Source organism: Streptomyces sp. NPDC004667, assembly GCF_040609475.1.
Taxonomy (GTDB): Bacteria; Actinomycetota; Actinomycetes; order Streptomycetales; family Streptomycetaceae; genus Streptomyces.
Map to the genome: position 1 here is coordinate 191,110 of NZ_JBEXKC010000002.1, position 56,305 is coordinate 247,414.

The window sequence follows — 56,305 nt, forward strand, 5'->3', positions numbered from 1 at the left end:
GTGCTGGTCCTCGCCGGGTGGGGGCCGCCCCCCAGACCTTACCCCCCCTACTCCAGCCCGCCGCCGCCGTTCGTACGGAGGGGCGCGGCCCCTTCGCCGGCGCTACTTCTTCAGGGTGGGCGTGCCCAGGACGAGCCGGCCCATCCCGCAGGTGTTCCCCGGGTCGACGTAGGAGATGTCGAGGCGCCGGCCGTTCGCGACGTCGAGAGACAGGGGTTTCGGCGATCCGACGCGCAGCGTGCCGCTCCACACGGACTTCCCGTCCACCTCCACGGTGACGCGGGCGTTCGCGTGCGTCGAGGCGTCGTCGACGCCGGCGACCATGGTCAGCGTCCTCCAGCCGCCGCCCAGGTCGTAGGAGGCCGCCCCGTCGCAGATCTTGTAGGGTCCGGCAGCCACCAGGGCGGTGTCGTAGCGCTGGGAACCGAGCGTGCCGTCGCCCGGCTCGAACCAGGCGTACTCGCTCTTCGCGACCGGCTCCAGGGTGGTGAGCGAGACCCCGCCGGGGGCGGACGGGGACGGGCTCGGAGAAGGCGAGCGGGACGCGGAGGGGGCCGTCGGCCGGGTGCCTGCGGCGCGGTCCGCGCCGTCGCCGGACGTGTCGCCGAACAGTTCCACACCGACGAGGACGATGCCCACCAGGAGCACCACACCCGCGACCGCGGCCACCGGCCGGCCGTACTTCCGTCCCGCCGCCGGCGGATTCGGCCCCGGCGGCGTGTCCTGGACGTCGTCATGCGGTGCGGAGACCACGGCCCGGCGGATGTCCTGCACCCACCCGACCAGGCTCGGCGGCCGCTCCTCCGGGTCGGTGGAGCAGAGCGAGAGGACCCGCGCCCGCCGTTCGGCGTCCAGCGCCGCGACCTGCGGCAGCTCCGCCACGGCCTCGGCCAGCAGGCCCGGGGTGCGGGGCGGTGAATCCCCGCTCAGCAGGAAGTACGCGAGGGCGGCGAAGGCGTACCGGTCCGTCGCCGGGGTGCGCCTGCCGTCGAAGACCTCGGGGGCCGCGTAGCCCGGGGTGAACCAGATCTCGGCCGTCCGGTGCTCGGCGGTCAGCTTGCTGAGGCCGAAGTCCACCAGCGTGGCCTGCCCGTCGGCGTCGACCATCACATTGCCGGGGGAGAGGTCACCGTGGATCACCCGGCGCCCGGACGGGGTGGCCTTCCCCGAGTGCAGCCAGTCCAGCACGTCGGCGAGCTGCTCCAGCGTCCGCAGCACCTCGCGCCGCCCGGCGGGGGTGGAGAGGTCCCGCTCGGCCCGCCAGTCGCGCAGGTCGAGCCCGTCCACCTGGTTCATGACCAGCACCAGGGACCGCCCGGACCGGTCGCAGGCCTCGCCCCGCCGGTGGATCGGCGGGCCCTCGAAGTGCTCCCGCACGCCGACGACCCCGGGCCGGTGGACGAAGCGCAGCAGCTCCGCCTGCTCGTTCCACTTCCGGCTGATCCGGGAGAACTCCTCGGACGAGATCGTCTCCCTGGAGTCGAGCACCTTGACGACGACCGGCTCGGCCCCGCCCGCCAGCTCGATCTCCGCGAGATGGATCACGGCCTCGCCGCCGCGCCCGATGGACCGCAGCAACCGGTACCGGTCGGGTGCCGAGTCGGGTCCGATGTGCAGGGTCTGGCTGGTCAAACCGCCCCCAAGGCCAGTCAGTCGAATGGAGATCAGCTTCGCTGGCCGGGGCGGGCGGGGTCAATGGGAAACGGTGGTCTCCGGGGCCGGGGCCGTTCCGGTGACGGAGTTCCTCAGCGAGCGGCGGCCGGCCGGCTGAGGAAGGCCAGGCGGGCGGGCTTGGCCGGGAGGTAGACCTCGGGGAGGTCGATCTCCGGGAGTTCCACCTCCGGGCCGAGCTCGAAGCCGGTGCGCTCCAGCAGGGCGATGGCCTTGGCGTTGCGGGCGTCCGGCTCGGCGACCACCCGCAGGGCGCCCCCGTCGGTGAACAGGTAGGCGAGGAAGGCCTCCATCAGGCCGCCGGTGAAGCCGTGCCGGGCCGCGCCGCCGCTCGGGCCGATCAGCAGGTGCACGCCGACGTCCCCGGGCCGGACCTCATAGCATTCGCTGACCCGGTCCTCGGCGCAGTCGTACGTCTGGAACAGCGCGACCTGCTCCCCGTCCAGGCCGACCATGAACGCGTGGTGGGTGGTGCGGCGGTCCACGTCCTCGTAGATCTCCTGCACCAGCTCGCGGTCGGCCTCGCCCATGCCCCAGAAGCGGGCGCGTTCTTCGGTGACCCAGCTGTGGATCTGCGCGGAATCGGCGGCGGGGTCGACGGGGGTGATGGTGACCGTCCCGAAGCCCTCGACGAGGTGGGTGTGGACGGGGGTGCGGGTGGAGGCGGTGGTCATGCGGACTCTTCCTTGGTGAGCAGGGCCCAGTCGGTGACGACGGGGACGAGGGCGCAGTCGGCCCAGAGCGGGAGCTGGTCGCGGTGGTGGGTGGAGCCGGTGACGCCGTCCGCGCCCAGCGGGACCGCCCAGAGGCTGTTGTCCCGGTCGGCCAGGTCCCAGACGTAGCGGGCGGCCGAGGCGCGGGCGGTGCGGTCGGTGAACCCGGGGACGGAGGAGGTGGCGTTCACGCAGTCGTGGTCGCCGCCGAGGCCGGGCCACTGCGCCTGCGGGTCGGGGACCGCCTGCCACGGGGCGAGGACGTGCACCCGGGACCAGGGCGTGTCGGGGAGGTCCGCGGCGGCCGTCTCCTCCAGGGCTGCCCGGACGTGCGCCGCCCGGTCCAGGGCGGGCAGGAGGGAGGTGGTGAGCAGGCCCTCCAGGGCGTAGCCGACGCGCGGGACCAGGTACAGCCACGGGTGGAACACGTCCGGGCCGGCCGGGGCCCCGGCCAGGCCCGCGAAGACCGGGTCCGCCGCGAGGCGGCGTACGGTCGCCGTGCGCAGGGCCGAGAAGACGGTGGCGTCGGTGCTGTCGGCCTCCATGTGCCGGTCCCACGCGAGCAGTCGGGCCCGGAGCCCGTCGGCGGCCGGGGAGAGGCCGTCGAGGGCGGGGAGCAGGTCGAGCAGGGGCGCCGCCGACGCGAGGTGCGTGTCCCGGTGTACGTCGGCCATCGCGCCGGGCGTCCATTCCGCCGAGCCGCTGAGCAGCGCGCGGATGCGGTCGGCGCGGTGCGGGGGCGCGAACTCCACGCCGAGGGGGGAGGCGATGCCGCGTGCGTTCGCCATGACGGCGAAGCCCTGCACCGGCTCGGCGGGGGTGGGCGCCCAGCCCCGCCAGGCGTGCCGCGGCTCCCAGGCGGGCACCGGGCGGAGCCGGTTGGCGGGGTCGCGCAGCGGGACGGCGCCCGCGACGCGGTGCAGGAGGCCGCCCTCGGTGTCGGCGGCGTGGACGACGTTGACGGGCTCGGCCCAGCCGTCGAGGGCGAGGTCGACGTCGGCGACGGTGCGGGCGCGGAGCAGCGCGGGGAGGGCGGCGAAGCCGAGGTCCGCGCGGACGCGGGGCGGGTAGCGGAGGGAGAGGGTCTGGGGGGCGTCGGGGGCGTCGGGGGCGCCGGGGGCGTCCGGGGCGTCCGGGCGGATGATCACCGGGCCGCGGCGGGTCTCCAGGACCTCGACCTCCACGTCCGGTCCCCCGGCCACGATGACGGTCTCCGTGTGCCGGGCCACCGGCTCCCAGGTGCCGTCCGGGCCGAGGGCCTCCACCCCGTCCCCGTCGGCCGCGCTCCTGAGCTGCTCGACGTAGAGGTCCTGGTAGTCGGCCATGGCGTTGGTGATCGCCCAGGCGACGCCGCCCGTGTGCCCGAAGTGGCCGAGCCCTGGGACGCCGGGGACCGCCAGGCCGAGGACGTCGTACTCGGGACAGGCCAGGCGTATCTGCTGGTAGACACCGGGGTCCTCGATGAACCGGTGCGGGTCGCCGGCGATGATCGCCGCGCCGGTGGCGGTCCGCCCGCCCGGGACCAGCCAGCCGTTGCTGCCCGCGGTGCCCGGTCCGTCCGTCGCGAAGAGGGTGGTGGCCCCGTGGCCCAGGACGCGGGCCACGCGCTCGCGCCAGAGCTTGGTGGCGAAGCCCGCGAAGAGGATGTGGGTGCCGATCCAGATCGAGAGCGGAACCCAGGGCTCCCAGGGGGTGGGGGTGTGGCCGGTGCGCGCGAACCGGTCGTCGCGGGCGGCGCCTTCGGCGAGGCCGGCGTTGACCCCGTCGACGTAGGCGCGGACCCAGGCGGCGGTGTCGGGGTCGAGGGCCTCGTGGCAGCGCCGGGCGGTGTCGTCGAGGCGGGCCTGGCGGGCGAACCGGTCCCAGGTGACGCAGTCGGGCCCGAGGAACGCGGCGCTGGAGCCCTGGGCGCGGTGCCGCTCGACCTCCAGCTGCCAGGCCCGGTCCACGGCCGTGACGCGGCCCTGGGCGTAGGAGAGCCGGAGGGGGTCGGACGCGCGCAGATGAGGGATGCCCCAGCTGTCGCGGTAGACCTCGTAGGCCTCGGTAGTCACACTGCTCACACTCTTCCCCAAGCGTCTTAGGTTAGGCTGCCCTAACTATACGGGTGCGGGGGGAAGGAGCGGACATGGCGGTCGGCAAGGGCTGGGAGGGCGTGGTCCTCAAGCTCATGAGGGGCAAGGACTTCACGTTCACGGTGACCGGGGCGGAGGAGGTCACCGAGCACGTTCGCCGGGTCCACTTCACCGACGGCGGTCTGCTGGCCGCCGTCGGGGGCTCCGCGCACCCCACGATGTGGGTCCGCGCCTGGTTCGGGGGCGGCGGCAGGCCGCACCAGCGGGCCTACACCCTGGTCGACCCCGATCCGGCCGCCGGGACCTTCGCCTTCGAGTTCGCCCTGCACGACGGTCTCGCCAGCCGGTGGGCGCGCGGGGCCCGGCCCGGCGACACCCTCGAAGCCACCGTCCAGGGCACGGGCTTCGACGCGCCGGATCCCGCTCCGGAGCGGCTGCTCGTGATCGGGGACCCGGCGTCCCTGCCCGCGATCAACTCCCTGCTGGACGCGTACCCGCGGACCCCGGCCACCGTCTGGTTCGAGACGCAGCACCCGTCGGACGCGGAGCTGCCCGTACGGGCCGGCGCGGCCCCGCGCGACGTCCGGCGGGTGCCGCGCGGCGGCACGGCCCTGGCCGACCGGGTCCGGGTCGAGCTGCCGGAGCTGCTCGGTTCGGACCCGGCCTCGGCGTACGTCTGGCTGGCCTGCGACACCGCCACCACCCGTGCCCTTACGGCGTACCTGCGCAAGGACCTCGCCCTGCCGAAGCAGCGCGTGCACGGACTGGGCTACTGGCGCCAGGCCTGAGCGCCCGAGCCGGGAGCGCCCGAGCCGCGAGCGCCCGAGCCGCGAGCGCCCGCGCCCCGGGTGTTCACGTCCCGGGCGGTCACGCCCCGACGGTGCCGTCGACGGCCTCGCGGAGGAAGTCCGCGTGGCCGTTGTGGCGGGCGTACTCGTGGATCATGTGCAGCATCACCAGCCGGAGCGAGGCGTCCGCCTCCCACTTCGGGACGTGCACCGTCACGTCCAGGGACGCCGCGGCGGCCTCGACGGTACGGGAGTGCTCGACCTCCGCCTCCCACGCGGCGAACGCCTCGGCGCGGGTCGAGCCGGAGGCGTCGTAGGCGGCCTGGAAGTCGTGCTCCTCGGACCACACGTGCGGGACGACCGCCCCGCCGATCGTGCGGCGGAACCACTGCCGCTCCACCTCCGCCATGTGCCGGACGAGACCGAGCAGCGAAAGGGTGGAGGGCGGGGAGGCCTGGCGGCGCAGCTCCTCGTCGGTGAGGCCCTCGCACTTCCAGGCGAGGGTGGCCCGGTGGAAATCGAGGTACGCGCGCAGCGTCTCGCGTTCGTTCCCGGTCAGGGGAGGTCCGATGCGTTCCATGCGACCGATCCTGCCCCCTGGGCCCCACGGGGGAAAGCGAGTTCCGGCCGCGGGCGCCCGCCCGTTCCCGGCCGGGACGGTCCGGGACCTCCGCGACGGTTCCCCGCCGTCACCCCGGTCCCCCGTCAGCGCCGCCGGATGTACGGGGTCGTCACGCCCAGGACCCCGAAGCCCAGGCGCTCCAGGATCGGGCGGCTGTCGTCCGTGGCGTCCACCTGGAGGTACGGGATGCCGCGGGCCGCCGCGACGCGGGCGCGGTGGGCCACCAGCAGGCGGTAGACGCCCCGCCCGCGCCACTGCGGGTCGGTCCCGCCGCCCCACAGGCCCGCGAAGGAGCAGCCGGGCCGCATCTCCATGCGGGCCGCGCTGACCGGAACGTCACCGGCCATCGCCAGGACCGCCTCGATCGTGTCGGGCTCGTCCCGCAGCAGACTCAGCATCTGCTCCCGGATCCGGGGCCGCTCCGTGCCGAAGGCCCGCCGGTGGACCTCCATCATCAGGTCCACCCCCGCCTCGTCGGTGACCACCCGCAGGGTGATCCCCTCCGGCGGCTCCACCGACAGCGCGGCGAGCTCATCGGACCGGCCCACCAGCAGGGTCTCCGGCGGTTCCGGCACGAAGCCCGCCGCCCGCAGTCGGTCCCCGAGGTCGGCGGGCCGGTCGTGGGAGTAGAGCTTCCACTCGAACTCCTCGTCGCCCCCGGCGTCGGCGCGCGCGCCGAAGTACGCCACCTGCGCGGCGATCTCCGCGTCCGCCGTGCCCGCGTCGAGGTCCGACCACAGCACGCCGTTCCAGCCGAGCCCCGGCACGGTCTGCCGCACGACCGCCCCCACCCGTTCCACCCGCGCGTTCGCGGCGTCGGGCACGGCGTCGCGCCGCATCTGCGCGTCGTACCGGTCACGCACCTTCAGCAGTTCGTCATGGTCCATCGTCATCCGGCAAGCTCACCAGCTGCCGGCCCGCTTCCACAACTGCAATAGCCTCGGCCCGTGAACGACGAATCCATGATCTACACCGGCAAGGCCGGGCCGGACGCCGCCGCCGACCGGGGCTGGCTCCTCGGTCACTTCAAGGAGCCCGGCGACCCCCGCCACAGCGAGGACGTCGAGATCAAGTGGGGCGTCCACCCCAAGGGAGAGGAACGCGCCCGGTGGGTCACCGGCGAACACCGCACCGCGCTCCAGGTCCTCATCAGCGGCCGGTTCCGGCTGGAGTTCCCCGGCCGGACCGTGGTCCTCGCCGAGCAGGGGGACTACGTGGTGTGGGGGCGCGGGGTCGACCACTCCTGGTACGCCGAGGAGGACGCGGTGGTCCTCACCGTGCGCTGGCCCTCGGTCCCCGGCTACCGCGCCGACCCGCCTTTCGTCCCGCCCACCCCCTGAACGAGGCCCCCCGTACCCGTGTCGGCCTGTGACGATGCACACGAAATGCGCCAACGATCACCGGACGCTGAGATCGTGGCGTTTTGAGGTGTAGACCACCCCGCCTTTTCACAAATTCAGCAGTTCACGAGTTCACGAGTTCAAGCGTTCTTTGCGTCGGGCCGCCTCCCGCTGAAGATCCGAACCACCAGGGAGCACGTCCGTTGGCAGCAATCGCACGGTGGTGCATGCGGCACCGACTGGTCACCGTCCTGATCTGGCTGCTCGCCCTCGGCGCCACCGCCGCCGCGGCCGGCGCGGCCGGAACCGCGTTCTCCAACGACTACGAGGTTCCCGGCACGGAGTCCGCGAAGGCCAACGCCCTCCTGCGGGAGGGTTTCCACGGCCGGGGCGGCGACACCGACACCATCGTGTGGCGGACCCCGGACCATCAGAGCGCGCGGACCCCGGACGTCGAACGGCGCATGACCCGGGCCCTGGACGCCGTCGCCGCCCTGCCCGGCGTCGGATCGGTCGTCGGACCCTACGGGCCGGGCTCCGCCGGAGCCGCGCAGATCAGCCCCGACGGCCGCACCGCCTACGCCGTCGTCACCTTCGACCGGCCGGCCGACTCCGTACCCCGCTCCCAGGCCGAGGCGGTCGTGGACACGGTCCGCGACCCGGCCACCCGGGCCGACGGACTCCAGGTCGAACTCGGCGGCCGCGCCATAGGCCTGACCGAAGCGCCCAGCGCCCACCTCGCCGAGGTCATCGGCGTCGTCATCGCCGCCGTGGTCCTCTTCCTCGCCTTCGGCTCCCTGGCCGCCAGCCTGCTTCCCATCGCGACCGCCCTGGTGAGCGTCGGCAGCGCCTACTTCGGGATCACCCTCCTCGGGCACGCCATGCCCGTCGCCGACTTCGCGCCGATGCTGGGCACGCTCGTCGGCCTCGGCGTCGGCATCGACTACGCCCTGTTCATCGTCACGCGGCACCGCAAGGGGCTGACCCGCGGGCTCACCGTCGCCGAGGCCGCCGAGAACGCCGTCGCCACCACGGGCCGGGCCGTCGTCTTCGCCGGGGCCACCGTCTGCATAGCCCTGCTCGGCATGCTGGTGCTGCGGCTGAACTTCCTCGACGGCGTCGCGCTGGCGGCCTCCCTCACCGTGGTCCTCACGGTGGCGGCCTCCGTCACCCTGCTGCCCGCCCTCCTCTCGTACATCGGTCCCCGGGCCCTCTCGCGCCGCGAACGCCGCAAGCTCGCCGCCGACGGCCCCCGCCCGGAGTCGCCCACCGGATTCGCCGCCCGCTGGTCCGCCTTCGTGGAGCGCCACCCCAAGCCGCTCGGCCTGCTCGCCACACTGGTCATGCTGGTGCTGGCGCTGCCCACCCTCTCGCTCCACCTCGGCACCTCCGACCAGGGCAACAATCCGGCCGGATCCTCCACCCGCAAGGCGTACGACCTGCTGGCCGAGGGGTTCGGGCCCGGCACGAACGGCCCGCTCGCGATCGTCGCCCGCCTCGACGGGGCCGGCGACCGCGTCGCCGTCGACCGGCTGACCGAGGCCCTGCGCACCACCGCGAACGTCGCCTCCGCCGGTCCCGCCGTCTTCAACCGCGGCGGCGACACGGCCGTCCTGACGGTCGTACCGCGCTCCGCGCCGCAGTCCAGGGCCACGAGCGAGCTGGTCGACACCCTGCGCCGGGACGTCATCCCGCGCGCCGGGCAGGGCAGCACCATGGAGGCCCACGTCGGCGGGGTGACGGCCGGCTACGACGACTTCGCGGGGGTGATCGTCGGGAAGCTGCCCCTCTTCGTCGGGGTGGTCATCACCCTGGGCTGCCTGCTCCTGCTGCTGGCCTTCCGTTCCCTCGGCATTCCGCTCAAGGCGGCCGCCATGAACGTCGCGGCCGTCGCCTCCTCCTTCGGCGTGGTCGTCGTGATCTTCCAGTGGGGCTGGGGGAGCGAGCTGCTGGGCCTCGGCAGCGCCGGCCCGATCGAGCCCTTCCTCCCGGTGATCATGGTGTCCGTGCTGTTCGGGCTCTCCATGGACTACCAGGTGTTCCTGGTCAGCCGGATGTACGAGGAATGGCTGGAGACCGGTGACAACCGGCGGGCCGTCCGGGTGGGACTCGCCGAGACCAGCCGGGTGATCAACTCCGCCGCCGTCATCATGATCTCCGTCTTCCTGGCGTTCGTGCTCAGCGGCGACCGCCTCATCGCGATGTTCGGCATCGCCCTCGCCGCCGCCGTCGCGCTCGACGCCTTCGTCCTGCGCACCCTGCTCGTCCCCGCCCTCATGCACCTGCTCGGCGGGGCGAACTGGTGGATACCCCGCTGGCTGGACCGCCGGCTGCCCCGCATCAGCATCGAACCCCCGGAATGCCGCCCCCGTGCGACACTTCCGACGCAGCGGCCGAACGCGGACCACGCGCCCTCGGCCCCCCTTTCCCGCTGACCGGTTACGAGCCGCAAGGAAGCACGCATGTTCGCGATAGACCTCGCCGAGGACGCCCAGCTGTTCCCGCTGGAGATCTGGCACGCCGAGGAGTTCCTGGCCCACATCGACCGCGGCCGTGAGTTCATCGGCCAGTACGTCGGCTTCCCGGACCGCGCCACCGACCTCGAATCCGCCCGCCGCCTGCTCGGCTCGAACGCGGAGTCCGCGGCCGCCGACGGACGCCGTCTGTACGGCATCCGCGTGGACGGCACCCTCGTCGGCGGGGTCCTCTTCCCGAGCTTCGACGCCGCCTCCGGCAACTGCGAGGTCGGCTGCTGGATGGAGCCCGCCGGAGCCGGCCGGGGCCTGGTCACCAAGGCCTGCCGGGTCCTGATCGACTGGGCCGTTCGGGAGCGCGGCATGCACCGCGTGGAATGGCACGTCGCCACCGGCAACACGAAGAGCATCGCGGTCGCCGAACGCCTCGGCATGACCCGCGAGGGCGTCATGCGGCAGAACCACCTGCACCGCGGCGTCCGCCAGGACACCGAGGTCTGGTCGCTCCTGGCCCACGAATGGACCGCCGGCCCCGCCGTGTAGCCGCCGGGGCCGCGGGCGTCCCACCGAGGCCGCGGCCCGCCGGCCGGCCCGTGCCCCGATCCCTCTCAGGAACCTCTCAGAAACGCCGCCTACGGTGCCCGCCATGGACACCACGAAGAGCCTCGCCCCGACCGTCGCCGAGACGGACGCCGCCGAGGAGCAGGCGGCGCCGGACACCGCGGCCGCCACCACCGCGGCCGACGCTGCCGCCCCCGCCGACGCGACCACCGCGTCCGCCGCACGGGACGCCGCCGAGGGCGAAGCCCCGGCCGGCGCCGGGGACGCCGAGGCCGCCGGGGACGCGGACGAGGAGTTCGACGAGGACGGGGCGGACCGGGAGGACGGGGAGGACTCCGGGCAGGGCTCCGGAGTCGGGTCCGCGGCCTCCGCCATCGTGGCCGCCGGCCTCGGGCTCGTCGCCCTCAGCGGCAGCTGGGTGTCCCGCGTGATCGCCGAACGCCAGACCCTCATCGGCCAGATCGAGTCGGTCAACGCGACCAGCGCCAAGGAGAAGATCGCCGCCCTGTACGGCGACGCCTGGCACATGACCGCCCTCGTCAACGGCGTCCTGTCCACCCTCGCCCTCCTCCTCGCCGTCTTCGTCCTCGCCCGCCCCGCCTTCGGCACCCCCGGCCGGGTGCTGCCGGTGTGGGTCCGCTCCGTCTCCTGGGCCGCCGTCGCCCTCGGCGTCCTCGGCGTCCTGGTGTTCGGCCTCATGTACTTCGACCTCCTCGTGGCCCTCCCGACGGCCGCCCAGTAGGCACCGCCTTACGCCCGCTCCACTCCCTCTCAGGCCGGACCTAAGTCCCTCCGGGGATCCTGGGTCCGGTACTAAGGCCCCCCGCACCGCAGAGATGCGGCATGAGCCCCATGCGGCGGACCCCTCTGGGAAGCGAATCTTGGATCACACCGAACGAGGTGCCGGAGAAACGCGACAAGGGAGTACGGGATGTTCGAGTACGAGATGGCCACCGCCCGGCGCGCCGACCTCATCCGCGAGGCCGACCGCTTCCGGATGGTCCAGCTGGCCAAGCAGGCCGACCGCGCCTCCCGCGGCCAGGAATCCGAAAGGCCGGCGAGAGGACACCGCAGCCTCTTCACCCGCGCCGCGTAAACAGCGTCGCGGAACAGGTGAGCTGACGCGTGATGAGGAGCGCAGCGATAAGCAGTGCCGCCGACCCGCACCTCTGTGCGATCCTCGGCGGTGTGGAAACCAGATCCGTCAGCCCGGTGTTCGTCGGCCGAGCCGACGAACTGGCCGCACTCGTGGACGCCCTGACCCGCGCCGCCGAACAGGAGCCGCAAGCCCTGCTCATCGGCGGAGAGGCCGGGGTCGGCAAGACCCGGCTGACCGAGGAGTTCCTCGGAGAGGCCGCCCGCCGCGGAGCCGTGGTGGCGGTCGGAGGCTGTGTGGAGATCGGGGCGGAGGGCCTTCCCTTCGCCCCGTTTTCGACTGCCCTGCGCACCCTGCTCCGCCAGCTGCCCGACGAACTCGCCGCCGCGGCCGCCGGCCAGGAGGACGAACTCGCCCGGATCCTCCCCGAACTCGGCGAGACCCCCCGCGGCCCGCACGACGAGGAGAGCACCGCCCGGCTCTTCGAGCTGACGGCCAGGATGCTGGAACGCCTCGCCGCCCACCACACCGTCGTCCTCGTCCTCGAAGACCTCCACTGGGCCGACACCTCCACCCGGCACCTGCTCGCCTACCTCCTGCGCACCCTCGGCAGCGGCCGCCTCGTGCTCGTCGCCACCTACCGGGCCGACGACATCCACCGCCGCCACCCGCTGCGCCCCCTCCTCGCCGAACTCGACCGGCTGCGCACCGTCCAGCGGATCGAACTGCGCCGCTTCAACCGGGCCGAGGTCCGCCGCCAGCTCGCCGGGATCCTCGCCACCCAGCCCGAAGAAAGCTTCGTGGACTCGGTCTTCGACCGCTCCGACGGCAACGCCTTCTTCGTCGAGGAACTCGTCGCCTCCCGTGAGAGCGGCTGCCGCACCGGGCTCACCGAATCCCTGCGCGACCTGCTGCTCGTCCGCGTCGAGGTCCTCCCCGACGCCGCCCAGCGCGTGGTGCGCGTCGTCGCCGAAGGCGGCTCCACCGTCGAGTACGCCCTGCTGCGCGCCGCGGTCCAGCTCGGCGAGGACGAACTGATCGAGGCCCTGCGGGCGGCCGTCGGCGCCAACATCCTCCTCGCCACCTCCGACGGCGACGGCTACCGCTTCCGCCACTCCCTCGTCCGCGAGGCCGTCAGCGACGACCTGCTCCCCGGCGAGCGCGCCCGCGTCAACCGGCGCTACGCCGAGGCCATGGAGGCCGACGAGAGCCTGGTGCGCGCCGAGGAGCGGGTCATCCGACTGGCGAACTACTGGTACGCGGCGAACAGCCCGGCCAAGGCCCTGCCCGCCGTCCTCGCCGCCTCCGTCACCGCCCGCCGCCGGCACGCCTACTCCGAGCAGCTCAGCCTGCTGGAGCGGGCCATGGAGCTGTGGGAGAGCACCCCCGAAGAGGTCCGGGAGGAACTGCGCCCCGCGGACTACACCGACGTGTACCCGCCCTGCGGCTGCGACCCGGAGACCACCCCGCTCCAGCGCCTCGACCTGTTCGCCGAGGCCACCGTCGCCGCCCGGTTTGGGGGCGAACGCGAACGCGCCCTGAAACTCGTCAAGCTCGCCCTGCGGATCCTCGACGAGGACGGCTCCGACCCGCTGCGGGCCGCCTGGTTCTGGACCGAGCGCTCCCGGCTGGTGGCCAACCTCGCCCGGGGCGACGGCTGGGAGGAGATCGCCAGGGCGCAGGAGCTGGTCAAGGGGCTGCCCCCGTCCCAGGTGCACGCCGACGTCCTGGTCCGCGCCGCCGGCTGGGGCATGCTCCACAACCCCGGCCCCGCCAACCTCGCCGCCGCCGAACGGGCCGTCGAGTACGCGCGGATGGTCGGGGCCGAGGAGACCGAGCTCAACGCACGGATCACCCACGGCAGCCTGCTCGCCGACTCCGGTGACCCGGACGCCGGACTCGCCGAGATCCACGAAGTCCTGCTCCGTGCCTCGGAACTCGGATTCACCCTGCTTGCCGGTCGTGCTCACATCAACCTCAGCTCTCAACTCGAAGGACTCGGCCGGTCCCGGGAAGCGGTGGAACTGGCCGAACAAGGGATCCGGCTCGTCGCCAAATCCCGGCTCCTGGACACCGAAGCCTGGCTGCGCGGCAACATGGCGGAGAGCCTGTACAGCCTCGGCCGGTGGGAAGAGGCCGCCACGGAGGCCCGCCGTACCCTGCGCGACGGCCAGGGCGCACCCCCGCGCGGCACCGCCGCCGCTCACCTGGTCCACCTGGCCCTGGCCCGCGGCGAACTGACCGAGGCCGCCCACCAGCTGGCCGCCGCCCACACCCACTTCGGCACCCACGACGCCCAGCCCCAGCACCGGCTGCCGCTCTACCGGCTGGCGATCGGCATCGCCGAGGGCGAAGGCCGGATCGCCGACGTCCGCGCCGAGACCGCCGAGGCCGTCGCCCTCGGGTTCGCGCTCGGCCAGCACCGCTACGCCTGGCCGCTGCTGCTGGCCTCCGCCTCCGCCGAGGCCGACGCCCGCGGCCTGCCCGCCGCCGACGAGGGCCGTGAGGCGGCCCTGACGACCCTCCGCACCGGCGCCAAGGGCCTGCCCACGCCGGCACCCGTGTGGACCGCCCACGCGGAGTACCTGCGCGCCGAACTGCTCCGCGCCGAGGACCGCGACACCCTCGCCGACTGGACCGCGGTCGAGGCCGCCGTCCGCCCGCTCCAGCGTCCCTACCTGCTGGCCCGGGCCCGCCACCGCCTCGCCGAGGCGATGCTGGCCCGCGGCGCCGACCGGGAGGAGGCCGCCGACCTGCTGCGCGACGCGCACGCCGCCGCCGACGGGCTCGGCGCCCGTCGCCTCCGCGAGGAACTGGCCCTGCTCGCCCGGCGCGCCCGGCTCCCGCTGACCGCCGACGACACCGGCCCGCACCGGCCCGACCGGGACACCGCCGATCCCCTGGAGGCGCTCGGTCTGACCAGCCGCGAGCGCGACGTCCTGCGCCTGGTCGCCACGGGGAGCACCAACCGGCAGATCGCCGAGGAACTCTTCATCTCCCCGAAGACGGCCAGCGTGCACGTCTCGAACATCCTGGCCAAGCTGGGCGTCGCCGGCCGGGGTGAGGCCGCCGCGCTCGCCCACAGGCTGCGCCTGTTCACCCCCGTGGAGCCGGAGCCCGCCGCCTCGGCGGGCCGCGGCTAGGGCGCGTCCGCGTCCCCCTCCGGTCCGTCCTCCCGCGGACGTATGAGCACCCGGCCGGAGTCGAGGTCTATCGGGCCCCGTCCCGGATCGCCGTCGCCGACGTCGGTCCGGGACAGCTCCAGCCGTTCACGCTCCTCGTGCGCATGCCGAGAACCCGGGTTGAAGAGCTCCTGGATCGCGTTGAACACCGTGCCCACCGTGCCTTTCCGCCCCTCTCCGGGGCCACTCGGGTCACCGCACCGTCAGGGTCAGGATCCTGTCGTCCCCCGCTTCCGGCGAGCCCCGCCCGTCCGTCTCGCTCGTGACCAGCAGCAAGCGGTCCCCGCCCAGGGACACCACCGTCCGCAGCCGCCCGTACTTCCCCTGGAGGAAGGCCTCCGGTTCCGCCACGGGCACGGCGCCCTTCAAGGGGATCCGCCACAGCCGCTCGCCCTTCAGCCCGGCCATCCACACCGAGCCCTGTGCCCAGGCGATCCCGCTCGGCGACGCCTCGTCCGGCTTCCACACCGCCACCGGATCCCGGAACCCCGACCGGCCGGCCTTCCCCTCCGCCTCCGGCCAGCCGTAGTTGCCGCCCGGCTCGATCAGGTTCAGCTCGTCCCAGGTGTTCTGGCCGAACTCGGCCGCCCAGAGCCGCTTGTCCTTGTCCCAGGCGAGGCCCTGCACATTGCGGTGCCCGTACGAGTACACGACGGAATCGGCCTCCGGATTGCCGTGCACGGGCTGTCCGTCCGGGGTCATCCGCAGGATCTTCCCGCCCAGCGACTTCCTGTCCTGGGCCAGCGCCGCGTCCCCGGTCTCGCCGGTGCCCGCGTAGAGCATCCGGTCGGGCCCGAAGGCGATCCGGCCGCCGTTGTGGACGACGCCCTTGGGGATGCCCCGCAGCACCGTGTCGGGCGCGCCCAGCTGCTGCCCCGCCTGCCTCTGCTCGTCGTACCGCATCCGGGCGATGCGGTTGTCGGACTCGGTGGTGAAGTACGCGTACACCAGCCGGTCCGAGGCGAACGTGGGGGACAGGGCCAGGCCCAGCAGCCCTCCCTCCCCGCCCGGCGCGACCCCGGGGACCCTGCCGATCTGCGTCACCGCCCCCGTGTCCGTCCGGACCCGGCTGATGGTGCCCTTGTCGCGGGAGGCGACCAGCAGGTCCCCGCCCGGCAGCGGGGCCACGCCCCAGGGCGACTCCAGGCCCTTGGCCACCTCCCCCGACACCGTCACCGAACCCCGGGCGGGGGGTGCCCCCGGGTCCTGAGCCGTCGCCGAAGGCCCCGGCGGGGCCGTCCCCGGCGGCGACCCGGGCGGGGAGCCGCCCGCCCCCGCCGGCACACCACCGGAGGAGGAGCAGCCCGCCGTCAGCAGGACCCCGCACCCCGCCAGCGCGAGCGCCACGGGCACGCCCCGCCCGCGCGGCCCCGGTCCGGCGCGGCGCCCCGTACCGGTGCCCCGCGCCCCGCCGTCCCCCGTCTCCCCGATCCCGCCGTCCGAGGTCCCGTAGGCCCCGCTTCCGTACGCCCCGCTCCCGTACGCCCCGCTTCCGTCCCGCCGGTTCCGTCCGTATCGCATGGTCCCGCTCCCCTCCGGTCCGCCGATCCCGCCTTCCATCCCTCTCAACAGGTCCGGCACATCCGGAAGTTCCACCGCTCGTACACCCGATCGAGTGGTTGTGGGATCGGGCCGGGCCCTCCGATCGGCCCGCGCCCCGGATCAGTCCCAGGCACCCGCCGCCGCCGGCAGCGCCGCGATCTCGGCCAGTTCCCCGGCCGTCAGCCGCACCTCCGCCGCCCGTGCGTTCTCCGCGGCCCAGCGCGCCCGCTCCGCCCCCGGCACCGGCACCACGTGCGGCCCCTGCGCCAGCACCCACGCCAGCGCCACCTGCGCCGGCGTGACCTGCGGCCCGTGCCGCAGCGCCACCCGCCGCAGCGCCGCCACCAGCACCTGGTTCGAGGCCATGGCGTGCGCCGTGAACCGGGGATGCCGCGCCCGCACGTCCGCGTCCTCGAACCCCTGCCCGGGCGTCAGCGTCCCCGTCAGGAACCCGCTCCCCAACGGCATCGCCGCCAGCATCCCCACGCCCCGCGCCGCGCACCACGGCAACAGCTGCCACGCGGCCTCCGGCGACCACACCGACAGCTCCGCCTGCACCGCGGTCACCGGGAACACCTGCTGGACCCGCTCCAGCTGCCGCACCGTCGACCGGTACCCCCGGTCCCCGCGCCGTCCGGCCCCCGGCCCGGCCCCCGCGCCCAGCGCGCAGAACCCGAGCGCCCGCACCTTCCCCGCCCCGACCAGCTCCGCCATGGCGCCCCAGGTCTCCTCCACCGGCACGTCCGGATCCACCCGGTGCAACTGGTACAGGTCTATGACGTCGGTCCGCAGCCGCCGCAGCGAGGCGTCGCACGCCCGGCGCACGTACCCCGGCCGCCCGTCGGCCACCACGTGCTGCTCACCGGCGCGCAGCCCCACCTTGGCGGACACGAAGGCCTCGGCCCGCCGCTCCCGCAGCACCCGGCCGACCACCAGCTCGTTGGTGAACGGCCCGTACAGGTCAGCCGTGTCCAGGAGGTTGGCCCCCAGGTCCAGCGCCGTGTGCAGGGTCCGCAGCGACTCCTCGCCCCGGCGTCGTGAAGGCGCGTAGGCCCAGCTCATCGGCATGCACCCGAGCCCGATGGCTCCGACCGTCAGCGGCCCGGCCCCGATCGCCCTGCGCTCCACCCCTGCGTCCCCCTCCCGGTACGGACCTCAAAGTAACGGCTTGATCCAGTTCCCTTCGCATAGCCTCGTGATCATGACTGCTGCGACCGGGGACGTCTGGCTCCCCTTCCCCGCCGAGGAGATCGAAGGTCTCCCCACCTCCTTCCGCTACCGACGGTGGGACGGTGAGGAATCGTTCCCGGCCGACCCCGCCGACTGTGTCTTCTACGTCACGCCGTACATGAAGTCCCGCGCCGTCACCCTGCGCCCGCTCGCCGGGATGTCCGCCCTGAGGGTCGTCCAGACGCTCACCGCGGGCATCGACCACCTCGCCGGCGGCCTCGACGGCCTGCCCCCCGGAGTGCGGGTCTGCAACGCCCGCGGCGTCCACGAGGCGAGCACCGCGGAGCTCGCCCTCACCCTGATCCTCGCCTCCCTGCGCGGCATCCCCGGCATGGTGCGCGGCCAGGACCGCGAGGAATGGCACGGCGGCTTCTACGGGGCCCTCGCCGACAAGGCCGTCCTGATCGTCGGCTACGGGTCGATCGGCGCGGCCGTCGAGGACCGGCTGCTCCCCTTCGAATGCGGATCCGTCACCCGTGTGGCCCGCTCCGCCCGCGACGCCCCGCACGGCCGGGTGCACGCCCTCGCCGACCTGCCCCGCCTGCTGCCGGACGCGGACGTGGTGATCCTCTGCACCCCGCTGACCGAGGACACCCGGGGCCTGGCCGGCGCGGACTTCCTCGCCCGGATGAAGGACGGAGCCCTGCTCGTGAACGTCGCGCGCGGCCCCGTCGTCGACACCGAGGCCCTTCTGGCGGAACTGCGGCCCGGCCGGCTGCGCGCCGCGCTCGACGTCACGGACCCCGAACCGCTGCCGCCGGGCCATCCGCTCTGGCACGCCCCGAACGTCCTGATCACCCCTCATGTGGGCGGCAGCAGCTCGGCGTTCGAACCCAGGGCGAAGCGGCTGATCGTCCGCCAGCTCACCCGGTTCGCCGCCGGGGAGCCCGTGGACAACACCGTCCTGGTCACGGACTAGATCCCGCCGTGCACGGTCCGCAACCACCCGTATGCGCGGGGTGTCCACAACGCCCCTGGTGGTGACGGAGAGTAGAGAGACTATGTCGCTGAGTGACGAAAGTGGTGTATCGTCCGGAACCAGGGGCTGCGCCACGTACGTCTGGCGCTGGGGAGTGATCGGACACTTTGGGGGGCGACGGGCGATGCACGGCCAATGGACGAAGGATCCGATGCGGCAGAGCCGCCGAAGGCGACGATGGGGCGCGCCGGAACCAGCCGGCGAGGGGGACCGGTGAACCCCCAGGGGGCGGCGCTGCTGACCCGGCCGCCCGTGGCGGGCGGCGGTGGGGGCCTGGCGGCGCAGTTCCTCCTCGCGGTGGTCAGCGGCGGGTACGCCGTGGGGGCCGCGCTCGGCTGGGGGTCCGAGGAACTCGCCAAGGTCATGGGCGACTTCGGGCTCAGCACGGCAGGGTTACTGGCCGCCGTCTCCTGCTACCACTACGCCAGGACGATCGACCGGCGCGAGCGCCCCGCCTGGCTGATGTTCGCGTTCTCCTCGCTCATGGGAGCCCTCGGGAACGCCGTCTGGGGCTGGTACGAGGTCATCCTCGGCCAGAAGGTCCCCGAGCCCTCGCTCGCCGACTTCGCCTTCCTCTGCTTCGCCCCGCCCGCCATCGTGGGACTGCTCGTCCTCGCCAAGCGCCCCGTCACCCGGGCGGGCTGGGTCTGCCTCGGCCTCGACTCCTGGCTCATCGGCGGCTCGCTCCTGACCCTCTCGTGGAGCCTGGCCCTCGCCAACGCCGCGCGCACCGTCCAGTCCGGAGCGCCCGGAAGCGTCCCGCGCGCCGCGCTCTCGCTCGCGTACCCGCTCCTGGACATCGCGCTCGTCTCGATGGTCCTGGTCCTGCACTTCCGCCGTTCCGCGAACAACCGCTCCGCCGTCAACACGGCCATCGCGGCGCTCGCCCTGACCGTCCTGAGCGACGCGCTGTTCACCTCGCCGCTGCTGAACACCACCTACCGCTCCGGCGAGATCCTCGACGCCGGCTGGTTCGCCGGCTCCCTGCTGCTCGCCTACGCGCCCTGGGGCGCCCGCCGGCCCGACGGCGCCGACCGGGCCGCCCCCCAGCGCGCGGAACGGCCCCACAGCCGTCCCATCACCGGCTCGCTGCCCGCCCTCACCCCGTACCTCGCCGCCGCGGTCTGCACCCTCGGGATCCTCTACAACGTCGTCGACGGCCGGAAGGTCGACCGGATGGTCGTCTTCACCGGCTGCACCGTGGTCCTGGCCCTCGTCATCCGCCAGGGCATCATGCTCCTCGACAACATCGCCCTCACCCAGGAACTGGCCCAGAAGGAGAACCACTTCCGCTCCCTGGTCCAGGGCTCCAGCGACGTCATCATGATCGCCGCGCCCACCGGGACCCTGCGCTACGTCAGCCCCGCCGCGGCCGGGGTCTACGGCCGCGAGGCGGAGGAGCTGATCGGCAGCGAGCTGGCCAGCCTGATCCATCCCGACGACCTCGGACGCGTGGTCCACGAGGTGCGCCGCTTCCTTGCCGCACCGCCCGCCGAGGAGCCCACGACCCGCATCGAGTGTCGGTTCGAATCGGGCAGCGGCGAATGGCTCAATGTGGAGTCCACCGTCAACCGGCACCAGGGCGGGCTCATCCTCAACAGCCGGGACGTCACCGAGCGGGTCCGCCTCCAGGCCCAGCTCCAGCACAGCGCCGAACACGACCCGCTGACCGACCTGCCCAACCGGGCCCTGTTCACCCGCCGGGTCCGCCAGGCGCTCACCGGCCGCCGGGCCGGCGACCACAGCACCGCCGTGCTCTTCATCGACCTCGACGGCTTCAAGGCGGTCAACGACACCATCGGCCACCAGGCCGGTGACGAGCTGCTCGTCGAGGCCGCCCACCGCCTCCAGGACGCCGTCCGGGCGGGGGACACCGCCGCCCGGCTCGGCGGGGACGAGTTCGCCGCCCTGATCCTCGGCGACGGCAGCCGCGACCGCAGCGCCCGTGAGTACCAGGTGCACGAGATCGCCGAGCGGTTGCGCAGCACCCTCTCCCAGCCCTACCGCATCGCGGGCAGCGAGGTCCGGGTCGCCGCCAGCATCGGCGTGGCCTTCGCCGACCCCGGCATCACCCCTTCGGACCTGATGCGCAACGCGGATCTGGCGATGTACCGGGCCAAGGCCGGCGGCAAGGACCGCGTCGAGCTGTACGCCCCGCAGATGCAGGCCGAGGTCGTCCGCAAGGCCGAGCTGGCGGGCCGGCTGCGCACCGCGCTCCACGAGGGCGAGTTCGCCCTGCTGCACCAGCCCGTGGTCTCGCTGGCCACCGGTGAGGTCACCGCGGTGGCCGCCCAGGCCCGCTGGCGGTCCGCCCAGGGGATCCTCTTCACCCCGGCCGAATTCCTCCGGGTGGCAGAGCAGGGTGAGTCCGGGTCCGCCGGGCAGGACGCCGCGCGCACCGCCGAACTGGGCCGCTGGCTGCTGGAAGAGGCCGTAGAGCGGGCCGCCGAGCGCCACCGGGCCGGACACGACGTACCAGTGGCCGTACGGATGACCGCGCAACGGCTGCTCGACCGGTCCCTGCCCCGCGGTTCCGTGGAGGCGCTGCTGGCCCGGCACGGACTGCCCTCCGGGGCGCTGGTGCTGGAACTGGCCGCCTCCGACCCCAGAGTGCCCTTCGACGAGCTGGAGCGCCGCCTGACGGCCCTGCACCGGCTCGGCGTACGGATCGCCCTCGACGGCTTCGGCAGCGGCTACGCGGCCATCAGTGCCCTCCGCAGGCTTCCCGTGGACCTCCTCAAGCTCGACCGGGGCCTGGTCGAAGGGGTGGTCGAATCCGCCAGGCTGCACAAGATCACCGCAGGATTGTTGCGTATCGCAAATGACCTGGGCATGCAGTCCGTGGCGGACGGGCTGGACCTGCCGGAGCAGGTGCTGGCCCTGCGGGCCATGGGGTGCACCCACGGCCAGGGAGCGGCCTTCTCCGGACCACTCGACGAATACAGGCTGCGGCGCGCGCTCGTGAGGAGTACGTTCCCAGTGCCGGGCGGTACGGCCCAGCCGGCCTTGGCCGGTGGCTCGTCCGGTGGTTCGATGGCCATCCGTAGAGGCTCAAATAATGAGACGCCCGTCCCACCCGCTTGACATCGACCTCCCGCCGGAGGGAGGGTCAGTGCCATGCGCACCCGAATTCTCGTACTTGGAAAGCGCGTCGGCTGAAGCTGGGACCATCATGTCCCCGCTCAACGCTACCGACGCGCTCCCCTCGCTTGCCACCAGGCACGAGGGGTTTTTTGTTGCACTGGCACACGCCCCCGGTCCTGATCCGGGGGATCCCCGCCCCTCGTAAAACCCTCAGCTTCGAGAAGAGAATGCCGATGACCGAGCAGGCCACCGGGGCCCACCATCCGCAGCCGCGGCCCCGTACGGGTGGACACCAGCCCACCGCAGTTGAGCACGTCACGGGCGCGCAGTCCCTCATCCGCTCTCTCGAAGAGGTGGGGTGCGACACCGTCTTCGGCATCCCGGGCGGCGCCATCCTCCCCGCGTACGACCCGATGATGGACAGCAAGAAGGTCCGTCACATCCTGGTCCGCCACGAGCAGGGCGCCGGGCACGCCGCCACCGGCTACGCGCAGGCCACCGGCAAGGTCGGCGTCTGCATGGCCACCTCGGGCCCGGGTGCCACCAACCTGGTCACCCCGATCGCCGACGCGCACATGGACTCCGTCCCGCTCGTCGCCATCACCGGCCAGGTCTCCTCCAAGGCGATCGGGACGGACGCCTTCCAGGAGGCGGACATCGTCGGCATCACGATGCCGATCACCAAGCACAACTTCCTGGTCACCAAGGCCGAGGACATCCCGCGGACGATCGCCGAGGCGTTCCACATCGCCGCCAGCGGCCGTCCGGGCCCGGTCCTGGTGGACATCGCCAAGGACGCCCTGCAGGCGAAGACCACCTTCTCCTGGCCGCCGTCCATGGACCTGCCCGGCTACCGGCCGGTCACCAAGCCGCACGCCAAGCAGATCCGCGAGGCCGCCAAGCTCATCTGTCAGGCCAAGCGCCCGGTCCTGTACGTCGGCGGCGGCGTCATGAAGTCCGGCGCCACGGCCGAACTGAAGGTCCTCGCCGAGCTGACCGGGGTCCCGGTCTGCACCACCCTGATGGCCCTCGGCTCCTTCCCCGACAGCCACCCGCTGCACGTCGGCATGCCGGGCATGCACGGCAGCGTCACCGGCGTCACCGCGCTCCAGAAGTCGGACCTGCTGATCGCGCTCGGCACCCGCTTCGACGACCGCGTCACCGGCAAGCTGGACAGCTTCGCCCCCTTCGCCAAGGTCATCCACGCGGACATCGACCCCGCGGAGATCGGCAAGAACCGCGAGGTCGACGTCCCGATCGTCGGCGACGCCCGCGAGGTCATCGCCGACCTGATCCAGGCCGTCCAGGCCGAGCACACCGAGGGCAACGCGGGCGACTACACCGCCTGGTGGAAGGACCTCAACCGCTGGCGCGACACGTACCCGCTGGGCTACGACCTGCCCGAGGACGGCATGCTGTCCCCCCAGCAGGTCATCGAGCGGATCGGCGCGCTCGCGCCGAAGAGCACGATCTTCGCGGCGGGCGTCGGCCAGCACCAGATGTGGGCCTCGCACTTCGTCAAGTACGAGGAGCCCCGCACCTGGCTGAACTCCGGCGGCGCCGGAACCATGGGCTACGCGGTCCCGGCCGCGATGGGCGCGAAGGTCGGCATGCCGGAGCGCACCGTCTGGGCGATCGACGGCGACGGCTGCTTCCAGATGACCAATCAGGAACTGGTCACCTGCGCGCTGAACAACATCCCGATCAAGGTCGCGATCATCAACAACGGTGCGCTGGGCATGGTCCGCCAGTGGCAGACCCTGTTCTACAACCAGCGGTACTCCAACACCGTGCTGCACGCGGACGAGACCGGCCACGACACCGTCGGATCCCAGCTCGGCGAGTCCATCGCACCCCGCAAGGGCACCCGCGTCCCGGACTTCGTCAAGCTGTCCGAGGCCATGGGCTGCGTCGCCCTGCGCTGCGAGGACCCGGCGGACCTGGACAAGGTCATCGCCGAGGCCAACGCGATCAACGACCGTACGGTCGTGATCGACTTCATCGTCCACGAGGACGCCATGGTGTGGCCGATGGTCGCCGCCGGCACCTCCAACGACGAGGTCATGGCAGCCCGGGGCGTCCGCCCCGACTTCGGCGACAACGAAGACGACTGAGCCGAGAGAGCCTGAGAGAGAGAACGACTCACATGTCCAAGCACACGCTCTCCGTCCTGGTCGAGAACACGCCCGGCATCCTCGCCCGGATCGCCGCGCTGTTCTCCCGCCGCGGGTTCAACATCGACTCCCTCGCGGTCGGCGTCACCGAGCACCCCGACATCTCCCGCATCACCATCGTCGTGAACGTGGAGGACCTCCCGCTGGAGCAGGTGACCAAGCAGCTCAACAAGCTGGTCAACGTGCTCAAGATCGTCGAGCTGGAGCCGCACAACGCCATCGAGCGCGAACTCGTCCTGGTGAAGGTCCGCGCCGACAACGAGACGCGCTCGCAGATCGTCGAGATCGTCCAGCTGTTCCGCGCCAAGACGGTCGACGTCTCCCCGGAGGCCGTCACCATCGAGGCCACCGGCGGCGCCGACAAGCTGGGCGCCATGCTCAAGATGCTGGAGCCCTTCGGCATCAAGGAGCTCGTGCAGTCCGGCACCATCGCCATAGGGCGTGGCGGCCGGTCCATCACGGACCGCAGCCTGCGCTCGCTCGACCGCAGTGCCTGACCGCGGCGCCTGACTCCAGAGCCCGGCCGCGGTCGCCCGCCGGCCGCGGCGCTCCGGGGCGCGAATGCCCCGGTTCGAATGGCGAGACCGACAAACTCAGATTCCGTTCCCCGCCGTACGGTGGGAGCAACACCAGCGCACCAAGGAGATATCCCAGTGGCCGAGCTGTTCTACGAGAACGACGCCGACCTGTCCATCATCCAGGGCCGCAAGGTCGCGGTCATCGGTTACGGCAGCCAGGGCCACGCCCACGCGCTGTCGCTCCGTGACTCCGGCGTCGACGTCGTCGTCGGCCTCAAGGAGGGCTCGAAGTCCAAGGCCAAGGCCGAGGAGCAGGGTCTGAAGGTCGTCTCCGTGTCGGAGGCCGCCGAGTGGGCGAACGTCATCATGATCCTGACCCCGGACCCGCTCCAGGCCGAGATCTACGAGGAGTCCATCAAGGACCACCTCAAGGAGGGCGACGCGCTCTTCTTCGGCCACGGCTTCAACGTCCGGTACGGCTTCATCAAGCCCCCCACCAACGTCGACGTCGCCCTGGTCGCCCCGAAGGGCCCGGGCCACCTGGTCCGCCGTCAGTACGAGGAGGGCCGCGGCGTTCCGTGCATCGCCGCCGTCGAGCAGGACGCCACCGGCAAGGCCTTCGAGCTGGCGCTGTCCTACGCGGCCGGCATCGGCGGCACCCGCGCCGGCGTCATCAAGACGACCTTCACCGAGGAGACCGAGACCGACCTGTTCGGTGAGCAGGCCGTCCTCTGCGGTGGCGCCTCCGCCCTGGTCAAGGCCGGTTTCGAGGTCCTGACCGAGGCCGGCTACCAGCCGGAGATCGCGTACTTCGAGTGCCTGCACGAGCTGAAGCTCATCGTGGACCTCATGTACGAGGGCGGCCTGGAGAAGATGCGCTGGTCGGTCTCCGAGACCGCCGAGTGGGGCGACTACATCACCGGCCCGCGCGTCATCACCGACGCCACCAAGGCCGAGATGAAGAAGGTCCTGGCCGAGATCCAGAGCGGCGAATTCGCCAACACCTGGATGGCGGAGTACAAGGCGGGTCTGCCGAAGTACAACGAGTACAAGAAGGCCGACGAGGCCCACCTGCTGGAGACCACCGGCAAGAAGCTGCGCAAGCTGATGAGCTGGGTCGACAGCGACGAGAGCTGATCTCGTGGGCGGCGGGGCCGGGACGATGCGTTCCGGCCCCGCCGCGCACCGCCCCCATGGGTGGAGATGGCCGGAATGTAGGCCTCGTGTAGCGCGGATTGTCCACCCCGGCCAATCACGGACGGGTGATCCTTCCGTACAGGCGGAATTCCGGCTCGGATCCGCTACTACACTGCACAACACAACGCGTCAGGCCCACAGTGTCGTGCGTCTTCCACGCGGCTACCCCCTCCACCGCCTGCGGCCGTCGGGACGGCCGTCCGCACTGGACTTGTGAGGATGACCCACGTGAGCTCGAAACCTGTCGTACTCATCGCCGAAGAGCTGTCGCCCGCCACGGTGGACGCGCTCGGTCCGGACTTCGAGATCCGGCACGTCAACGGCGCCGACCGCGCCGAGCTGCTCCCCGCGATCGTCGACGTCGACGCGATCCTCGTCCGCTCCGCCACCAAGGTGGACGCCGAGGCGATCGCCGCCGCCAAGAAGCTGAAGGTCGTCGCGCGCGCCGGTGTCGGTCTCGACAACGTCGACGTATCCGCCGCCACCAAGGCCGGCGTGATGGTCGTGAACGCCCCGACCTCCAACATCGTCACCGCCGCCGAGCTCGCCTGCGGTCTGCTCGTCGCCACCGCCCGCAACATCCCGCAGGCCAACACCGCCCTGAAGAACGGCGAGTGGAAGCGGAACAAGTACACGGGCGTCGAGCTCAGCGAGAAGACCCTCGGCGTCGTCGGCCTCGGCCGCATCGGCGTCCTGGTCGCCCAGCGCATGTCCGCCTTCGGCATGAAGATCGTGGCCTACGACCCCTACGTGCAGCCCGCGCGCGCCGCCCAGATGGGCGTCAAGATGCTGACGCTGGACGAACTGCTGGAGGTCGCCGACTTCATCACCGTGCACCTGCCCAAGACCCCCGAGACCATCGGTCTCATCGGGGACGAGGCCCTGCACAAGGTGAAGCCGTCCGTCCGCATCGTCAACGCCGCCCGCGGCGGGATCGTGGACGAGGCCGCGCTGTACTCGGCCATCAAGGAGGGCCGCGTCGCCGGCGCCGGTCTCGACGTGTACGCGAAGGAGCCCTGCACGGACTCCCCGCTCTTCGAGCTCGACCAGGTCGTCTGCACCCCGCACCTCGGCGCGTCCACGGACGAGGCCCAGGAGAAGGCCGGCATCTCGGTCGCCACGTCGGTGCGCCTCGCGCTCGCCGGCGAGCTCGTGCCGGACGCGGTCAACGTCCAGGGCGGCGTCATCGCCGAGGACGTCCGTCCCGGTCTGCCGCTCGCGGAGAAGCTCGGCCGCATCTTCACCGCCCTCGCGGGCGAGGTCGCGGTCCGTCTCGACGTAGAGGTCTGCGGCGAGATCACCCAGCACGACGTCAAGGTGCTCGAACTCTCCGCGCTCAAGGGTGTCTTCGAGGACGTCGTCGACGAGACGGTCTCCTACGTCAACGCCCCGCTGTTCGCGCAGGAGCGCGGCGTCGAGGTCCGCCTGACCACCAGCTCGGAGTCCCCGGACCACCGCAACGTGGTGACCGTGCGCGGCACCCTGTCGGACGGTCAGGAGGTCTCGGTCTCCGGCACCCTGGCCGGCCCCAAGCACCTCCAGAAGATCGTCGGCGTGGGCGAGTACGACGTGGACCTGGCCCTGGCCGACCACATGATCGTGCTGCGCTACACCGACCGTCCGGGTGTGGTCGGCAAGGTCGGGCAGCTGCTCGGCGAGGCCGGTCTGAACATCGCGGGCATGCAGGTCGCCCGTGCCGAGGAGGGTGGCGAGGCGCTCGTCGTCCTCACCGTCGACGCCGAGGTCCCGGTCGACGTCCTCGCGGCCATCTCCGCCGAGATCGGCGCCGCGTCGGCCCGTACGGTCAACCTGGGCTGACCGCCGCACCGCATCCGAAAGGGCCCGGGGTGTTCCCCGGGCCCTTTCGCGTCCTCCTCCCGCCGCTACGGGGCTCAGGCCGTCGGCGTGGCGGCCGGGACGGCCCGTTCCGCCGCGGCCGGGGCGGCGGGCTTCCCGCTCCGGGCCAGGGCCAGGGCGCCGGCCGCCGCCACGAGGAGCAGGGCCGCACCACCCCAGGCCGCGTACTGCATTCCGTGGACGAAGGCCTCACGGGCCAGGGCCAGCAGCTGTGCGCCGGCCGCTCCGCCGGTCTGCGCGGCGGTGGCCACGGCACCGCCCAGGGTCTCCCGGACGGCGGGCTCGGCGCCCGACAGGTCGGAGCGGTAGACGGCGGTGCCGAGGCTGCCGAGCAGAGCCATGCCGAGGGCGCCGCCGAACTCCTGGCCCGTCTCCAGCAGCGAGGCGGCCGAGCCGGCCTTCTCGGCGGGGGCCGAGGCCAGTGCCATGTCGGAGACCAGCGACATCACCACCACGATGCCGGAGGCCAACACCCCGGCGCCGGCCAGCAGCAGCCACAGGGAGTCGGTGCTCACCAGGGAGATCAGGCCGAACCCGGCGGCGGCCAGGACGAAGCCGCCGGCGATGACGCGGGCCCGGTCGGTCCTCTGGGCCAGGGCCGCTCCGACGGGGGCCGCTGCGCCGATGAACAGGGAGGGCGCGAGGCTCCACAGGGCCGCCTCCAGGGTGCCCATGCCGAGCACCGACTGCAGGTACTGGGTGGTGAAGTAGGCCGAGCCCATCATGGCGAAGGCGGCCACGGTGTTCAGGCCGATGCCCGCCCCGAAGCCCCGCCCCCGGAAGAGCGCCCGCGAGACCATCGCGTCCTCGTGGCGGCGCTGGCGGCGGACGAAGGCGCAACCGAACGCCAGGCCGACGAGCAGGCAGCCGAGGGAGAGGGGCTCGAAGCCCTCGGCGGCGATCTCCTTGAGCCCGTAGACCACCGGCAGGACGGCCGCCGTCGACAGCGGGATGCTCAGCAGGTCGAAGCGGCCGGGAGCCGGGTCCTTGAACTCCGGCACCAGCACAGGGACCAGGACCAGCAGGAGCAGCATCGCGGGCACGTTGATCAGGAAGACCGAGCCCCACCAGAAGTGGTTCAGCATCACGCCGCTGAGCACCGAGCCCAGGGCGATGCCGCCGGTCATGGCCCCGGACCAGAGGGCGATGGCCTTGCCGCGCTGCTTGTCGTCGCGGAAGAGGTTGCGCACGAGGGCGAGGGTGGAGGGCATCAGGGTCGCGCCGCCGACGCCGAGGAGCACGCGGGCCGCGATCAGCATCCCGGCGCTGGTGGCGTAGGCGGCGGCCACGGAGGCGAGGCCGAAGGCGCCGGCTCCCATCAGCAGCAGCTTGCGGCGGCCGATCCGGTCGCCGAGCGAGCCCATCGTGATCAGCAGGCCGGCGAGGGCGAAGGCGTAGCTGTCGAAGATCCACAGCTGCTGGGTGGAGCTCGGGTCGAGCTCCCGGGTGATGGCCGGGATGGCGAAGTAGAGGACGGAGGTGTCCATCGAGACCAGGAGCAGGGGCAGCAACAGGACCGTGAACGCGGTCCATTCGCGGCGGCCGGCGAGGCGCGCCGTAGCGGCGGGGTTCGTCATGAGAAGGAATGTACATCCGTCATAAACGCTTGTCTATGACGGATGTATAGAACTGATGTCTGGGACGATCGTCTTGGACGGTTGTCTTGCTACCGTGGGGCCATGGGACATCGCGAAGATCTGCTCGAAGGCGCGAAGAAGTGCCTGGCCGAGAAGGGGTTCGTGCGGACGACCGCGCGCGACATCGTCAACGCCTCCGGTACCAACCTGGCGTCCATCGGCTACCACTACGGCTCCAAGGACGCCCTGCTCACCCAGGCCTTCATCGCCCTGATGGAGGAATGGGGCGAGGGGTTCGGGGGCGCCCTGGGTGGCGCGGACGGCTCGCTGGAGCGCCTGCAGGGACTGTGGGAGGGGGTCGTGGGCCGGCAGGAGGAGACCGCGCCCGTCTGGGCGGCCAGCCTGGAGATCGCGCTGAGCCGTGGTCAGCACGCCGAACTGCGCGCCATGCTCGGCGCCTCGCAGCGGGAGGGGCGCAGGGGTCTGATCTCGATGCTGACCGGCATCCCGGAGGACGAGGTGACCGAACGCGACGAGCGCACCCGCGGCACCGTCTACCAGGCGCTGCTCAACGGCCTGATGATCCAGTGGCTGTTCGACCCGGCGAGCGCCGCCACGGCGGAGGAGTTCACGGAGGGGCTGCGGCGGGTGGCCGAGGGGGTCACGGCAGAGGGGGTCAAGGCCGAGGGGGTCACGGCCGGGACGGAGGGCGGCGAGGGCTGAGCGGCGCCCGCCGGGGCCCCGGCCGGTACGCCCCGGCGTCGTACCGGAGCCGGAACCACCGCTCGGGCGCGTACGTCCACCCCTCGCGGCAGCCGAACCGGATCGGCTGGAGGGGGAGTTGCCATGACGGGTGCGGGGACGGCCGGGTGGCGCGCGGGGCCCCGGCCGGCCACCTCGCCCGCAGCGAGGCCGTCGCGGCCGCCCGGGCGGGTTCGGCCGCGCTGCGGGAGTGGCGCACCGGCTTCCACCCGCTGGACGCCGAGGACCGGCAGCCGCCGGGCGGGTTCCGCTCGGGTGTGGACAAGGCCGCCCACCCGGACGGGAACTTCCTGCTGCGCGCCGAACTGCCCGCCGCCGCCCCGCCTCCCACCCCCGTGCGCCGGCCCTACGGAGAGGCGCCGGCCGTACCGCTGCGCGGGGCGCCCGATGTGTACGAGGAGATGGACAGGACCCCCGACGCCGCGCCCCCCACCCCGCCGCTGACGGACACGGTGGTCCTGACCGGCCGGGTGCTGCCGGGCCGGACCGGGTTGCCGGGGACCGTGTGTCCGATGGTCCGGCTGTCGCAGACGGTCCCGGTCGCCCTCACCGCCCCCTCGGGACCCGGGTGCTGCTCGACGCGGCCTCGGGCGCGCCCCTCGAATCCCTGCGTCCGCTCCCGCCGCTCGCGGCGGTCAGCGGTGCAACCGGGCGGCCTTGAGTGCCATGTGGAGCAACAGGCGGTCCTCGCCGTCGTCCAGGTCGAGCCCCGTCAGCTGCTCCACCCGGCCCAGCCGGTAGTACAGGGTCTGGCGGTGGATGCCCAACGCGGCCGCCGCACGGCCCGCCTGGCCCGCGCAGTCGAGGAACACCTCGGCGGTACGGGCCAGTTCCCGGTGGGCCGGGCCGAGCAGGGTCCGGGTCGCCGGGTCGTCCGCCGGGCCCGCCGCCAGGGCGGCCAGCATCCGGTACGGGCCGATCTCCGACCACTGCGCCACCGGCCCCAGCGGGGGCCGGGCGGCGGCCGTCCGGGCCGCGGCGGTGGCCTGCGCCCAGGCGGCGGGCAGCTCCGCGAGGGTCCGGACCGGGTCGGACAGGCCCGCGGTGGGGCCGCGCGCCGGAGCCACGGGCTCCGGCGCCGGGGCGGACGGCGCGCCGGGCAGCAGCCGCCCCACCGCGGTCAGGGCCGGGGCCAGCGCGTCCGTCGAGCGCAGCCGGAGCAGGACGGCGAGCGCCCCGCCCCCGGAGCCTGCGCCCCCGGAGCCTCCGGGCCCCCCGCCGGACGCCCCCGCCACGCCGTTCGCGTCGGCGGCGTCACCCGGAACGACGCACACCGCCGCCGCCCCCGGCACCGACGCGGGAGCCTCCCCGGCCCACGGCGCCACGCACACGGCGGCGTGCAGTCCCTCGGCCCCCGGCCCCAGGGCCACCCGCAGCGCGGCCACCGCCATGTCCTGCTGCCAGCCCCGCCCGGCGGTGAGGACCGCGAGGAACTCCCGGGACAGGCCGGCGCCCGCCTTGGCCTCCTCGGCGAGCAGCACCCCGATCCGCTCGGCCACCTCCATCGCGGCGGCCAGCGCCTGCGTCCCGGGGCCCGGCTCCTGGTCGAGGAGCCACACGTAGCCCTGCACGATGCCCCGGTAGCGCACCGGCAGGCAGATCCGCCCGCGGAGGACGCCCGCGTCCGGGGCGGCCGGGATGTGGACGGGGCCGGTCGCGCGGGTGATCCCGTAGGCCTCGAACCAGGACCGCACGGCCGCCGTGGACTGCCGGGTCAGGATCGAGCGGGTGCGGACGGGGTCCATGACGAGGTCGTCGTCGCTGTCGTGGGCTCCGAAGGCGATGAGGCGGAAGTCCCGGTTCTCCAGTGTGGCCGGGGCGCCGAGCAGCGCCGAGATCTCGTCGACCAGGTCCTGGTAATCGCCCTTCACGCGCCCATTCTCCCATCTCGCACATGGCTCTTCAGACAGATGTATGACATCCGGACCACGGATGCGTGACAGCTGTCGATGGCAGAGGATCGTGGAGATCCTTAGGTTTCACGGTGGTTTTACTTGCGTTTTCCCTACGGTCGCGGCCCACCCCGCACGGCGGCCGTACTCCGCTTCTGCCACCCGTTGGAGGTGCCCCGTGCTGGGTCCCGTGATCCTCGCCGCTTCGCGCAGCGACAAGATGCGCCGAATCGTCTCCGCCGCCCCCGTGACCAAGCCCGTGGTGAACCGCTTCATCCCGGGTGAGACGGTCGACCAGGTCATCCCGATCGTCGAGGACCTCACGCAGCGCGGCCTGGAGATCACCCTCGACGTCGTCGGCGAGGACATCACCGCCGTGGAGCAGTCCCACGCGGCCCGCGACGCCTACCTGGAGCTCATCGAGCGCCTCGGCGCCCTGGGCCTGGGCGAGACGGTCGAGATGTCCGTCAAGCTGTCCATGTTCGGCCAGGCGCTGGAGGGCGGCCACGAGCTGGCCCTCGCCAACGTCCGCCCGGTCGTCGAGGCCGCCGCGGCCATCGGCACCACCGTGACCCTCGACGCCGAGGACCACACCACCCTCGACTCGATGTTCGCCATCCACGAGGAGCTGCGCCGGGACTTCCCGCGGACCGGCTGCGTGATCCAGGCCTACCTCTTCCGCACCGAGGCCGACGCCCGCCGCCTGGCCGCCGCCGGCAGCCGCGTCCGCATCGTGAAGGGCGCCTACAAGGAGCCGGCCGAGGTCGCGTACCAGGACAAGGCCGAGATCGACAAGGCGTACGTCCGGATCATGAAGATCCTGATGGAGGGCGACGGCTACCCGATGATCGGGTCCCACGACCCGCGTCTTATCGCCATCGGCCAGGAGCTGGCCCGCCAGGCAGGGCGCAAGCTGGACGAGTACGAGTTCCAGATGCTGTACGGCATCCGCAGCGAGGAGCACCTGCGGCTGGCCGCCGAGGGCCACCGGATGCGCGTCTACACGGCCTACGGCACCGACTGGTACGGCTACTTCATGCGCCGCCTCGCGGAGAAGCCGGCCAACCTGCTGTTCTTCCTCCGCTCGATGATCACCAAGAACTAGGCACCCCACTAGCTCAAGGAGTTACCAGCCCCATGGATGCTGTGACCCAGGTCCCCGCGCCGGTCAACGAGCCGGTCCACTCGTACGCCCCCGGCAGCCCGGAGCGTACGCGCCTCGAATTCCAGCTCAAGCAGCTGTCCGAGAACCCGATCGACCTCCCCATGACGATCGACGGCGTCAAGCGGATGGGCGGCGGCGAGCGCTTCGACGTCGTCCAGCCGCACGACCACAAGTCCGTCATCGGCACCTACGCCAACGCCACCGAGGCCGACGCCCAGGAGGCCGTCGACGCCGCCCTGGCCGCCGCCCCGGCCTGGCGCGCGATGTCCTTCGACGACCGCGCCGCGATCATCCTGCGCGCCGCCGAGCTGCTCGCCGGCCCGTGGCGCGAGAAGCTGGCCGCCTCCACCATGCTGGGCCAGTCCAAGACGGCGCAGCAGGCCGAGATCGACACCCCGTGCGAGCTCGTCGACTTCTGGCGCTTCAACGTCCACTTCGCCCGGCAGATCCTCGCCGAGCAGCCCGCCGCGAACAGCGCCGGCGTGTGGAACCGCAGCGACCACCGCCCGCTCGAAGGCTTCGTCTACGCGATCACGCCGTTCAACTTCACGGCCATCGCCGGCAACCTGCCGACCGCCCCGGCCCTGATGGGCAACGTGGTCGTCTGGAAGCCGTCCCCGACGCAGACCCACTCCGCGGTCCTCCTCATGGAGCTCCTGGAGGCGGCCGGCCTGCCCAAGGGCGTCATCAACCTGGTGACCGGCGACGGCATCGCCGTCTCCGAGGTGGCCCTGAACCACCCGGAGCTGGCCGGCATCCACTTCACCGGCTCGACCAAGACCTTCCAGTACCTGTGGAAGACGGTCGGCAACAACATCGAGAAGTACCGCTCCTACCCGCGCCTGGTCGGCGAGACCGGCGGCAAGGACTTCGTCGTCGCGCACCCGTCCGCGGACCGCGCGATCCTGAAGACCGCCCTGACCCGCGGCTCCTTCGAGTTCCAGGGCCAGAAGTGCTCCGCCTCCTCGCGCGCCTACGTTCCGGCCTCCATCTGGAACGACGGCTTCAAGGAGGCCTTCGCGGCCGAGGTCGACGGCATCACCATGGGTGACGTCCGCGACCTGGACAACTTCATCGGCGCGGTCATCGACGAGCGCTCCTTCGCGAAGAACAAGGCCGCGATCGACCGCGCGAAGGCCGACCCGACCTGCACGATCGTCGCCGGCGGCACGTACGACGACGCCGAGGGCTACTTCGTCCGCCCGACCGTCATCGCGTGCACCGACCCGGAGAACGAGGTCTTCACGACCGAGTACTTCGGCCCGATCCTCGCGATCCACGTCTACGAGGACGACAAGTACGACGAGATGCTCGCCCAGATGGAGAACGTCTCGGCGTACGCCCTGACCGGCGCCGTCATCGCGCAGGACCGCTACGCGGCCGCCGACACGATGGAGAAGCTCCGCTTCGCGGCGGGCAACTTCTACATCAACGACAAGTCGACCGGCGCCGTCGTCGGCCAGCAGCCCTTCGGCGGCGGCCGCGCGTCGGGCACCAACGACAAGGCGGGCGCGGCCTCGAACCTGCTGCGCTGGACCTCGACCCGCTCCATCAAGGAGACCCTGGTCCCGCCGACCGAGTACGGCTACCCCCACATGGGCTGACCCGCCCCCCGCTGAACCCCGCCCCCGCTCCGGTACCCCCAAGTCCGGAGCGGGGGCGGTCTCCATTTCCCCTCTGGGGGTCTACAACCGATGCTAATCTGAAGGCAGTTGTCGGTACGGCGACCTGCTTCACAACCCCGGGCCCCGGCATGCCCAGGGGGAGCCAAGCTCTCTCACGAGACCCCGTACGGAAGGTAGTCATCAGCTGCAGTACGTCGGACCTTCACGTCGCCGAGCCGGGCGGGGCGCAGGAGGAGACGTATGCCCGGAACCAGCCGCAACCGCCCCCGGACCGCAGAGCTCTGCAGCGAAGCCACCGGGACCCCCTACCGCACTTGCCTGAACTGGGCATCCCAGGAGCTCATCTCCCGTGCCCTCCCCGTACCGGACGCGGCCACCCCCGACCAGCGGACCACTGAGTCGCTCATGGTTGCCGAACTCGCCGACGGACTCCGTGAGGACGAGCAACACGACGGCGCCCTGCTCGGATTCACACATGCACGTCCGACCGCGGCCGGGCTGTTGTTGGGCCTGCACCCGGCAATGGCCGACCGGGTCCTCAAACTGCTACTCCCGCGGATCGATGAGCGGTACGGCGGGCTGCGCGGCGTACCGGGCCTGCGGTTGGTTCCTCACGGGCGCTACTGGGCGCTGACGCGCGTGCAGGGGAACGCCGTGGTCCATCTGGGTCATCCGGACGAGGGCTGGCAGCCGGAACTGCCCGTGCATGGTGCCGGGCTCACGCAGCTGTGGCGGCGCAACCGTCACCGGCTGCACCCCGCAGAGGTTGCGTACCTGGACGACTGGACACGAGGCGGCCGCAATGCCGGCAGGGCCCTGGCGCAGGACTGGCTGAACAGCCGGATGCTCCGACGCCCGCGGCTGCTGGGTCTGGCGGGCGCCACCCACGGCTCAGCGAACACATACACGCACGGGCGCGGGCAACTCGTCGTTGAATGGTGTTGCGGCATAGAGCGGGCCGAGCTGGAGAGACGCCTACGGCGGAGTGGCCTGGCGGGTCGCCCGGAAGCTATCGAGGAGCATCCGCGAGACCGGTGGCGCTTCGCCGATGGTGTAGGGATGGGCGGAGCGTGGGTCACGCTGCGGAAGGCGCCCTGCGCGCACGGCTATGCGCGGGCGTCGAAGGACGAACCATGGTGATCGCGGCTTGCGTAACCGCCGCCGTGCTCGGGATGGCCAAACTGGTGCGGGACTGGCTCATCCTGCGCCAGGTGCGGGCCGCGATGGACACGGGGACGCCCGAGGACCGTGTGCGGATCGGCATACGGCTGGTCGCGGCCCTCGGAGGGCGGGCGGCCGAGGAACCGCCCGCCGGGCCGGACGGCGACGGCTAGACCTCCACCAGTACCTGGTCCAGGGACTTGCGGATCAGGTCCGGGACCTCGCAGTCGGCGGACGGGTAGCCGATCGGGATGACCGCGAAGGCCTTCTCGTTCTCCGGGCGGTTCAGGACGTGGCCCAGGAACCGCATCGGACTCGGGGTGTGGATGAGGGCCGCCAGGCCCGACAGGTGCAGGGCGGACAGGAGCATCCCGACGGCGATGCCGACCGACTCGTCGACGTAGTAGTGCTTGCGCTTCGTGCCGTCCGGGCCGAGCCAGTACCGCTGCTGGAAGACCACGATCAGTGCCGGGGCGTCCGTCAGGTGGGTCTTGACCGCGTCGGTGCCGATCGGGCGCAGGGCGGCCAGCCACTCGTCGCCGAGCCGGCCGTCGTAGGAGATCTCCTCCTCCTGCTCGGCCGCGGCGCGGATCTGGCGGCGCACCCCCGGGTCCTTGACCAGGACGAAGGTCCACGGCTGCTGGTGCGCCCCGGAGGGAGCGGTGGCCGCGCAGGCGACGGCGTCGCGGACGACCCGGTCGGGGACCGGGTCCGGGGAGAAGTGGCGTACGGTACGCCGCTCGTCCATCCGGGCCCGCAGCTCCGCCGCGCGCGCGAGGGATTCCTCGCTCGGCATGCGCGCGGGACGGTAGGCGACGGGCCGGTAGGGCTGGCCATGGGTCGGGGTCCACTGCTGGGTACGGGGCGACATGCGCAGATCTTCACGCGGGGGAACCCCTGAGGCCAGAGTCGCGTCTCTGCCGACTGTCCGATGTGTACTGACAGGGGGGCTATGACCGTGACGAACGTCGGTCGATTCGTGGACCGGTAAGGCTGCTTCAACGCCCGCGACCTCGGCGGCCTCGGGACCCTGCCGCCCGGGGTCCTGGTACGGGCGGACAGCCTCGACGGGCTCACCGCCCGGGGCTGGACCACCCTGGCCGCGCACGGCGTGCGGACCGTCATCGACCTGCGCAACGACGACGAGCGGGGCGTGGACCACGCACCCCGCCCGGCCGGGATCGGCACGTCGGCGATCCCGCTCGACGGCATCGAGCACCGGGACTTCTGGGACGTGTCGTGGGGCACCCCGGGATTCGCGACCCCCGCGTATTTCCGGCCTTTCCTGGACCGCTTCCCCGACCGGGTCGCCGCCCTCGCCCGCGACGCCGCCCACCGGCTGGACCCGGAGGCCTACCTGCGCGCGGCGGGCCTCACCGGGGCCGAGCTGGGACGGCTCCGCGGCAGGCTCCGGGGGCGTTGATACCGTCCCCGGATGGAGACCTGGGACGTGCACGCCGTACGGGAGCGGCTGCGGGAGAAGGCCGCGCTGGACCCGGGGCACACCCGGCACGGGGCGCGGACGCACCGGTACGCGCTGGCCGCCCCGCTCGCCCCGGCGGCGGTCGACGGCTTCGAGCGGCGGTACGGGATCCGGCTGCCGCCGCAGTACCGGGCCTTCGTGACCGCGGTGGGCGACGGCCCGGCGGGTCCCGCCCGCGGGCTGCTGCCGCTGGTCACCCCGCGCCCGGAGGCGGCGGCCGGGGAGGAATGGGCGGTGGACGGGGAATGGGATGACGACCGGCGGCCGGGCCGTGCGGCGGCGCCCTTTCCGCTGACCGCGCCGCGCACCGGGCCCCTCGGCCGCGGCTACGAGGAGTTCGCCGCCGGCACGCTCACCCTCGCCGAGGAGGGTTGCGGGACGTACCTCAGGCTGGTCCTGAACGGCCCGTACGCCGGACAGGTGTGGCGGCTGGACCCGGACTGGGGCGGATTCGTCCCCGCCGCCCCCGACTTCCGCACCTGGTACACCGACTGGCTGGAGACGCCGTGACCGTACGCCTCGTCCACACCGCCGAACTGCGCACCGAGGAGCTGCGCGCGATCCGGGAGCTGCTCGACCGCGCCTTCGAGGGGGACTTCGCCGACGAGGACTTCGAGCACGCCCTCGGCGGCGTGCACGCCCTGCTCCACAGGGACGGGCAGCTCGTCGCGCACGGCAGCGTCGTCCAGCGCCGGGTGCTGCACCGAGGCCGCGCCCTGCGCACCGGCTACGTGGAGGCCGTGGCGGTGCGGCCGGACCTGCGGCGCGCCGGGCTGGGCGGGGCCGTGATGGCCGGCCTGGAGGGGGTGATCGGGCGGGCCTACGTGCTCGGCGCCCTGTCCGCCTCCGAAGCCGGGGCCGTCCTGTACGCGGGCCGGGGCTGGCGCCCCCACCCCGGGCCGGTCGGGGTGCTCGGCCCGGACGGCCCCGAGCGGCTCCCCGACGAGGAGGGCTCGACGTACGTGTGGACCCCGCCCGGCGGGGCTGTCCTGGACCCCGCCGGGCGGCTCGACTTCGACTGGCGCGACGGCGACGTGCTCTAGACCCGACAGGGCCCGGCCGGGGCCCGGCGAAGGTCCGGCCGGGGTCCGGCCAGGCCCCGGTCAAGGCCCGGCTAGGACCCGGAGACGCTCGCGGCGCCCGTCTCGATGTGGCCGGTGTAGCGGCGCGACCAGGTGCCGTCGGCGTCCGCCAGGATGGTGAAGTCGTACCAGCCCTTGCTGTACGCGACCGCGTTGAAGAAGTCCTCGCGCGAGGAGTTCGCCGGGACGGTGTACGTCCACGGCCCGTCCGTGCGGTAGGCGTTCGAGCGGACGGTGAAGGTGACCGGCGAGGCGGACGCGTTCGTCATCTTGAACCAGATCGCCATCTTGCCGGTGCCCGACTCGACCGCGAAGCGGGCGGCGACCTCCAGGGACTTGCCCACCTTGGTCGCGTCGCCGATGAAGCGGCGCAGGAAGCGGTTCGGCCCGTACATGGAGATGTCGTACTTGCCGGAGCCGCTGCCGAGGCCGATGGAGAACCAGTCCGCGGCGGTGGTGCCGGGGTCGACCGTGTACTGCCAGGCGCTGGTGTCCCGGTACTGGTGCGGGTGGATGGAGAAGTGCGCCGCCTGCTTCGCCTGGGCGCCCTGGTTGGTCATCGAGAACCAGGCCGTGATCTGGCCGGCCGTCCCGAACTCGAAGCGGTCCAGGTTGCCGTTGACCTGGTACGGGAGCGCCCGCGCCGGGCGCGTTCCGGGCTCCTGCGCCGGGAGGGCGTTGTCCTGGGGGGCCGGGTTGGGCAGCGGGCCGCAGGTCGCCTGCCCGATCACCTTGGCGGTCGACGGCAGGCCCGAGGGGACCCCGTAGACCGGGTGTGCGAAGTCGAAGACGCCGGTCAGGTCGCCGACCACCTTGCGGCGCCAGGGGCTGATGTTGGGACAGGTGGCCGGAGTGCCCAGGGCCGTCGTCCAGGTCTCCATGAAGCGGAGCACCGAGGTGTGGTCGAAGACCTCGGAGCTGACCCAGCCGCCCCGGGTCCACGGCGACATCACGAGCATCGGGACGCGGAAGCCGAGGCCGATCGGGACGCCGTCGAGGTACTCGCCGGCGGAGCCGGGCGGGGCGACCGGCGGCGGGACGTGGTCGAAGAAGCCGTCGTTCTCGTCGTAGTTGAGGAACAGGACGGTGGAGTCGAAGACCTCCGGGTTCGCGGCGAGCGCCCGGTAGACCAGGTCCACGAAGTGCGCGCCGTCGCCGGGCGGGGCGTACGGGTGCTCGGAGAAGGCCTCGTTCGCCACCACCCAGGACACCTGCGGCAGGGTGCCGGCGACGACGTCGGCGCGGATGGCGGCGGCGATGTCGTCCGGGGTGGAGCCGGTGACCTTGGGGACCGAGGCCATGCCCCGGTCCCACAGCGGGTCGCCGGGCTTGGCGTCGGTGAACTGCTTGAAGTAGGCGAGGCCGTTGTCCCCGTAGTTGTCCTGCGCGTTCTGGTAGACCTTCCAGGTCATCCCGGCCCGCTGGAGGGCCTCCGCGTACGTCTCCCAGGTCAGCCCGGACTCCTCGCCGCCGTCCTTGCTGCCCGCCTCGACCTTGCCGCTCCACAGGAAGGTGCGGTTGGGGCCGGTGGCGCTGAGGGTGGAGCAGAAGTAGGCGTCGCAGATCGTGTAGTTGTCGGCGAGCCCGTAGTGGAAGGGGATGTCCCCGCGGTCCAGGTAGCCGAGGGTGTGGGTCTTGCCGACGCCGAGCACCCAGTTGTCCATCCGGCCCTTGTTCCAGGCCGCGTGCTGCGAGGTCCAGCTGTGCGGGAGGTCGCCGGTGCACTGGGCCAGGGTCTCGCCGTCGGCGCCGCCGGCCGACGGGGTGGCGGACAGCTTCCACGGGTACTGGCGCAGGCCCCAGTTGGGCTGGTTGAACGTGCCCCAGCCGCCCGGGATGTTGCCGGCGGCGCGGTCGCCGAAGCCGCGGACGCCCTTCAGCCTGCCGAAGTAGTGGTCGAAGCTGCGGTTCTCCTGCATCAGGATCACCACGTGCTTCACATCGGTGATCGTGCCGGTCGCGGCGGCCGCGGCGGCCGTCGTCGGCGTGATCGCGGGCAGGGTCGCCCCTGCCACGAGCCCGGCGCCGATTCCCACGAAACCTCTGCGGCTGATCGGTGTCACTGGTTGCTCGCCTCCAACTCAAGTGCCCCGCTGGCACATTGACGGCAAGCGTGGCGGCAACCCCTGCAAAGGTCTACATCCGTGCGGTAAGAACTCGGTGAACATCCGGCTGGCCTGATTCAGTCCTTGAGACGGACCAGCATCTTGCCCATGTTCTCCCCGCGAAGTACGCCCAGGAATGCCTCCACGGTCCGGTCGAACCCCTGGAAAACGGTGGTGTCCGTGCTGATTCGCCCGCTGCGCAGATGGGGGACCAGGAAATCCTCCAGCTCGTCCTGCAGATTGGTGTGATTTCGAACCAATACCCCTTCCAGGCGCAATGATTTGTGTACGACCTCGAAGAGGTTGCGGGGTGCGGCGGGGGAGCGGTCGCCGTTGTACATCGAGATCCCGCCGACCCAGGCGATCCGCCCGTACTCCCGCAGGACATCTATCGCACCCTCCAGGTGGTCTCCGCCCACGTTGTCCACGTAGACGTCGATGCCCTCCGGGGCGGCCTCGGCCAGCTGCTCGCCGACCGGCCCGTCGTGGTAGTCGAAGGCCGCGTCGAAGCCGAGGACCTCGGTGAGGTGGCGGACCTTGGCCGCCGAGCCCGCGCTGCCGATGATCCGGCGGGCGCCGAGCAGCCGGGCGATGTGCCCGGTGGCCGTGCCGACCCCGCCCGCGGCGGCCGAGACGAAGAGGTCCTCGCCCTCGCGCAGGGCCGCCGTCCGGGTGAGGGCGGCGTACGCGGTCAGGCCGGTCCCGCCCAGGACGGACAGGTACGCCTCCAAGGGGACGCCCGCGTGGCCGCGCAGCTTGCGCGTGCCGTCCACGCCCAGGGTGACCAGGGCGTGGGTGCGCCAGCCCGAGCGGTGGAAGACCAGGTCGCCCTCGGCCAGGCCCGGATCGCGGGAGGCGGTCACCCGCCCCACCGAGCGGCCTTCGAGGGGGGAGTGGAGGGCGAAGCCGCCCTCGCCCCCGTCCATCATCCCCCGGTGGTACGGGTCCACCGACAGCAGCAGGTTCTCCACCAGTGCGGTGCCCGGGGCGGGTTCGGGAACGGGATGGGAGACGAGGGCGAACCCGGAGGGGGAGGGGAAGCCGGTGGGGCGGGCGGTCAGGTGGACGGAGGAAGCGGTGCGCGTGGTCATGGGCACGACCGTAGGAAGGAATCCCGCGGCCGGGCAGGGGGTTGGCCTCATGGAAGCCACGCACCCATGAGCGCGGCTCATACGCCGAGGTGGGAACCCCGTGACCGAGCTCGCCCCGCAGGAACTGAGGGTGCTGGTCGCCGTCGCCGAGACGGGTGGCTTCTCCGCCGCCGCGAACCGGCTCGGCGTCACCCAGTCGGCCGTCTCCCACTCGGTGCGCGGCAGCGAGGCCAAGGTCGGCGCGGTGCTCTTCGACCGCGGGCGCACCGGCGCCGCGCCCACCCCGGCGGGGGAGCGGGCCGTGGCGCTGGGCCGGCGCATCCTGCGGCTCTACGAGGTGCTGGGTGCGGAGGCCCGCGCCGCGGGCCGGGGCCCCGCCGGGCCGGGGGCGGCGGCCGGGGTCCTGCGCATCGCCGCCTTCCGCAGCGCGGCCCTGCACCTGCTGCCGCCCGCGCTGGAACGGCTGACCGCACGGCACCCCGGGATCCGGCCCGAGGTCAGGGTGGTGCGCGAACTCGGCGCAGGGACGGCGGGGGAGGTGGCGGCGGGGCGGGCGGACCTCGCCATCGCGACCCTGGGCGCGCCCGGCGACGTACGGCCGGGCGGGGGGTCCGCCGGGCCGTCCGCCGGTCTGCCGTCCGGTCTGCCGTCGGGTCTGCCGTCGGGTCTGCCGTCCGGTCTGCCGGACGGGCTGCTGAGCGGGGAGCTCACCCGGGAGGCCTACTCCCTCGTCCACCCCTTCGGACACCCCGACCCGAAGGGACTGCCGCTGCTGGACTGGGACGAGAACTGCGGCTCCTACACCCGGGACTGGTGGCGGGCCCAGGACTGGATCCCGAGGGCCACCGTGAAGGCCGAGGACGACGCCATGGTGCTGACGATGGTCGGCCGGGGGCTGGGCATGGCGATCCTGCCGGAGCTGTCGCTGCGCGAGGCCACGGACGCCGTCGAGATCGCCGGATTGGGCCCTGAGGGGCCGGTGAGGTGCGTGGGATACGTCACCACACCGGAACTGGCGTCCACTCTCGCCGTCAGGGCTCTGATCAGGGAACTCAGGGCCGAAAGGGGCTGAAAACGGAGGCCCCGGAAAGGGCCTTCCGGGGGCTCGGGCGTCTCAGATAGTAGGAAGTCCGAGTAATTGCCGAGACATACAGCCGCACCTGGCCTAGCTTTGTAGAAGCCGAACGTCTCGCTGATCCAGCGAATGGCGGTCGATAGCGCGCGCCCCTGGGCAGGCAACCCCTGCCGCGCCGCTTCCCGCCTCTTCCGGCGCCTTGAAGGAACCCCTCATCCGTGGCCCCGCCACGCCGTGATCTCAAGGAGTCGATCACCATGACCCCCACCTCCGCCGCCACCCGTCGCGTCCGCCACTCCTCCCCGGCCGACGCCGACCGCAAGAACGCCGCGGCCGCCCTCCAGCGCGCGCTGGACCGCCGCGACAACGGCGGCTCGACCGGCCACTGACCCCACGGATCCAGCCCGGGACACGTCGCGTCCACGGTGGGCCATTGGTCCACATGGTGGACGCGATATGTCTGAGGGCTGGGACACGGAGTACGGTTCCGTCATGTCGACCAGCATCAATCTCGCAGTGATCCCCGGTGATGGCATCGGCCAGGAAGTCGTGGCTCAGGGCCTCAAGGTCCTTACCGCGGTCCTGCCCCAGGATGCGAAGCTGGAGACCAAGGAGTACGACCTCGGCGCCCAGCGCTGGCACCGCACCGGTGAGACCCTCCCGGACGCGGAGCTCGAAGCGCTCAAGCACCACGACGCGATCCTGCTCGGAGCCATCGGTGACCCCTCGGTCCCGTCCGGCGTCCTGGAGCGCGGTCTGCTGCTGAAGCTCCGGTTCGCCTTCGACCACTTCATCAACCTGCGCCCCTCGAAGCTCTTCCCCAACACGGCCACCCCGCTCGCCGGTCGTCCAGAGATCGACTTCGTCGTGGTCCGCGAGGGCACCGAGGGCCCGTACACCGGCAACGGCGGCAGCCTGCGCACCGGCACTCCCGCCGAGGTGGCCACCGAGGTCAGCATCAACACCGCGTACGGCGTGGAGCGCGTCGTCCGTGACGCGTACGAGCGGGCCAACGCCCGCCCGCGCAAGAAGCTGACGCTGGTTCACAAGAACAACGTCCTCGTGTACGCGGGCCACATGTGGAAGAACATCTTCGACGAGGTGGGCCAGGAGTACCCCGAGGTCACCACCGACTACCTGCACGTCGACGCCGCGACGATCTTCTTCGTCACCCAGCCCGAGCGCTTCGACGTCATCGTCACGGACAACCTCTTCGGTGACATCCTCACCGACCTGGCCGCCGCCGTGACCGGCGGGATCGGCCTGGCCGCCTCCGGGAACATCAACCCGACCGGCGCCTTCCCGTCGATGTTCGAGCCCGTCCACGGCTCGGCCCCCGACATCGCCGGCACCGGCAAGGCCGACCCGACCGCGACGATCCTCTCCGTCGCCCTCCTGCTGCGCCACCTCGGCCACGAGGCCGAGGCCGTCCGCATCGAGGACGCCGTCTCCGCCGACCTGGCCGAGCGCGACGGGACCTTCCGCTCCACCGACGCGATCGGCGACGCCCTCGCCGCACGCGTAGCCGGCTGACCCGGCAGCTCCACCTCAGGAAGCCGCAGGGTCGCGATCACCGGACCCGGCGGCTTCTCCTGTGCGGCCCCGGGTGCCACCATCTCCCCTGGGCCGCAATCACCCCGTTTCACCGGAGCACCCTCGCGCGCGATAATCGAACGCGAGGCCGCGGAAAACGGGGAAGCTCGGACGTCCTGGTACGCATGAGCGCGGTCCGCCATACACAACGGTGAAGGACAAGCACTCATGACGACGCCCACCATCGAGCTCAAGCCCTCCTCGAACCCGCTGTCCGACGCGGAGCGCGAGGCGATCCTGGCCAGCCCCGGCTTCGGCCGCCACTTCACCGATCACATGGTGACGATCAAGTGGACGGAGGGCCGCGGCTGGCACGACGCCGAGCTGGTCCCCTACGCGCCGCTGTCGATGGACCCGGCGAACATGACCCTGCACTACGCGCAGACGATCTTCGAGGGTCTCAAGGCCTACAAGCAGCCCGACGGCACCGTCGCCACCTTCCGCCCCCGGGCCAACGCCGAGCGCTTCCAGGCCTCCGCCCGCCGCATGGCGATGCCGGAGCTGCCGGCCGAGCTGTTCATCGAGGCCTGCGACGCCCTCATCAAGCAGGACAGCGCCTGGGTGCCGGACTCCGGCGAGGCCTCCCTGTACCTGCGGCCGTTCATGTTCGCGTCCGAGGTCGGCCTGGGCGTCCGCCCGGCCAACGAGTTCCTCTTCATGGTCATCGCCTCGCCCGCCGGCGCGTACTTCCCCGGTGGCGTCAAGCCCGTCTCCGTCTGGCTCTCCGAGGAGTACGTCCGCGCCGTCAAGGGCGGCACCGGCGCCGCCAAGACCGGCGGCAACTACGCGGCCTCCCTCGTCGCCCAGGCCCAGGCCGCCTCGCACGGCTGCGACCAGGTCGTCTGGCTGGACGCCGTCGAGCACCGCTGGATCGAGGAGATGGGCGGCATGAACCTGTACTTCGTGTACGGCGACCGCATCGTCACCCCGGAGCTGACCGGCTCGCTCCTGCCGGGCATCACCCGCGACTCCCTCCTCACGATCGCCCGCGACCTCGGCTACACCGCCGAGGAGGGCCGCATCACCACCGAGGACTGGAAGCGCGACAACGAGAACGGCACCCTCACCGAGGTGTTCGCCTGCGGCACCGCCGCCGTCATCACCCCGGTCGGCTCGGTCAAGTCCGAGCGCGCCAACTGGACCCAGGGCGACGGCGAGCCCGGCGAGGTCACCATGAAGCTCCGCAAGGCGCTCCTCGACCTCCAGACGGGCCGCACCGCCGACACCCACGGCTGGATGCACCCGCTCGGCTAGGCACCGCGAAGAACCCGGCGCGCACGAAGGCCCGCGCCCCCGATCCGGGGGCGCGGGCCTTCGTGCGCGAGGAGGCGGGACGGCCTCACACGGTGGCGGGTTCCTCCGCCGCGGGCGCCGGGGCGGGAGCGGTGGCGGGCGCGGTGCGGGCGGTCAGGGCCGTGTAGACGAGGCCGCCGGCCAGGCCGGAGAAGATGAAGGAGCAGTCCACCCCGCCGGTCAGGGCGAGCAGCGGACCCTCGTAGAAGGGGGTGCTCACGGCGAGCAGGCCGACACCGGCGCCGATCGCCCAGGAGGCGGTGGCGCGCGGGTTCCAGCCGCCGCGGTACCAGTAGATCCCGCCCACCGAGCGGCGGTTGAAGACCTGGAGGGCGTCGGCGTCGTACTGCCCGCGGCAGCGCACGAAGCCGATCAGCGTGATCACGGCCCACGGGGTGCCGATGGCGGTCAGCAGCAGGACGAAGGAGGTCATCGCGGACTGCACGTTCCACTCGAAGGAGCCGACGAAGACGAAGGCGGTGGCGACGGTGGCGGCGATCACGGTGGCCTTCGTACGGGTGGCCTTGGGGACGATCGCGTCGAGGTCGAGGCCCATGGAGTACAGCATCAGCCCGGCGTTGCCCACGGAGCCCGCCGCGGCCGCGACGAGCAGCGGGAGCAGGTACCAGAACGGCGAGGCGGCGACGAGCGGCCCGGCGTAGTCCGTGGAGCCCGCCCTGGCGGCGAGCGCGGTGTACGTGCCGAACAGCTGCGGTACGAGCAGGCCCACCAGCAGGCCGAGGGCGGTGGCCCAGAACACCTTGCGGGGCTTGTGCTTCGCGGGGGAGACGTAGCGGGTGTAGTCGCCGAGGAGGGTGATGAAGGCGACGGGGCCGCTGAGTCCGGCGGCGACGGCGGCGAGCAGCCAGGTCGGCCAGAAGGAGCCGAGGAGGTACGAGGCCTCCGGCGCGGCGGTGGTGAAGTCGGGGGCGTAGGCGTAGACGCCGATGGCCAGCAGGACCACCATGCCGATGGACAGGACCTTGCTCATGCGCAGCAGCAGCCGGTAGCCGAACACGGCCCCGACGACGGTACACGCGGCGAGTACGCCGTACATCGCGGCCCGGGTGACACCGTTGTCCGGCAGCCCGATCAGCCGGGACAGGACGCCGGCCATCACGTCGCCGCCGATCCACAGGGTGAGCGCGGTGTAGCCGAGGGAGAGCAGCAGGCCCACGATCGAACCGACGAGCCGCCCGCGGACGCCGAACTGGGCGCCGCTGGAGGTGGAGAGGTTGGTCGCCGTGCGCAGGGACACCAGTGCCAGCGGCGCCGTCACCGCGATTCCGACGACGGTGCCGGTCACGATGGCGGTGAGCGAAGGCCACAGCCCCAGTCCGAAGGACGGGGGCAGCCAGCCGAAGACGATCACACCGAGGCAGAGGTTGGAACCGAGGAGGATCGAGATCAGGTCACGGGGACCACTCGTCCGCTCCTCCTCCGGGATGGTGTCGACTCCGCGCTGTTCGATGGGCATGGGGGGACTCCCTTGGCAGGGCGGGGGGTGGTTACGCCGTTGTTTGAGCGACACTCAATGTGACTCAGGCCCTGCCCTCAGGTCAATGATTCCCAGCGAGGAAATGAAGAGTTAGAGTGATGCTCTAACCCATCGACGCAAAAGGTGGTGGATCGGCGTGCGGCTGACCCCTACGGAGCGCGACCGGCTGCTGCTGCGCGGCGCCGCGGAACTGGCCAGGGCCCGGCGGGCCCGGGGTCTGCGGCTCAACGTGCCCGAGGCGACCGCGCTGATCGCGGACACGGTCTGCGAGGCCGCGCGCGACGGCAAGCGCCTGGCGCAGGCCATCGAGGAGGCCCGGAGCGTCCTGGGCCCCGACGACGTGCTGCCCGGCGTGGCCGACGTGGTCACCGAGGTGCACGTGGAGGCCGTCTTCGACGACGGGTCCCGCCTCGCGGTGGTCTCGTCCCCGATCCGGGGCGCGGCCCCGCTCGGCGAGGACGCCCCGGGTGCGGTCCTACCGGGCCCCGGCGCCCACCGGCCGGAACCGGCCCTGCACCTGCGCGTGCGCAACACCGCCCCCGTGCCGGTGAGCGTCACCTCGCACTTCCACTTCTTCGAGGCGAACCCGCGCCTCGACTTCGACCGCGCCGCGGCCTACGGGATGCGGCTGTGCGTCCCGGCCGGGTCCTCGGTGCGCTTCGACCCGCACGGCGAGGGCGAGGTCGGCCTGGTCCCGATCGGCGGCGACCGGATCGCGATCGGCTTCGCGGGCCTGGTCGACGGCCCCCTCGACGCTCCCGGCGCGAAGGCGGAGGCCCTGCGCCGGGCCGCCGCCTGCGGCTACCTGGGCGTGGCCGACAGCACCGCCGGTGCCCCGGAAGGAGACCGGGCGTGAGCCGCCAGACCCCCCACACCGACCACGGCGCGCACTGCGCGCCCGGCAGCCGGCACATCGACCCGCACGAGTACGCGTCCGTCTTCGGTCCCCGGGCCGGGGACCGGGTCCGGCTCGGCGACTCGGGGCTGACCGTCCGGGTGGAGTCCGACTCCCAGAAGCCGGGTGACGAGTTCCTGGCCGGCTTCGGCAAGACCGCCCGTGACGGCCTGCACCTGAAGGCCGCGGCGGTCCGCGAGACCTGTGACGTCGTGATCAGCAACGTCCTCGTGATCGACGCGGTGCTGGGCATCCGCAAGGTGTCCATCGGCATCCGCGAGGGCCGCATCCACGCGATCGGCCGGGCCGGAAACCCCGACACCCTCGACGGGGTCGACGTGGTCGTCGGCACCGGCACGAGCATCGTCTCCGGCGAAGGTCTGATCGCCACCGCCGGAGCCGTCGACACCCACGTCCACCTGCTCTCCCCGCGCATCATGGAGGCCTCGCTCGCCGCGGGCGTCACCACAGTCATCGGCCAGGAGTTCGGCCCGGTCTGGGGCGTCGGCGTCAACTCCCCGTGGGCGCTGAAGCACGCCTTCAACGCCTTCGACGCGTGGCCGGTCAACATCGGCTTCCTGGCACGGGGGTCCTCCTCGGACGCGGCCCCGCTGGTCGAGGCCCTGGCCGAGGGCGGAGCGTCCGGGTTCAAGGTCCACGAGGACATGGGCGCGCACACCCGCGCCCTGGACACCGCGCTGCGGGTGGCCGAGGAACACGACGTGCAGGTGGCCCTGCACAGCGACGGCCTCAACGAGTGCCTCTCCGTCGAGGACACCCTGCGCGTCCTGGACGGCCGCACCATCCACGCCTTCCACATCGAGGGCTGCGGCGGCGGACACGTCCCCAACGTGCTCAAGATGGCGGGCGTGCCGAACGTCATCGGCTCCTCCACCAACCCGACCCTGCCCTTCGGACGGGACGCCGTCGCCGAGCACTACGGCATGATCGTCTCCGTCCACGACCTCAAGCCGGACCTCCCCGGCGACGCCGCCATGGCCCGCGACCGCATCCGTGCCGGGACCATGGGAGCCGAGGACGTCCTGCACGACCTGGGTGCGATCGGCATCACCTCCTCCGACGCCCAGGGCATGGGCCGCGCCGGCGAGACGATCCGGCGCACCTTCGCCATGGCCGCGAAGATGAAGGGCGAGCTCGGCCCGCTGGAAGGCGACGGCGAGGGCGACGACAACGCCCGCGTGCTCCGTTACATGGCCAAGCTCACCATCAACCCGGCCATCGCCCACGGCCTGGCCCACGAGATCGGCTCCATCGAGGTCGGCAAGCTCGCCGACATCGTCCTGTGGCGCCCGGCCTTCTTCGGCGCCAAGCCCCAGCTGGTCCTCAAGTCCGGCTTCCCCGCGTACGGAGTCACCGGCGACCCCAACGCCGCCACCGACACCTGCGAACCCCTCGTCCTCGGCCCGCAGTTCGGCTCCTACGGGGCCACCGCCGCCGACATCTCCGTCGCCTTCGTCTCCGCCGCGGCGGCAGCGCTCGGCTCCGACGAGATGCCCACCCGCCGCCGCCGGGTCGCCGTCCGCGGCACCCGCGGCATCGGCCCCCGCGACCTCCTCCTCAACTCCCGGGTGGGCGCGGTCGATGTGGACGCGCGCAGCGGACTGGTCTCCCTCGACGGGGAACCGCTGCGCTCCGAAGCCGCCGAGTCGGTCTCCCTCAACCGCCTGTACTTCCTGTGAAGCCCGTAAGGACGCATGCCATGACCACGAACAAGCCCACCGCCGACGGATTCCGGATGCCCGCCGAGTGGACCCCCCACGAGCGCACCTGGATGGCGTGGCCCAGCCCCAACCCCACGTTCACCAACGAGCGGGAGCTCGCCGAGGCCCGCGAGGCCTGGGGCGCCGTCGCCCGCGCGGTGCGCTCGTACGAGCCCGTGACCCTCGTCGTCTCCCCGGGCGACGCCGACTCGGCGCGCGCGATCGTCGGCGAGGACGTCCAGCTCGTCGAGCGGGAGCTCGACGACGCCTGGATGCGCGACATCGGCCCGACCTTCGTCACCAACGACGCCGGCGAGCTGGCCGCCGTCGACTGGACCTTCAACGGCTGGGGCGCCCAGGAGTGGGCCCGCTGGGACCACGACGAGAAGATCGCCCGGCACGTCTCCGACCTCGCGGGCACTCGTACGTACAGCACCCGCCTGGTCAACGAGGGCGGTGCGATCCACGTCGACGGCGAGGGCACCGTGCTCCTGACCGACACCGTGCAGCTCGGCGAGGGGCGCAACCTCGGCTGGACCCGCCAGCAGGTCGAGGCCGAGATCCACGCCCACCTCGGCACCACCAAGGCCATCTGGCTCCCGTACGGCCTGGCCGGCGACTACGGCACCTACGGCACCCAGGGCCACGTGGACATCGTCGCCGCCTTCGCCCGCCCCGGCGTGGTCATGGTCCACACCCAGCCCGACCCCGCGCACCCGGACCACGAGCGCTGCAAGACCATCGCCGCGATCCTGCGCGCCTCCACCGACGCCCGCGGCCGGCAGCTGGAGGTCGTGGAGATCCCCGCGCCGACCGTGCTGGAGGAGGACGGCGAGTGGGTGGACTACTCGTACATCAACCACTACCTCTGCAACGGCGGCGTGGTGCTGTGCTCCTTCGACGACCCGCGCGACGAGCAGGCCGCGGACATCTTCCGCGCCCTGTTCCCGGAGCGGACCGTGACGCTCGTTGACGCACGTACGATTTTCGCCGGGGGTGGCGGTATCCACTGCATCACCCAGCAGCAGCCGAAGGTCTGACCCACGGACCGCCGGCGAACCTCGTGAAGGAGTGGCCCATGGTGGCGGGTGGAGTACCGGTACGGGCGGCGCGCAAGAACGCGCCCCCGCGCGAGGACGTACTCGTCGCCGCCATGGCCACGATCGCCGAGCGCGGACTCGACGGCCTGACCATGGCGGGCCTCGGCCGCCAGGTCGGGATGAGCAGCGGCCACCTCCTCTACTACTTCGGCAGCAAGGACGAGCTCCTGCTGCGGACCCTGGAGTGGAGCGAGGCGGCGCTGGGCACCGAGCGCCGGGCCCTGCTGTCCCGTCCCGGCACGGCACGCGCCCGCGTCGGGGCCTACGTGGACCTCTACGTGCCCGACGGCCCCCGGGACCCGCACTGGACCCTGTGGCTGGAGGTCTGGAACCGTTCCCAGAACGCCGGGCCCCAGGAGCGGGAACGGCAGGCCGCCATCGAGGGCGCCTGGCACCGCGACCTGGTCGCCCTCCTCGCCGAGGGCATCTCGCGCGGCGAGTTCCGCCCCGTGGACGCCGAGCGCGTCGCGGCCCGCCTGCGGGCCCTGCTCGACGGATTCAGCATCCAGCTGGCCGTCGGCCTGCCGGGGATCGGGCGCGAGGACATTCTCGAACACGTGGCCGAGTACCTCGCGGAAGTCCTGGTGGCGCAGGCCTGACCGGGCGGCCGGCCCGGCTGCCGGACGGGGCTGCCCGGATGCTGAGACCGGCGTCCACGGGCGACGGGCTGTGTGGCACACTGCGAGCGTGCCTGCTCAGCTCATGATTATGGACAGCAGCGCGCCGGTCCTCTGTGACCGCTGAAACCGTGGAAGACCTTCGCGGCAGCGGCCACCGTGCCTCAGACCCGCGCGCAGACCTCTCGCACCCGCGAGGGGTCTTTTCGTTTCCCGGCTCCAAAACCACGCCGGGCCGGCAGCGCGCGATGATGGGGGCAGTGGATCCCGGGCTTCCGGAACCACTCATCCGACAGGAGTCAGATCAGCATGACGACGACAGAGGCGACGGAGCCGACAGCGGCCCTCGATGACAGCTTCCACGTCTTCGACACCACCCTGCGCGACGGCGCCCAGCGTGAGGGAATCAACCTCACGGTCGCGGACAAGCTGACCATCGCACGGCACCTGGACGACTTCGGCGTGGGCTTCATCGAGGGCGGCTGGCCCGGCGCCAACCCCCGCGACACCGAGTTCTTCGCCCGCGCCCGCGCCGAGATCGACTTCAAGAACGCCCAGCTCGTCGCCTTCGGCGCCACCCGTCGGGCCGGCGGCTCCGCCGCCGCGGACCCGCAGGTCCGCGCCCTCCTGGAATCCGGCGCCCCGGTGATCACCCTGGTCGCCAAGTCCCACGACCGGCACGTCGAACTCGCGCTGCGCACCACCCTCGAAGAGAACCTGGAGATGGTCCGGGACACCGTCTCCCACCTCGTCGCCCAGGGCCGCCGCGTCTTCGTCGACTGCGAGCACTTCTTCGACGGCTACCGCGCCAACGCCGAGTACGCCAAGTCCGTGGTCCGCACCGCGCACGAGGCCGGCGCCGACGTCGTCATCCTCTGCGACACCAACGGCGGCATGCTCCCCGCCCAGGTCACCGCCGTCGTCGCGACGGTCATCGCGGACACCGGGGCCCGCCTCGGCATCCACGCCCAGGACGACACCGGCTGTGCCGTCGCCAACACCCTGGCCGCCGTCGACGCGGGCGCCACGCACGTGCAGTGCACCGCGAACGGCTACGGCGAGCGCGTCGGCAACGCCAACCTCTTCCCCGTCGTCGCCGCGCTGGAGATCAAGTACGGCCGCACGGTGCTCCCCGAGGGCGCCCTCGCCGAGATGACCCGCATCTCGCACGCCATCGCCGAGGTCGTCAACCTCACCCCCTCCACGCACCAGCCGTACGTGGGCGTCTCCGCCTTCGCCCACAAGGCGGGCCTGCACGCCTCGGCCATCAAGGTCGACCCCGACCTCTACCAGCACATCGACCCCGAGCGCGTCGGCAACACCATGCGGATGCTGGTGTCCGACATGGCCGGCCGGGCCTCCATCGAGCTCAAGGGCAAGGAGCTCGGCGTCGACCTCGGAGGGGACCGCGCTCTGATCTCCCGGGTGGTCGAGCGGGTCAAGGAGCGGGAGCTCCAGGGCTACACCTACGAGGCCGCCGACGCCTCCTTCGAACTGCTGCTGCGCGCCGAGGTTGAGGGCCGGGCCCGCAAGTACTTCCGTACGGAGTCCTGGCGCGCGATCGTCGAGGACCGCCCCGACGGCACCCATGCCAACGAGGCCACGGTCAAGCTGTGGGCCAAGGGCGAGCGGATCGTCGCCACGGCGGAGGGCAACGGCCCCGTCAACGCCCTGGACCGGGCCCTGCGCGTGGCCCTGGAGCGCTTCTACCCGCAGCTCGCCAAGTTCGAGCTCATCGACTACAAGGTCCGCATCCTGGAGGGCAAGCACGGCACGGAGTCCACGACCCGCGTCCTGATCTCCACGACGGACGGCACCCGGGAGTGGTCCACGGTCGGCGTCGCCGAGAACGTGATCGCCGCGTCCTGGCAGGCCCTGGAGGACGCCTTCACCTTCGGCCTCCTGCACGCGGGCGTCGAACCGGCGGAGTAGGCGCCCCCGGGGCGGGACTCCGGGGCGCCGGGACTCCGGGACTTCGGGTCGCGGGGTCGCAGGACCTCCCTTATGTCCAGCTCACACAGGAAACATCCGGTTCGGGTAGCGTCTTGGGCATGAGGACCAGGCTGATTTCCGTGCGCTTCCGACCGCTGCTCGCCGGCCTGCTGCTGGCCCTGTCGGCGACCGCTGTCGCGGCCGCCCCACAGGCATCGGCGGCCACCGGGGTTTCCACCGTCGGCGAGGCCCTGAAGGAGGGGCCCGTCTACGTGGACCCCGGGGCGCGGGCGCAGCTGTCCCAGAGCCAGGCCGACGCACTGGCGAAGAAGATCAAGGACTCGGGCAAGCCGGTGTTCGTCGCCGTGCTCCCGAACACGGCCGAGTTCCCGCAGGACAAGGTGCTCGGCGCCGTCCGCGCCGAGACCGGGATCACCGGCCTGTACGCGGTCCGCCTCGGCGACGGCTTCAACGCCGGCGCCGACCGGACGGTGATGCCCGGCAACGCCGTCCGCAACCTCACCGACGCCGTCAAGACCGGCACCCCGGTGGACGCGAACACCCAGCTCAACAACTTCGTCGACCAGGCCCTCACCCAGGTCAAGGGCGCGGCCCCGGCCTCCTGGGGCGGCGCCGCCGCGGACGGCGGCTTCCCCACCGGCGCGCTGATAGGCCTCGGCGCGGTCGCGCTGGTCGGCGGCGGCGGGGCGTACGCGCTGGTGAAGCGCAACCGCCGGCAGAAGGAGGAGGCCCGCCGCGAGGCCATCGCCCGCCTGAGCGTGGTCGTGGACGAGGACATCACCGCCTTCGGCGAGGAGCTCGACCGCCTCGACTTCCACCCGGGCGAGCCCGGCGCCGACGACGCGATGCGGGCGGACTACGAGCAGGGCCTGGACTCCTACGAGAAGGCCAAGCAGATCATGGCCTCCGTGCAGCGCCCGGAGGAGGTCCAGGGCGTGACCCAGGCGCTGGAGGACGGCCGCTTCGCGCTGGCCCGCCTCGACGCGCGCCGCCAGGGCCGGCCCCTGCCGGAGCGGCGTTCGCCCTGCTTCTTCGACCCGCGCCACGGCCCGAGCGCCGAGGACGCCACCTGGGCGCCGGCCGGCGGGGCGCCGCGTACGGTTCCGGTCTGCGCGGCGGACGCCGTACGGCTGCGCGACGGCCTGGACCCGGCGGTCCGCACCGTCGACACCGAGCACGGGCCGCGCCCGTACTACGACGCCGGCCCGGCGTACGGCCCCTGGGCCGGCGGCTACTTCGGCGGCGGCATCCTGCCCGGCCTGCTGATGGGCACGATGCTCGGCTCGATGATGTCCTCTCCCGCCTATGCCTCCGACTTCGGCGGCGGCATGGGTTCCGGGTTCGAGGGCGGCGACGTCTCCGGGGCGGACTTCAACCCGTCCGACTTCGGTGGCGGGGACTTCGGCGGCGGGGGCGGCTTCGACGGCGGCGGGGACTTCGGCGGCGGGGGCGACTGGTAGCCACCCCCGGCCCGGAGCCGTCAGGCAGGACTCAGGCCTGCTTGACCGCCGAGATGTCGAAGGTCAGCTTCACCTTGTCGCTGACCATCACGCCGCCGGCCTCCAGGGCCGCGTTCCAGGTCAGACCCCAGTCGGAGCGGAGGATCTCGGCCGAGCCCTCGAAGCCGACGCGCTCGTTGCCGTAGACGTCGGTCGCGCTGCCCGCGAACTCCAGGTCGATGGAGAGCGGGCGCGTGACGTCCTTGATCGTCAGCTCGCCGGTGATCCGGTACGTGTCGCCGCCGACGCGCCGCGCCGAGGTGGAGCGGAAGCGCATGAGGGGGAAGCGGTCGGCGTCGAAGAAGTCGGCGCCCCGCAGGTGCGCGTCGCGGTCGGCGATGCCCGTGCCGACGGAGGCGATCGTGACGTCGATGGAGGCGGTGGACCGGGACGGGTCCGCGCCGTCGAGGTGCAGCGTGCCCTCGTGTTCCGCGAAGCCGCCGCGGACGTTGGTCACCATGGCGTGGCGCACGGTGAAGCCGATGCTGCTGTGGGCGGGGTCGATCGTGTAGTCGCCGGTGAGGGCGGCGAGCGCCGGGTCCACGTCGAGCGTGGCGACGGGGGTGGTCTGGCTGCGGCGGGTGAAGAGACCCATGGCTTCCTCCTCGGAAGGTTCTGCGACGAAAGTGTTTGAAACTTCAACTAGAGCGAGGCTAGGGCCATTCCGTTCAAATTTCAACTTCCTTCCTCCGGAGGGAGTGGTTTTGTATGACTCCCACAAAGGCCACCGGCCCCCACTGGGGGAGTCCGTACATCCTTCGGAGGTTCTGTCCGTCCCGTACAGCGGATGGGGCCCGAGACTGTGTAGAACCAACGGAGGGTTTTCATGGCCGGGCTTCGTAAGGTCGGTACATGACCGTTGTGGACCAGACTCCGAGCGAGCCGACGGACGCCCGCGGGCGCGTGGCCGAGCTGCACTCCCTCCGCGAGGACGCCCGGCGCGGCCCCAGCGACCGGGCGACCGAAGCGCAGCACGCCAAGGGCAAGCTGACCGCCCGCGAGCGCATCGCGCTCCTGCTGGACGAGGGTTCCTTCAAGGAGGTCGAGCAGCTCCGCAGGCACCGGGCCACCGGCTTCGGCCTGGAGGCCAAGAAGCCCTACACCGACGGTGTCATCACCGGCTGGGGCACCGTCGAGGGCCGTACGGTCTTCGTCTACGCGCACGACTTCCGGATCTTCGGCGGCGCGCTGGGCGAGGCCCACGCCACGAAGATCCACAAGATCATGGACATGGCCATCGCGGCCGGCGCCCCGCTGGTCTCCCTCAACGACGGCGCGGGCGCCCGCATCCAGGAGGGCGTCTCCGCGCTCGCCGGGTACGGCGGCATCTTCCAGCGCAACACGAAGGCCTCGGGCGTCATCCCGCAGATCTCGGTCATGCTGGGCCCCTGCGCCGGCGGCGCCGCGTACTCCCCGGCGCTCACGGACTTCGTCTTCATGGTCCGCGACACCTCGCAGATGTTCATCACCGGCCCGGACGTGGTCCGCGCGGTGACCGGCGAGGAGATCACCCAGAACGGCCTCGGCGGCGCGGACGTGCACGCCGAGACCTCGGGCGTGGCGCACTTCGCGTACGACGACGAGGAGACCTGCATCTCCGAGGTCCGCTACCTCATCACGATGCTGCCCTCCAACAACCGCGAGAACCCGCCGGTCCACGAGACCGACGACCCGAAGGACCGTCGCTCCGACGTCCTGCTGGACCTGGTCCCCGCCGACGGCAACCGCCCGTACGACATGCTCAAGGTCATCGAGGAGCTCGTCGACGACGGCGACGTCCTGGAGATCCACGAGCGCTGGGCCCGCAACATCATCTGCGCCCTCGCGCGGCTGGACGGCCAGGTCGTCGGCATCGTCGCCAACCAGCCCGGCCACCTCGCGGGCGTCCTGGACATCCACGCCTCCGAGAAGGCCGCGCGCTTCGTCCAGCTCTGCGACGCCTTCAACATCCCGATCGTCACGCTGCTGGACGTCCCCGGCTTCCTGCCGGGCGTCGACCAGGAGCACGGCGGCAT

General features: G+C 72.4%; 47 protein-coding genes. 32 read left to right on the plus strand and 15 right to left on the minus strand.

Annotation, left to right across the window (positions count from 1 at the left end; all coding sequences use genetic code 11):
* Positions 1 to 102: 102 nt before the first annotated feature.
* The 3 genes from ABZW32_RS01930 to ABZW32_RS01940 all read right to left on the minus strand — a co-directional run bounded on the left by ABZW32_RS01930 (position 103) and on the right by ABZW32_RS01940 (position 4,438).
* Positions 103 to 1,632 carry a protein kinase gene (locus ABZW32_RS01930; RefSeq protein ID WP_356209865.1) on the minus strand — a complete coding sequence of 510 codons (1,530 nt, stop codon included), beginning with the start codon at positions 1,630 to 1,632 and terminating at the stop codon, positions 103 to 105.
* A 113-nt stretch (positions 1,633 to 1,745) separates the two neighbouring features.
* Positions 1,746 to 2,345, minus strand: a complete 600-nt coding sequence (locus ABZW32_RS01935; protein WP_356209867.1) for a GNAT family N-acetyltransferase — start codon at positions 2,343 to 2,345, stop codon at positions 1,746 to 1,748.
* Positions 2,342 to 4,438 (minus strand): penicillin acylase family protein, encoded by a 2,097-nt coding sequence (locus tag ABZW32_RS01940; protein ID WP_356209979.1) that lies wholly within the window; start codon positions 4,436 to 4,438, stop codon positions 2,342 to 2,344. The genes ABZW32_RS01935 and ABZW32_RS01940 overlap by 4 nt, the downstream gene beginning before the upstream one ends.
* A 74-nt stretch (positions 4,439 to 4,512) precedes the next feature.
* On the opposite strand from ABZW32_RS01940, the gene ABZW32_RS01945 reads away from it, so the two are divergent.
* Positions 4,513 to 5,247, plus strand: coding sequence for a siderophore-interacting protein (locus tag ABZW32_RS01945; protein ID WP_356209870.1), 735 nt, complete (start codon positions 4,513 to 4,515; stop codon positions 5,245 to 5,247).
* A 79-nt stretch (positions 5,248 to 5,326) separates the two neighbouring features.
* On the opposite strand, the gene ABZW32_RS01950 is transcribed toward ABZW32_RS01945, so the two are convergent.
* Both ABZW32_RS01950 and ABZW32_RS01955 read right to left on the minus strand, forming a co-directional pair.
* The gene (locus ABZW32_RS01950) at positions 5,327 to 5,827 is read right to left on the minus strand and encodes a DinB family protein (RefSeq protein WP_356209873.1); all 501 of its coding nucleotides are present in this window, start codon (positions 5,825 to 5,827) and stop codon (positions 5,327 to 5,329) included.
* Positions 5,828 to 5,952: 125 nt separating this feature from the next.
* Entirely contained in the window at positions 5,953 to 6,756 is an 804-nt protein-coding gene (locus ABZW32_RS01955) for a GNAT family N-acetyltransferase (protein ID WP_356209982.1), read from the minus strand.
* Positions 6,757 to 6,831: 75 nt separating this feature from the next.
* On the opposite strand from ABZW32_RS01955, the gene ABZW32_RS01960 reads away from it, so the two are divergent.
* From ABZW32_RS01960 to ABZW32_RS01985, 6 genes are all read left to right on the plus strand, one after another.
* Positions 6,832 to 7,209 (plus strand): signal peptidase I, encoded by a 378-nt coding sequence (locus tag ABZW32_RS01960; RefSeq protein WP_356209984.1) that lies wholly within the window; start codon positions 6,832 to 6,834, stop codon positions 7,207 to 7,209.
* Positions 7,210 to 7,412: 203 nt separating this feature from the next.
* Positions 7,413 to 9,644, plus strand: a complete 2,232-nt coding sequence (locus ABZW32_RS01965; RefSeq protein ID WP_356209876.1) for an MMPL family transporter — start codon at positions 7,413 to 7,415, stop codon at positions 9,642 to 9,644.
* A 27-nt stretch (positions 9,645 to 9,671) separates the two neighbouring features.
* Positions 9,672 to 10,226: a GNAT family protein gene (locus ABZW32_RS01970; protein ID WP_356209879.1), complete on the plus strand. Its 555-nt coding sequence runs from the start codon at positions 9,672 to 9,674 to the stop codon at positions 10,224 to 10,226.
* A gap of 103 nt (positions 10,227 to 10,329) precedes the next feature.
* The gene (locus tag ABZW32_RS01975) at positions 10,330 to 10,986 is read left to right on the plus strand and encodes a hypothetical protein (protein WP_356209882.1); all 657 of its coding nucleotides are present in this window, start codon (positions 10,330 to 10,332) and stop codon (positions 10,984 to 10,986) included.
* Positions 10,987 to 11,175: 189 nt separating this feature from the next.
* On the plus strand, positions 11,176 to 11,340 hold the full coding sequence (locus ABZW32_RS01980) for a hypothetical protein (protein ID WP_356209884.1): 165 nt from the start codon (positions 11,176 to 11,178) through the stop codon (positions 11,338 to 11,340).
* Between the two features lie 32 nt (positions 11,341 to 11,372).
* Positions 11,373 to 14,483, plus strand: a complete 3,111-nt coding sequence (locus tag ABZW32_RS01985; protein ID WP_356209986.1) for an AAA family ATPase — start codon at positions 11,373 to 11,375, stop codon at positions 14,481 to 14,483.
* Here ABZW32_RS01985 and ABZW32_RS01990 read toward each other — a convergent pair.
* From ABZW32_RS01990 to ABZW32_RS02000, 3 genes are all read right to left on the minus strand, one after another.
* On the minus strand, positions 14,480 to 14,671 hold the full coding sequence (locus ABZW32_RS01990; protein ID WP_356209885.1) for a DUF6191 domain-containing protein: 192 nt from the start codon (positions 14,669 to 14,671) through the stop codon (positions 14,480 to 14,482). The two genes, ABZW32_RS01985 and ABZW32_RS01990, sit on opposite strands and share 4 nt — an antisense overlap.
* A gap of 43 nt (positions 14,672 to 14,714) precedes the next feature.
* Positions 14,715 to 16,043 (minus strand): PQQ-dependent sugar dehydrogenase, encoded by a 1,329-nt coding sequence (locus ABZW32_RS01995; RefSeq protein WP_356209887.1) that lies wholly within the window; start codon positions 16,041 to 16,043, stop codon positions 14,715 to 14,717.
* Positions 16,044 to 16,184: 141 nt separating this feature from the next.
* Entirely contained in the window at positions 16,185 to 17,192 is a 1,008-nt protein-coding gene (locus tag ABZW32_RS02000; RefSeq protein WP_356209888.1) for an aldo/keto reductase, read from the minus strand.
* A gap of 73 nt (positions 17,193 to 17,265) precedes the next feature.
* On the opposite strand from ABZW32_RS02000, the gene ABZW32_RS02005 reads away from it, so the two are divergent.
* The 6 genes from ABZW32_RS02005 (at position 17,266) to serA (ending at position 27,064) form a co-directional block, all read left to right on the plus strand.
* The gene (locus tag ABZW32_RS02005) at positions 17,266 to 18,213 is read left to right on the plus strand and encodes a 2-hydroxyacid dehydrogenase (protein WP_356209890.1); all 948 of its coding nucleotides are present in this window, start codon (positions 17,266 to 17,268) and stop codon (positions 18,211 to 18,213) included.
* A 237-nt stretch (positions 18,214 to 18,450) separates the two neighbouring features.
* Positions 18,451 to 21,357, plus strand: a complete 2,907-nt coding sequence (locus tag ABZW32_RS02010) for an EAL domain-containing protein (protein WP_356209988.1) — start codon at positions 18,451 to 18,453, stop codon at positions 21,355 to 21,357.
* A 227-nt stretch (positions 21,358 to 21,584) separates the two neighbouring features.
* On the plus strand, positions 21,585 to 23,471 hold the full coding sequence (locus tag ABZW32_RS02015; RefSeq protein WP_266842482.1) for an acetolactate synthase large subunit: 1,887 nt from the start codon (positions 21,585 to 21,587) through the stop codon (positions 23,469 to 23,471).
* Between the two features lie 32 nt (positions 23,472 to 23,503).
* Entirely contained in the window at positions 23,504 to 24,028 is a 525-nt protein-coding gene (gene ilvN / locus ABZW32_RS02020) for an acetolactate synthase small subunit (protein ID WP_214932313.1), read from the plus strand.
* 156 nt (positions 24,029 to 24,184) lie between these two features.
* Positions 24,185 to 25,186: a ketol-acid reductoisomerase gene (ilvC, locus tag ABZW32_RS02025; RefSeq protein ID WP_285535921.1), complete on the plus strand. Its 1,002-nt coding sequence runs from the start codon at positions 24,185 to 24,187 to the stop codon at positions 25,184 to 25,186.
* A gap of 288 nt (positions 25,187 to 25,474) precedes the next feature.
* Entirely contained in the window at positions 25,475 to 27,064 is a 1,590-nt protein-coding gene (serA, locus tag ABZW32_RS02030; RefSeq protein ID WP_356209894.1) for a phosphoglycerate dehydrogenase, read from the plus strand.
* A gap of 74 nt (positions 27,065 to 27,138) precedes the next feature.
* Here the strand turns inward: serA and ABZW32_RS02035 are convergent, their stop codons facing one another.
* Positions 27,139 to 28,680 carry an MFS transporter gene (locus ABZW32_RS02035; protein WP_356209895.1) on the minus strand — a complete coding sequence of 514 codons (1,542 nt, stop codon included), beginning with the start codon at positions 28,678 to 28,680 and terminating at the stop codon, positions 27,139 to 27,141.
* Positions 28,681 to 28,782: 102 nt separating this feature from the next.
* Between ABZW32_RS02035 and ABZW32_RS02040 the strand changes: the two genes are divergently transcribed.
* On the plus strand, positions 28,783 to 29,403 hold the full coding sequence (locus tag ABZW32_RS02040) for a TetR/AcrR family transcriptional regulator (RefSeq protein ID WP_356209898.1): 621 nt from the start codon (positions 28,783 to 28,785) through the stop codon (positions 29,401 to 29,403).
* 674 nt (positions 29,404 to 30,077) lie between these two features.
* On the opposite strand, the gene ABZW32_RS02045 is transcribed toward ABZW32_RS02040, so the two are convergent.
* Positions 30,078 to 31,313, minus strand: a complete 1,236-nt coding sequence (locus ABZW32_RS02045) for a helix-turn-helix domain-containing protein (protein WP_356209901.1) — start codon at positions 31,311 to 31,313, stop codon at positions 30,078 to 30,080.
* Between the two features lie 199 nt (positions 31,314 to 31,512).
* On the opposite strand from ABZW32_RS02045, the gene ABZW32_RS02050 reads away from it, so the two are divergent.
* From ABZW32_RS02050 to ABZW32_RS02065, 4 genes are all read left to right on the plus strand, one after another.
* The gene (locus tag ABZW32_RS02050; RefSeq protein WP_266842495.1) at positions 31,513 to 32,439 is read left to right on the plus strand and encodes a proline dehydrogenase family protein; all 927 of its coding nucleotides are present in this window, start codon (positions 31,513 to 31,515) and stop codon (positions 32,437 to 32,439) included.
* A gap of 32 nt (positions 32,440 to 32,471) precedes the next feature.
* Positions 32,472 to 34,103, plus strand: coding sequence for an L-glutamate gamma-semialdehyde dehydrogenase (pruA, locus tag ABZW32_RS02055; RefSeq protein ID WP_356209904.1), 1,632 nt, complete (start codon positions 32,472 to 32,474; stop codon positions 34,101 to 34,103).
* A 426-nt stretch (positions 34,104 to 34,529) separates the two neighbouring features.
* Positions 34,530 to 35,264 (plus strand): hypothetical protein, encoded by a 735-nt coding sequence (locus ABZW32_RS02060; RefSeq protein ID WP_356209907.1) that lies wholly within the window; start codon positions 34,530 to 34,532, stop codon positions 35,262 to 35,264.
* Positions 35,258 to 35,458, plus strand: coding sequence for a hypothetical protein (locus tag ABZW32_RS02065; RefSeq protein ID WP_356209910.1), 201 nt, complete (start codon positions 35,258 to 35,260; stop codon positions 35,456 to 35,458). Before ABZW32_RS02060 ends, ABZW32_RS02065 begins: the two co-directional genes overlap by 7 nt.
* Here ABZW32_RS02065 and ABZW32_RS02070 read toward each other — a convergent pair.
* Entirely contained in the window at positions 35,455 to 36,156 is a 702-nt protein-coding gene (locus ABZW32_RS02070; protein WP_356209913.1) for a nitroreductase family protein, read from the minus strand. The two genes, ABZW32_RS02065 and ABZW32_RS02070, sit on opposite strands and share 4 nt — an antisense overlap.
* A 174-nt stretch (positions 36,157 to 36,330) precedes the next feature.
* Here ABZW32_RS02070 and ABZW32_RS02075 point away from each other — a divergent pair, with 174 nt between their 5' ends.
* The 3 genes from ABZW32_RS02075 to ABZW32_RS02085 are packed head-to-tail and all read left to right on the plus strand — an operon-like array spanning position 36,331 to position 37,811.
* Positions 36,331 to 36,708 carry a tyrosine-protein phosphatase gene (locus ABZW32_RS02075; RefSeq protein ID WP_356209990.1) on the plus strand — a complete coding sequence of 126 codons (378 nt, stop codon included), beginning with the start codon at positions 36,331 to 36,333 and terminating at the stop codon, positions 36,706 to 36,708.
* Positions 36,709 to 36,720: 12 nt separating this feature from the next.
* Positions 36,721 to 37,278, plus strand: coding sequence for an SMI1/KNR4 family protein (locus ABZW32_RS02080; RefSeq protein WP_356209916.1), 558 nt, complete (start codon positions 36,721 to 36,723; stop codon positions 37,276 to 37,278).
* The gene (locus ABZW32_RS02085; RefSeq protein ID WP_356209919.1) at positions 37,275 to 37,811 is read left to right on the plus strand and encodes a GNAT family N-acetyltransferase; all 537 of its coding nucleotides are present in this window, start codon (positions 37,275 to 37,277) and stop codon (positions 37,809 to 37,811) included. The genes ABZW32_RS02080 and ABZW32_RS02085 overlap by 4 nt, the downstream gene beginning before the upstream one ends.
* Before the next feature lie 71 nt (positions 37,812 to 37,882).
* Here the strand turns inward: ABZW32_RS02085 and ABZW32_RS02090 are convergent, their stop codons facing one another.
* On the minus strand, positions 37,883 to 39,913 hold the full coding sequence (locus tag ABZW32_RS02090; protein ID WP_356209922.1) for a phosphocholine-specific phospholipase C: 2,031 nt from the start codon (positions 39,911 to 39,913) through the stop codon (positions 37,883 to 37,885).
* Between the two features lie 119 nt (positions 39,914 to 40,032).
* Positions 40,033 to 41,046, minus strand: a complete 1,014-nt coding sequence (locus tag ABZW32_RS02095) for an NADP-dependent oxidoreductase (protein ID WP_356209925.1) — start codon at positions 41,044 to 41,046, stop codon at positions 40,033 to 40,035.
* A gap of 100 nt (positions 41,047 to 41,146) precedes the next feature.
* Between ABZW32_RS02095 and ABZW32_RS02100 the strand changes: the two genes are divergently transcribed.
* The 4 genes from ABZW32_RS02100 (at position 41,147) to ABZW32_RS02115 (ending at position 44,968) form a co-directional block, all read left to right on the plus strand.
* Complete coding sequence (locus ABZW32_RS02100; RefSeq protein ID WP_356209927.1) at positions 41,147 to 42,118, plus strand: LysR family transcriptional regulator; 972 nt, start codon at positions 41,147 to 41,149, stop codon at positions 42,116 to 42,118.
* A gap of 260 nt (positions 42,119 to 42,378) precedes the next feature.
* The gene (locus ABZW32_RS02105; protein ID WP_256462237.1) at positions 42,379 to 42,510 is read left to right on the plus strand and encodes a hypothetical protein; all 132 of its coding nucleotides are present in this window, start codon (positions 42,379 to 42,381) and stop codon (positions 42,508 to 42,510) included.
* A 103-nt stretch (positions 42,511 to 42,613) separates the two neighbouring features.
* On the plus strand, positions 42,614 to 43,654 hold the full coding sequence (locus ABZW32_RS02110; protein ID WP_356209930.1) for a 3-isopropylmalate dehydrogenase: 1,041 nt from the start codon (positions 42,614 to 42,616) through the stop codon (positions 43,652 to 43,654).
* Between the two features lie 228 nt (positions 43,655 to 43,882).
* On the plus strand, positions 43,883 to 44,968 hold the full coding sequence (locus ABZW32_RS02115; protein WP_356209933.1) for a branched-chain amino acid aminotransferase: 1,086 nt from the start codon (positions 43,883 to 43,885) through the stop codon (positions 44,966 to 44,968).
* Between the two features lie 85 nt (positions 44,969 to 45,053).
* Here the strand turns inward: ABZW32_RS02115 and ABZW32_RS02120 are convergent, their stop codons facing one another.
* Complete coding sequence (locus ABZW32_RS02120) at positions 45,054 to 46,484, minus strand: cytosine permease (protein ID WP_356209936.1); 1,431 nt, start codon at positions 46,482 to 46,484, stop codon at positions 45,054 to 45,056.
* 157 nt (positions 46,485 to 46,641) lie between these two features.
* Here ABZW32_RS02120 and ureA point away from each other — a divergent pair, with 157 nt between their 5' ends.
* From ureA to ABZW32_RS02150, 6 genes are all read left to right on the plus strand, one after another.
* Positions 46,642 to 47,361 carry an urease subunit gamma gene (gene ureA / locus ABZW32_RS02125; protein WP_356209939.1) on the plus strand — a complete coding sequence of 240 codons (720 nt, stop codon included), beginning with the start codon at positions 46,642 to 46,644 and terminating at the stop codon, positions 47,359 to 47,361.
* Positions 47,362 to 47,417: 56 nt separating this feature from the next.
* Positions 47,418 to 49,100, plus strand: coding sequence for an urease subunit alpha (locus tag ABZW32_RS02130; protein ID WP_356209992.1), 1,683 nt, complete (start codon positions 47,418 to 47,420; stop codon positions 49,098 to 49,100).
* A 20-nt stretch (positions 49,101 to 49,120) separates the two neighbouring features.
* Positions 49,121 to 50,161, plus strand: coding sequence for an agmatine deiminase family protein (locus ABZW32_RS02135; RefSeq protein WP_356209941.1), 1,041 nt, complete (start codon positions 49,121 to 49,123; stop codon positions 50,159 to 50,161).
* Between the two features lie 38 nt (positions 50,162 to 50,199).
* Complete coding sequence (locus ABZW32_RS02140; protein WP_356209944.1) at positions 50,200 to 50,820, plus strand: TetR/AcrR family transcriptional regulator; 621 nt, start codon at positions 50,200 to 50,202, stop codon at positions 50,818 to 50,820.
* 327 nt (positions 50,821 to 51,147) lie between these two features.
* Positions 51,148 to 52,770, plus strand: a complete 1,623-nt coding sequence (gene cimA, locus ABZW32_RS02145) for a citramalate synthase (protein ID WP_280916303.1) — start codon at positions 51,148 to 51,150, stop codon at positions 52,768 to 52,770.
* A gap of 119 nt (positions 52,771 to 52,889) precedes the next feature.
* Entirely contained in the window at positions 52,890 to 54,251 is a 1,362-nt protein-coding gene (locus ABZW32_RS02150) for a hypothetical protein (RefSeq protein WP_356209947.1), read from the plus strand.
* 31 nt (positions 54,252 to 54,282) lie between these two features.
* Here the strand turns inward: ABZW32_RS02150 and ABZW32_RS02155 are convergent, their stop codons facing one another.
* Positions 54,283 to 54,885: a YceI family protein gene (locus ABZW32_RS02155; RefSeq protein ID WP_356209949.1), complete on the minus strand. Its 603-nt coding sequence runs from the start codon at positions 54,883 to 54,885 to the stop codon at positions 54,283 to 54,285.
* A 257-nt stretch (positions 54,886 to 55,142) separates the two neighbouring features.
* Here ABZW32_RS02155 and ABZW32_RS02160 point away from each other — a divergent pair.
* Positions 55,143 to 56,305, plus strand: a 1,163-nt coding sequence (locus ABZW32_RS02160; protein WP_356209951.1) for an acyl-CoA carboxylase subunit beta, incomplete at its 3' end; no start/stop codon positions are given.

Coding starts and splice junctions, on each gene's coding strand:
- ABZW32_RS01935 (WP_356209867.1), bottom strand. CDS start 2,345: ATGACCACCGCCTCCACCCGCACCCCCGTCCACACCCACCTCGTCGAG.
- ABZW32_RS01945 (WP_356209870.1), top strand. CDS start 4,513: ATGGCGGTCGGCAAGGGCTGGGAGGGCGTGGTCCTCAAGCTCATGAGG.
- ABZW32_RS01950 (WP_356209873.1), bottom strand. CDS start 5,827: ATGGAACGCATCGGACCTCCCCTGACCGGGAACGAACGCGAGACGCTG.
- ABZW32_RS01955 (WP_356209982.1), bottom strand. CDS start 6,756: ATGGACCATGACGAACTGCTGAAGGTGCGTGACCGGTACGACGCGCAG.
- ABZW32_RS01960 (WP_356209984.1), top strand. CDS start 6,832: ATGATCTACACCGGCAAGGCCGGGCCGGACGCCGCCGCCGACCGGGGC.
- ABZW32_RS01970 (WP_356209879.1), top strand. CDS start 9,672: ATGTTCGCGATAGACCTCGCCGAGGACGCCCAGCTGTTCCCGCTGGAG.
- ABZW32_RS01975 (WP_356209882.1), top strand. CDS start 10,330: ATGGACACCACGAAGAGCCTCGCCCCGACCGTCGCCGAGACGGACGCC.
- ABZW32_RS01980 (WP_356209884.1), top strand. CDS start 11,176: ATGTTCGAGTACGAGATGGCCACCGCCCGGCGCGCCGACCTCATCCGC.
- ABZW32_RS01985 (WP_356209986.1), top strand. CDS start 11,373: ATGAGGAGCGCAGCGATAAGCAGTGCCGCCGACCCGCACCTCTGTGCG.
- ABZW32_RS01995 (WP_356209887.1), bottom strand. CDS start 16,043: ATGCGATACGGACGGAACCGGCGGGACGGAAGCGGGGCGTACGGGAGC.
- ABZW32_RS02005 (WP_356209890.1), top strand. CDS start 17,266: ATGACTGCTGCGACCGGGGACGTCTGGCTCCCCTTCCCCGCCGAGGAG.
- ABZW32_RS02010 (WP_356209988.1), top strand. CDS start 18,451: ATGGGGCGCGCCGGAACCAGCCGGCGAGGGGGACCGGTGAACCCCCAG.
- ABZW32_RS02015 (WP_266842482.1), top strand. CDS start 21,585: ATGCCGATGACCGAGCAGGCCACCGGGGCCCACCATCCGCAGCCGCGG.
- ilvN (WP_214932313.1), top strand. CDS start 23,504: ATGTCCAAGCACACGCTCTCCGTCCTGGTCGAGAACACGCCCGGCATC.
- ABZW32_RS02035 (WP_356209895.1), bottom strand. CDS start 28,680: ATGACGAACCCCGCCGCTACGGCGCGCCTCGCCGGCCGCCGCGAATGG.
- ABZW32_RS02040 (WP_356209898.1), top strand. CDS start 28,783: ATGGGACATCGCGAAGATCTGCTCGAAGGCGCGAAGAAGTGCCTGGCC.
- pruA (WP_356209904.1), top strand. CDS start 32,472: ATGGATGCTGTGACCCAGGTCCCCGCGCCGGTCAACGAGCCGGTCCAC.
- ABZW32_RS02060 (WP_356209907.1), top strand. CDS start 34,530: ATGGTTGCCGAACTCGCCGACGGACTCCGTGAGGACGAGCAACACGAC.
- ABZW32_RS02065 (WP_356209910.1), top strand. CDS start 35,258: ATGGTGATCGCGGCTTGCGTAACCGCCGCCGTGCTCGGGATGGCCAAA.
- ABZW32_RS02070 (WP_356209913.1), bottom strand. CDS start 36,156: ATGTCGCCCCGTACCCAGCAGTGGACCCCGACCCATGGCCAGCCCTAC.
- ABZW32_RS02080 (WP_356209916.1), top strand. CDS start 36,721: ATGGAGACCTGGGACGTGCACGCCGTACGGGAGCGGCTGCGGGAGAAG.
- ABZW32_RS02095 (WP_356209925.1), bottom strand. CDS start 41,046: ATGACCACGCGCACCGCTTCCTCCGTCCACCTGACCGCCCGCCCCACC.
- ABZW32_RS02105 (WP_256462237.1), top strand. CDS start 42,379: ATGACCCCCACCTCCGCCGCCACCCGTCGCGTCCGCCACTCCTCCCCG.
- ABZW32_RS02110 (WP_356209930.1), top strand. CDS start 42,614: ATGTCGACCAGCATCAATCTCGCAGTGATCCCCGGTGATGGCATCGGC.
- ABZW32_RS02115 (WP_356209933.1), top strand. CDS start 43,883: ATGACGACGCCCACCATCGAGCTCAAGCCCTCCTCGAACCCGCTGTCC.
- ABZW32_RS02120 (WP_356209936.1), bottom strand. CDS start 46,484: ATGCCCATCGAACAGCGCGGAGTCGACACCATCCCGGAGGAGGAGCGG.
- ABZW32_RS02135 (WP_356209941.1), top strand. CDS start 49,121: ATGACCACGAACAAGCCCACCGCCGACGGATTCCGGATGCCCGCCGAG.
- ABZW32_RS02140 (WP_356209944.1), top strand. CDS start 50,200: ATGGTGGCGGGTGGAGTACCGGTACGGGCGGCGCGCAAGAACGCGCCC.
- cimA (WP_280916303.1), top strand. CDS start 51,148: ATGACGACGACAGAGGCGACGGAGCCGACAGCGGCCCTCGATGACAGC.
- ABZW32_RS02150 (WP_356209947.1), top strand. CDS start 52,890: ATGAGGACCAGGCTGATTTCCGTGCGCTTCCGACCGCTGCTCGCCGGC.
- ABZW32_RS02155 (WP_356209949.1), bottom strand. CDS start 54,885: ATGGGTCTCTTCACCCGCCGCAGCCAGACCACCCCCGTCGCCACGCTC.